Source organism: Alcanivorax sp. (assembly GCF_019431375.1).
Lineage (GTDB): Bacteria > Pseudomonadota > Gammaproteobacteria > Pseudomonadales > Alcanivoracaceae > Alcanivorax > Alcanivorax jadensis_A.
This window is the reverse complement of the sequence record NZ_CP080267.1, coordinates 3,258,580-3,316,250: the sequence shown is the minus strand read 5'-3', so window position 1 is coordinate 3,316,250 and position 57,671 is coordinate 3,258,580. Positions and strand designations below refer to the sequence as shown.

The following is a 57,671-nucleotide window of genomic DNA, read 5'->3' as shown; positions in this document are numbered from 1 at the left end:
GCCTGTATGGCACGGCCATCGGTGAACTCCCAACATATGCAGATGCTCGCCTGGAAAACCGTATCGGCACTGGGAGGACTGGTTTAGCCCTTCACTCACCCCGCCTTCACACCCAGATCACAAAACGGCTCAGCCCCAGTGATCACAAGCCCTCCAGCCCGTTGAACTCCTTTCAACGCAACAAAAAGACACAGCCTCACCATAGAGAGATACGAGCGTACTAATTAGCGTCGGGGCACGACTTCGTGGAGGGATTTTCATGCAGAGAAAAACAGGTCTTGGCGCCCTGCTGGCGGTGCTGCTGGGCGGTAGTGTACTCAACCCGGTGTGGGCAGACGATACGCCGTCTTTTGCGTCACAAACGCAAAATGAAATCATCGACAATCAATACATCGTGACCCTGGCCCCGGACATTATTGAGCGCCTTGGAGTCACGGACCTGACCACGGCCATTCGCACCCTGCTGGCCACGGTTGGCGGCGGTGAAGTGCTTTATACCTACCAACATGCGCTTACCGGGATGACAGTGCGGTTAACAGATCTGCAGGCTACCTTGCTGGGCCAGCTGCCCGGCGTGATCGGCCTGGAACCGGACCGTCAGGTGCAGGCCATCGCCACCCAGGCGAACGCTACCTGGGGGCTGGATCGCATTGACCAGCCCGCCCTGCCGCTGGATGGCAGCTACCAGTACCCCAACAGTGCCGGCGATGATGTCACCGTTTATGTGATTGATACCGGCCTGCGGGCCAGCCACAACGAATTCAGCGGACGCGTCAGCCCGGGCCGCAACTTTGTCAGCAGCGGCGGCTTCCTGTTTGGTGGCGGCAGCGTGGATCCAGCCAACACCAATGACTGTAACGGCCACGGCACCCATGTGGCGGGCACTGCCGTGGGCACCGTGTACGGGGTGGCCAAGCAGGCGCAGATTGCGCCGGTGCGGGTACTGGACTGTAACGGCAGCGGCAGCAATTCCGGTGTGATCGCCGGGGTGGACTGGGTGGCCGGCAATCACCGCAAACCGGCGGTGGCCAATATGTCTCTGGGCGGAGGCAACTCAAGCGCTCTGGATACGGCGGTACGCAACGCCGTGGCCGCCGGGGTGAGCATGGTGGTAGCCGCCGGTAACGATAACCGCGACGCCTGCAGCGGCTCTCCCAACCGGGTAGCCGAAGCCCTGACTGTGGGGGCTACCACCCGCACCGACCAACGCTCCTCGTTCTCCAATTTCGGTGCCTGTGTGGACCTGTTTGCCCCGGGCAGCGACATTACCTCGGCCTGGTATCAATCTGACACCCAGACCGCACGCCTGAACGGCACTTCCATGGCAGCGCCCCACGCAGCGGGTGCAGCCGCCCTGTATCTGGCAGCCAACCCCAGTGCCAGCCCGCAGCAGGTATTCACTGCGCTGGAGGATGGCAGTGCTACCGGCATGATCAGCAATGCGGGCAGCCAGTCCCCCAATCGCCTGTTGCAGGTGGATGAAGACGATGGCGGCACCGTGACGGACCGCCTGCCCACGGCCGCGTTCACCGCCCAGTGCAGCGGCACTGCCTGCCAGTTCGATGCCAGCGGCAGCAGCGATGACAATGGTGTGGCTGCCTGGGACTGGACCCTGGGTGATGGCAACGTCGCTAGCGGCGAGCAGATCAGTCATGACTACGGCACTGCCGGCAGCTTTACCGTGACCTTGACCGTTACCGACACCGCCAACCAGACCGCCAGCATCGACAAGAGCGTGACCAGCGAAGACACCAGCAATCCCTGCCCCGAGTGCACCCGCTATGAGGGCAGCCTGGGTAACGGTGGCTCCACGACTCTGCCGTCCGGAGGCTTCAGCTACGGTGGCGGCAATGTACAAGCCTTCTTGTACAGCCCTGCCGGTGGTGCCTTCTCGCTGGCACTGGAGCAACGTAGCTGTTTCCTGTTTGCCTGCAGCTGGTCCCAGGTGAGCAGCGCGCAACCGCAGAACGGCGTGGCCGAACTGAGCGGCTCGGTGGGCAGTGGCACTTACCGTTGGCGCGTGACAGCGGAAAGCGGCTCCGGCGCTTATACGCTGTTGGCAAGCCCGCGTTAAACACGCCTTGCCCGGAAACGAAAAACCACCGCTTGCGGTGGTTTTTTCGTTTCGATATGCGCCAGTAGAACCCGGCGGCGGGCCTTCACCCGGTGAGGAGGTGATAAGGAAAGGCTGGATCTCGGGGTAATACGGCCATGGCGTTAAAGATTTCCGGTTGGATCGTTACCGCGTTTCTTCAATCGCCAATACCTCCCCGCCTTGTCAAAACAGGGACAACTGCGACTTGTCCGGCTTGCCGCCACGGCGCGACCGGCGACGTCGACTACCGTGACGCTGGTTGACCATCCGGCTCTCGTCCCGGAAGCCTGCCTGTTGGCGAGCTTCCGCCAGATGCTTGCGGGCCTGCCTCGCTGCTGTCTCGAAACACACCAGCGGTGCCGGGTAATCCTGCCCGATCACCACGCCGGCGTCCCGTTGCTGGCGCGGGCCCATCTGCCAGGGCTGATGAATCCAGGTGGACGAGACCTTGCCCAGCTCGGGGACCCAGCGGCGAATAAAGGTGCCATCCGGGTCCAGTTTGCGGGCCTGCAAGGTGGGGTTGTACATGCGCAGCGCATTGATGCCGGTGACGCCGGCCTGCATCTGTACCTGGGGGAAATGGATGCCCGGCTCGTAATCCACAAACAGGCGCGCCAGATGCAGCGCCGGTTCCCGCCAGTGCAACCAGAGCGGGTAACAGGCCATGGACACCAGCATGGCGCGCATGCGGAAGTTGATCCAGCCATGGTGGTGCAGATAACGCATGGCCGCATCCACCAGCGGCCAGCCGGTGTGGCCGCTCTGCCAGGCCGACAACCACTGCCGGTTAACCGGCCCATCGCGCAGGTTGCGCAATAGCGGATGCACGCTGCAGGTCTCCATGGACACCTGGTCTTCCAGTTTCTGGATAAAGTGGCAGTGCCACCACAGGCGCGATTCAAAGGCGGACAGCCCCGCCCGCAGGGCCGGGTCATCCTCCTGCTCCAGCGCCTCCCAGGTCTCCTGCACCACCCGGCGCAGGCTCAGACAGCCCCAGGCCAGATAGGGGCTGATGCGCGCGCCGCAGTGTTCCGCTTTTTGCGGCGCACTAATGCCGCCACGATAACCCCGTGCCCGTCGCTCAAGAAAACTCTGCCAAACCGGTTCCGCCGTATCGGTGCCACCATGCTGACGCCCCGGGCAGTCGGAACGGTCTGCACCTCGGGCGATGCGCAAATCCGGCCAGGGATCGGCGGGGGCTGCCGCCTGAATAGTGGACGGCAGCGTAGCCAGCGGTCGGGTCATGAAATCCTGCCAGTGTGCGCCCCAGTGATCCCGGTCCAGACAGGGGCGTTGAACACCAAAAGGCGCCTCCTCATGCCACGGCACCTGCTGCTCCCGGCACCACTGCTTCACGGCCCGGTCGCGGGCGTAGGTCCAGGCGCCGCCGTATTCCTCGTGACTGTGCAGCACCATGTCACCAAACCGTTGCTGCAGGCCCGCCAGCACGGTGACGGCCTCCCCTTCCAGCACCCACAGGGGCAACCCCAGCCGGGCCAGTTGCCCGCGCAGATCGCGCAGGCTTTCCGCCACAAAACGCCATTGCCGAAGGCTGGTGTCCGGCTGCTGCCAGTACGCCGGCTCCAGGATATACAGCGGCAACACCGGGCCCTGCCGACAGGCACGGGTCAGCGGGCCGTGATCATGTGCGCGCAGGTCGCGCTTGAACCAGACCACTTGCACCGTCATGCCAGTGTCCGATCCACAGCAAGAAGCGGCAGCATGGCCGCCGGGTAATCGGGCAACGGATCCGCCTGACCAAAGGTGAAGTGCAGTGACAAACACTGACGCGCAGAGAGTCCCCGCAGGGCGTGCAACCAGTAATGCAGATGCTCGCCCCGGGGATCGTACTGCTGGCACTGGCGGGTGGGACTGAAGCGTCGACCGCCGCGAGCATCGTGGCCCACCCCGGCGATGTAGGCCCAGTTGCCCCAGTTGGAAGCCACATCATCGTCCACCAGGTAATGCTGAAACCAGCGGGCGCCCCGACGCCAGTCCAGCCCCATATCGTTGACCCAGAAGCTGGCCAGGTTCTGCCGCCCCCGGTTGGAGGCATAGCCTGTGGTCATCAGTTCGCGCAGGTTGGCATCGATAAAGGGCAGCCCGGTCTCGGCTTGACACCAACGGTGCCAGTACTCCCCCGCCAGCGAGGGTGCCGGTTCCGGTCGCCGCGGAGCCTGATCATTGAGCCCGGCATAATGAAACACCCGCGCACCGTGTTCCCGCAGCGACCAGTGATAGAACTCCCGCCACAGCAATTCCACCCGCAGCCATTCACTGCCCGGGTTGGCACCCTGAACGGCCTCATAGTCGAGAATGCGCTGCCAGGCCCGCCTCACAGACACATTGCCCCAGGCCAGGAAGGCGCTCAGACGGCTGGAGTAGTGCTCGCCAATCAGCTGATTTCGAGTCTGCTTGTAGTGGTCTACGCTGCGGCTTTCAAACAGATAATGCTCCAGCCACTGCAGACCGGCCTGCTCGCCACCGCTCAGGGAAAAATAGTCGCGGGGATTGCGCTGCCAGTGCTGGCAGCGTTTCTCCAATCGTTCGCGGGCCGGTTCGGCGAAGGCTGGAGGCGGCAGACGTTGGGCGGCAATAAGGGACGGCGCAGGACCGTCCGGCACCGTGACCGGTACACCGTCCCGGGTCTCCACCTTGCGCCGGAAACGGCTGAAGGTGGCCGGGAACGATCCCTCCCAGGGCAAGGCCTCGGCGGCAAGCAAGGTCTGGGTCTCTTCCTCGACAACCCGGATGCCGGCCTGTCGCAGTGCGGCAATCATGGCGACTTCTTCCGGGGCCTGGGCCACCGCGGTAACCACCTGCAAAGGCTGGCTGGCATGCCAGTGGCCAAACAGGGTTACCGGGTCCGCCCGCAGACACTGCAGGACCAGACCGCGTTGCGCCAACTGCGCCTGCAAGTCGTCGAGGCTTTCCAGCAGAAAGGCGGACTTGGCCGGGCCCAACCGATCCATGCCGTCCGCGTCCGCTTGCAACCAGTGATCGGGCAACAGATACAGGCCCAGCATCGGCTGCGACAGGCTGGCCGCCCGCTGCAGCAGCGGCTGGTCTGCCACGCGTAAATCCTGACGGAACCAGACCACGGTAATCATTGTGGCCTCCCCTGACGACGACAGCGTTCACTGCAGTACACCACCTGCTCCCAGTGCCGCGCCCATTTGCGACGCCAACTGAAAGGCCGCTGGCAGACCGGGCAGGTCTTCTCCGGCAGCGCCGCCTTGTTGCCCTTCCAGCCGCGTCTCACAGAGCCTCCGGGTCCGCCAGCAACTGCTCCGCCCGATCGAGCATGGCGCTGACCTTGGCCGGGTCCATGCGATCCAGGTTGCGATAGATCATGCGCATACGGTGGTTATTCTGAAACTGGCTGCGGTGGCGGTGAATGAAATGCCAGTAGAGGCTGTTGAACGGGCAGCTGTCATCATCACTGGCGGTTTTGACGTTGTACTGGCAGTGCTTGCAATAGTCGGACATGCGATTGATGTAACTGCCGGACGCGGCGTAGGGTTTGCTACCCAGATAGCCGCCATCCGCATGCATCACCATGCCCAGGGTGTTGGGCAACTCCACCCAGTCGTAGGCATCTGCATACACCTCCAGGTACCACTGGCAGATGGCCTCCGGCAGCACCCCCAGCAGCAAGGCAAAGTTGCCGGTGACCATCAACCGCTGGATATGATGGGCATACGCGTGGTCCAGGGTGTTGCGCAGTGATTCCGACATGCAGTGCATGCGCGTGTCGCCACTCCAGTAATAACCGGGCAGCGAACGCTGATTGTTGAGCCGGTTTTCTGCGGCGTAATCCGGCATCAACAGCCAGTAGATACCCCGCACATATTCCCGCCAGCCCAATATCTGGCGAATGAAGCCCTCCACCGCATTGAGTGGCGCCTGACCCTCCCAGTAAGCCTGCTCAGCGGCCTGACAAACCGCCAGCGGGTCCAGCAGGCCAATGTTCAGATACGGCGACAGCAGACTGTGGAACAGGGTGTCTTCGCCGGTGACCATGGCATCCTGAAAATCGCCAAAGTGCGGGAGTCGTTGTTCGATAAAGTGTGCCAGCGCCTGCTGTGCCTGGGCGGCGGTGGTGCCCCAGCGAAAATCGGTCAGGTTGCCGATGTGGTCGGGGAAGTGCTGCTCCACCAGCGCCAGCACGTCCGCGTCGATGGCATCGCGAGGGAAAGAAAGGTCCACGGGCAAGGGGACCTCCCCCTTGTAGGCCTTGCGGTTGCTGGCATCGAAATTCCACTGCCCGCCCACCGGCTCGTCCCCTTCCATAAGCAGACCGGTAAGACGGCGCATTTCCCGATAGAAGAACTCCATGCGCAGCTGTTTTTTGCCGCTGGCCCAACGCCGGAAGAAGGCTGGGGCGCAGAGGAATCGACTGTCTTCCAGGCAGGTGACGGGGCAAGACAATTGCTCGAGCCACTGCTTGTCGATCTGCTGCTGCAGACGGTATTCGCCGCAATGGGTCACCACGAGCTCTTCAGCGGATTCACAGACCGGCACCAGCACATCGAGCAGACTGGTGTGGTCATGATCGCCATAGGCAAGGTAATCCAGTTGCCAGCCCGCCTCGCGCAGGTCCGCGGCGAAGTGGCGCATGGCGCTGAAGACAAAGGCAATCTTCTGCTTGTGATGGCCCACGTAGGTGGCCTCGGCAGGCACCTCCGCCATCACCAGCCGGTCATGGTTCTTGTCCAGTGCCTGCAGCGTGGGCAGGGACAGGCTGAGCTGATCACCCAGAATGATTCCGACTTTCACGACCTCTCCCGCAACATCACAAAGCTTTAGGATGCCGTCAGGGGAGTGGCCACCGGGTGAAGGAACCCGGCCCGGGTGAGCCGGTCCCACCCGGTAAGGAACAGACAGGGAGAAACCCCATGGTGCGAATCGTATTGATAGCTGCCGGTCTGTTGGTCGGCGTCGTGCATGCCGAGGGTTATGACTATATCCGTGGTGATGATGTCTATGAGGAGAACGATAACTACGGGGTGGATTATGACGGCCTTAGCAGTGTGCCGCAGACCCGGCTTCACGGCAGCACTAGTGGCGATGATGCCGCTGGGCGACTCAAGCAACAGATCCGGGAGCTGCAGAAAGAAACCACGCAACCCTCCATGACCCGGGAACTGGAAACGTGGAAGGCGAACGACAGCCTGACGCCGCCCGCCATGGGTAAGGAGTAAGCCCTCATTGTTGGCGCCTGACGAACATGGCGCCAACACGTCGTGCCGGATTCAAGCGTCCCGATTCACCAGTCGCAGTTGCTGTCCCGGGAGTAACGAGGATGCCACCAGTTGCTCGAACAGCATGGTCAACGGTTGGGGCCGACCAATGGCATAGCCTTGGACAAAGTCTACACCGGCCTGCTCCAGCACCGGGATCATGGCGATATCTTCCACGTATTCGGCCACGGTTTTCACACCCAGCCGGTGGGCTACTTCGCTGATGGATTCGACAATGGTGCGATCCAGACTGGAATAGAGCAGGTTGCGCACGAAACTGCCATCGATCTTGATGAAGTCTACCTGGAAGTGCTTGAGATAATTGAACGAGCTGAAGCCACTGCCAAAGTCATCCAGCGCCACCTTGCTGCCCTTCTGTCGAATCCGCGCCAGCAATTCGCTGGCACTGGACAGCTGATTGACCACAGTGGTTTCAGTGATCTCGAAGGTAAGCCGCTCGGGCGCCACCGTGGTGCGATCAAGCAGGTTTTCCAGAAACGGAATAAAGGTGGGATCATCCAGGGAGGTGGCTGACAAATTGATCGCCAGATGCAGGTTCGGCAGGGCAGCCAGTTCTTCGCTGAGCGTGACCAGCACCTGGGTGAGCACCCAGCGATCAATGTGCGGCATCATCTGGTAGCGTTCCGCCGCGGGGATAAAGGCACCGGGGTTGAGAATGTCGCCATTGCGGTCGCGCAAGCGCAACAGGATTTCGTAATGGGAGGCATCCGTTTCCCCGCCGATCGGGCGGATTTCCTGGGCATAAAGCAGAAAGCGATTCGACTCCAGGGACTCGCGCAGACCCGCCGCCATCTGTAATTCCAGGTGCCGGCGAGAGGCTTCGCTGTCATCCGGGGTGTAAACCGAAACCCGATTGCGTCCCCGGTGTTTCGCGGCGTAGCAGGCCACGTCTGCCCGACTCATGGCCTCTTCCACGCTGATCAGATTAGCATCCAGTTGCACCAGACCGACGCTGGCGCCGATATCGTAGAGAGAATCTTTCCAGGCGAAACGGATGTCTCCCAGGGCGGCGATCAGCCGTTCGGCAATCTGCACAGCCTTGTCAGACGGGCAACCGCGCAGCAGCAGACCAAATTCGTCGCCGCCCAGCCGGGCCACCACATCCCCGTCGCGAATCTGACGACCAATAACCCGGGCACATTCACGCAACAGGGCATCACCGGCCACATGCCCCGCGGTATCGTTAACCACCTTGAAGCGGTCCAGATCGATAAAGCACAACACGCTATGCTCAGCGATGCCGTCATCCAGTGTCTGCTGCAGGGTATTTTCAAATTCTCGCCGGTTGGTCAGGCCGGTCAGGGCATCATGGGTAGCGTGGTAGCGCAGCTTCTTCTGCATGGCCCGACGGGGGCTCACATCACGAAACACCATCACCGCCCCTTTCACTTCACCCTCCGCGGTTTTCACCGGCGCGGCAGAATCCTGGATTTCATAGCGGCTGCCATCGCGGCTCAGCAGAAAACAGTCCTCGCGCAGAAAGCACATGTCACCGCCGCGCAGGGCCACGGCAATGGGATTGGTCAGTGTTGGCCGCCCCTCCTCATCACTGAGCTGTAGCACCCTATCCACGGGCTCACCCTCGGCATCCTCTTCCCGCCAGCCAGTTAACGATTCTGCCACTGGATTCATGAAAGTAATCCGCCCGCCTTGATCCGTGGCGATAACCCCGTCGGCAATGGAGTTGAGGGTCACCCGCAGGCTTTCCTTCTCGTGGGCCAGAGAGTGTTGCATGGCCCGTTCGGCGGTCACATCCCAGTTGGTGCCCACCATCACTGGCACCTTGTCCGGACCGATCAGGGTGGTTTCCGCCCGGGCACGGATATAGCGCTCCTCGCCTGCGAGAGTGAGGATGCGGAACTCACCGTCCAGCTCGCCAGGGGCCTCCATCACCTGCTGCAGCCTGGGTCTCAGCAGGGCCAGGTCATCCGGGTGAATGCGGTCGTACCAGATTTTCAGAGTGCCATCGCCCTCCTGCCCGGGTTTGACACCGTACATCTCGTAGATGCGCTCATCCCAATCCAGCTGACCGGTTATGGTGTTGTACTGCCAGATACCCACCCCTCCTGCGGAGAGAGCCAGTTGCAGCTGACGGCGACTTTCCGCCAGCGCATGCTCTGCCTCCTTCTCGGCCTGGATATCCTCGCACTGAACAATCAGATAGCGAACGCTATCGTCTTCACACACACCGGCAATGGACAGGCGCACCCAGACCAGCTCACCAACCCGGGTGACATAGCGCTTTTCCAGGCGCAGGCTGTCTACCCGGCCCGCCAGCAAAAAACCCAATTGCTGCAGATCATCCTGCAGGTCATCCGGATAGATCAACTGCTGAAAGGTGCTCTCTAGCAGCGCCTCTTCCCGGTACCCGGTAAGCTGACAAAGAGCCCGATTGACCGCCAACCATCTGCCATCCGGCCCCATCAACGCCATGGCAATGGGCGAATACTCCATGGTCAGACGGAAGCGTTTCTCCCGTGCCGCCAGAGCGATTCGAGCCCCCCTCTCACGGCGAAAAAGAATGATCGCCAGGGCCAGTGCCCCCAAGGCTGCCCCAATCAGCAAATCCTGCATGGCTCACGTCCGTTGTCGGTTATTGTTATCCCCTGTTCACTTTTTGAACTGGCTGACCCTGACTTGCCAGCCTCACCTGACAAAACCGGAACTTTCACCGACAATTGGGGGACTATCAGTGGGCCGATGATCCGAACATTCGCCCGCGGCTAGTCCGTCGCTGCCCGCAAAGGAGTATCGCCTAACCGGCTTGCAGACCATGACGCTCCGATACCGCATCCTACAATGCCTGGCCCTGCTGTTTGTGGCCTTTACCCTGTCCCAGCTCTGGTACCTGGGTCAGGTGCTGCGCCTGCAGCACCACAACCCGGAGGGCAGCGCCTATATGCAGCGAGCCAAGGCCCAGGGACAGGTACAACAGCACTGGCGCGACTACGATCAGATCAGCGATTACCTGAAACGCTCGGTACTGATCTCCGAGGATGCCCAGTTCACTAACCACAGCGGCTTCGACTGGCAAGGTATCCGTTACGCCCTTCGGCGCAACCTGGAGGCCGGCAAGCCAGTGGCAGGCGGCTCCACCATCACCCAGCAACTGGCCAAGAACCTGTACCTTTCCGGCGCCCGCAGCTATACCCGCAAGATTCAGGAAGCCATGATCGCGCTGATGCTGGAAGTCGGCCTGAGTAAACGTCGCATCCTTGAGCTGTATCTGAATGTGGCCCAGTGGGGTCACCAGATTTACGGCGCAGAAGCGGCGGCCAGACACTACTTCAAGGTCAGTGCTGCCGAGCTCAGCATCGACCAGGCAGCACAACTGGCAGCCATGCTGCCGCGCCCCAATTACTATGATTTCAAGGGCCCGACCGATTATGTACAACAACGGGCCAAGTGGATTCAGGAACAGATGGCACTGGTGCGCATCCCCGATCCGGGGAACCTGCCACTGCCATCCACGTCTGATCCGGAACCCCTTCAAGGAACCCCGCAATGAAGCAACTTGCAGTATTTTGCCTGACCGGCCTGGCCCTTCTGGGTTGTACCGATAATGACACCAGCCCCCCGGCCTCGCCACCGGCCACTGAGGACACCAGCAACCCGCTGGTGGGTGCCTGGCAAAACGGCGAACAGATACTGGTGCTGGAGGAGAATGGCGATTTTTATCTCCCCGCCGACAGCCAGCGACAGGGCCTGACCTGGGAAAATGACGATAGCGGCTTCGCCTTCCGCTATCTGGATAACAGCCGCCTGGCGGTGGAAACCCAGCATGCAAGCGGCGAACAACAGCAGGACACACTCAGTCTGAGCCCAGCCCCCCCCTCTGACGGGGAGGAACAGCAAGTCGACAGCCCCTTGTTCAGCGGCGACTATCAACGGGCCAACGACGCCGTGGGCCATCTGAGCGGCAAGGTGAAACTTCCAGAGAATAGTGAACTGCCCGACAAGGCGGTGCTGACAGTGTCCCTGCTCACCAGCAACGACGACACCGTGATCCGCCGCCTGATCCCCCTGACCAGCGATGCACTCAATCAACCCTTCCGGCTTTACTACCCGGCCACCGCAGTGAACACGGATAACACCTATCAGGTGAGCAGCCAGATCCTCGCTGACGGTGGCTTGTTCTTCCAATCCGAGGCCACCCCACTGAAATTTAACCGGGGGCAGTTTGCGGACATCACCCTGCCGCTCAGTGCAGTGATGACTGCCAGCGAAACCCTGCGCGGCGCTCTGGTGTATCAGTACGGCACCACCAGCCTGATCCTCTGCAACACGGATCGCCGCCTGCAACTGGCCGGCCCCCAGCGCGACGACCTGATTGACGCCTTTGAGGCCGCCCGTGAGTACCCCTTGCAGCCGCGCGTGGCCACGGTCAGCGGCCTGCCACGCAAGGTCCCCGGTGCGCAGGAAGGCAGCACCCAGAATGGCATCATCGTGGAAAGCTATTCCCTGGAAAGCGGCAATGACAACTGCCGCCTGCCCGGCGCGAATCTGACCAATACCCGTTGGCAGCTCAGCGCCCTCGGCGACGAGATCGTCGATGCCAATAGCGAACAACAGCCTTACCTGACCCTGGATAGCGACGGCAAGGTGCACGGCAACGCCGGCTGCAACGGACTCAACGGCAGCTACCAGCATGACGACAACAGCCTCTCTTTCGGGCCCATCGCGACCACCCGCAAGGCCTGCCCGGACATGGAAGGGGAACAAGCCTTTTTGCAGGCCCTGAAAGCCGCCTCCGGTTATCGTATCGACGGCGAGTTGCTTACCCTGTTTGATGACAACAACCAGCCGCTGGCCGGCTTTCAGGCCATCGCGCTGTAACCGCCCGTTTTAGCGTTAAAGGGAAAGACCATGCGCATCCATTACCTGTCCCACGTCCCATTCGAACAACTGGGCGCCATGGACGCCTGGTTCCGGGAGCGCGACATCAGCATCAGCCAATCGCTGTTGTTTCAGGGCGAGCCACTCCCTGACACCGGCGAGTTTGATGTGCTGGTCGTCATGGGCGGCCCCATGGGAGCGGATGATGACGGCAGCCATCCCTGGATGGCCGCGGAAAAGGCCCTGATTCGCGACAGCATCGCCGCCGGCAAGAAAGTCCTCGGCATCTGCCTTGGTGCACAACTGATCGCCCGGGTGCTGTGCGCCCCGGTAACCGCCAACCCGGACAAGGAAATCGGCTGGTTTCCGGTCTACCCCACCAGCGCCGGCAAGTCCGACAGCATCGGCAAACTGTTTGCCGGCGCCCCGCCGGTGCTGCACTGGCACGGCGACACCTTTGCCATTCCTGACGGTGCCGTGCACCTGCTGGAAAGCAAAGGCTGCCCCAATCAGGCATTTCGTTACGGGGATAATGTGCTGGGCTTACAGTTTCATCTGGAACTACAAGCCGACAATGCCGCAGCACTATGTGATGCCTGCCCGGAAGACCTGGCTGACGGCCCCTGGGTGGAGCCCCGCGCCAGCATGCTGGCGGATGGGCAACGGTTTGAGGATGCAAAACAACTGCTGGGGCGGGTGCTAAACGCCTTTCTGGTCTAACGCTGGAGCCATACCTCATGGCCCAGAAGAAAAAGCATATTTACCACAGAGAGCACAGAGCTCACTGAGCAAAAGCCCCTTCCATGTGTTCCTTACACCCTACAAAAGCAGAAAACCGCACCCCCAACCAGGGGGCGCGGCCTCTTCGTTTTCAGCTCAGTCGACGCGACCCCGCGCCGCTGTTAACTATTCACTATTAACTGTTCACTACCTTCCTGCACCCTGCCCACTGCCGACAGAATCGCCTGCAAGGCCGCAGCAGTAGTATCAGCCGCAGTGGCTACGGCACTCTGCACCGTTTCCCCTACCTGCACCCGCACACAGGCCATGGCGTTGGCTTCAGTGCTGTCGCCCAATGAATACTCATCGAAGGACACCACTTTCACTTCACCTCCGATACGTCGGTTAAGCGCATCCACCAGGGCCGACATGGCGCCGTCGCCCCGGCCGGACAACAGCGTCACCGGCTGGCTGTCATCACCGATGCTGATCTGGGCCTGCACCGCATCGTTCGAACGGTTCAGGTCATAGGAGCGCAACATCCAGCCCAGTGGCACGTTCAGGTAATCGCTGTTGAAGCGACGATGGACCCGTTCGCTGGTGATCTCGCCGCCGTCTTCTTCCGCGTCTTTCTGCACCACCCCGGCCAGTTCCTGCTGCAGCCAGCGCGGCAGGTCGATGCCGAAATCCCGCTCCAGCACATGGGCCACGCCGCCCTTGCCGGACTGGGAGTTAATGCGCACCACTTCCTCATAGCGCCGCCCCACATCTGCCGGGTCGATGGGCAGATAGGCCGCCGTCCAGATATCTCCTTCTTTATAGCGGGCGAGACACTTGCGGATGGCATCCTGGTGGCTGCCGGAGAACGCGCTGAACACCAGGTCACCGGCATAGGGATGACGCGGGTGAGTCTGGATATCGGTAATCTCTTCCACCAGGGCGACGATCTCCTTCATCCGCGAGAAGTCGATTTGCGGGTCGATGCCCTGGCTGTAGAGGTTCATGCCGGCGGTGACCAGGTCCATGTTGCCGGTGCGCTCGCCATTGCCGAGCAGGGTGCCTTCCACCCGGTCGGCGCCGGCCATCACGGCCATCTCGGCAGCGGCCACGCCACAGCCACGGTCATCGTGGGTGTGCACACTGATAATCACATGTTCGCGGTGTTGAATGTTGTCATGCACCAGCTCCACCTGGTCGGCGAACACATTGGGGGTGCTCACTTCCACGGTGGCCGGCAGGTTGATGATCACCCGCTGCCCCTGATCCGGACGCCATACTGCGTTCACCGCATCAATCACTTCGATGGCGAAATCGGTTTCCGTGGCGCTGAAGGTTTCCGGGGAATACTGGAAGCTCCAGTGGGTGTCCGGCTGCTGCGCAGCACAGTCACGCACCCATTCGGCAGCGCGCACCGCGATGGCCTTACAACCGGCCTTGTCCACGCCGAACACCTGCTCACGGAAGGTGGGCGAAGTGGCGTTGTAGATATGCACGATGGCGTTCCTGGCGCCCTTGAGCGATTCAAAGGTGCGGGCGATCAAGTCTTCCCGGGCCTGGGTGAGCACCTGGATGTGCACGTCATCCGGCACCAGGTCTTCCTCGATCAGGGCCCGGCAGAAGTCATAGTCAATCTGGCTGGCAGACGGGAAACCCACCTCGATTTCCTTGAAGCCCAACTCCACCAGCATTTGAAAGAAGCGACGTTTCTGGGCCACGGACATGGGCTTGATCAGCGCCTGATTGCCATCGCGCAGGTCCACCGCCGCCCACAGCGGGGCTTTCTCGATACGCTGGCTGGGCCAGCGACGGTCGGGTTTGTCGATGACAGGAAAAGGCTGGTATTTGCGATGATCAAAGCTCATGTCGAATCCTCAAAGTAAAAAGGGGCATTACCTGCCCCCCGCGGTGAATTCCCAACCCAATCCGAGGGATGACTGCGGGATTGGGCTAACAACTCGTTATCTGTGATCTCGGGTATCGATCAGAGCGCCGGTAGGCACCGGTGGCCGCGAAGAGTGGCGGGCCGCTTTTGACGGCTCACATCATCGCCCCACGAGAGATACTTTACGGCAGCAAACCGGCAATGTGCTTGCTTTTTCCATCCATTCCCGGCCATATAAGCAATATTATTGCTCACAAATAGCAAAAATCAGGATTTACCCACATGAAAGCAAAGGAACTGGCAAAACTGGACCGCACCGACCTGCGCATCCTGGAAGCGCTGCAGCACAATGGCGGGCTGACTAACCAGCAGCTGGCGGAAACCGTGGGGCTATCACCCTCCCCCTGCTCCCGGCGGGTACAGAAGCTGGAAGCCGCCGGCATTATTCTCAAACGGGAAACCGTGCTGGACGCCCGTAAACTGGGCCTGGACCTGACCGTGATCATCCAGATCAGCATGGACCGCCACACCCCGGAACGCTTCGCCAACTTCGAGGAAAAGGTAGCCAGCTACCCGGAAGTGCAACAGTGCTACCTGGTCACCGGCCAGGAAGCCGATTATCTGCTCAAGGTGGTGGTGCCGGACATCGATGGCTACCAGCATTTCCTGCTCAACAAGATCACCCGCATCGAAGGGGTCAGCGGTGTACATTCCAGTTTTGTCATGCGACGGGTGGTGGATACGGCGGCACTGCCGTTGAATTATGTAGAGAGTTAAAAGCTACGAGCCTCTAGCTACGAGCTACGAGAGAAAGACTAAATTCGAAACCTCCACTTCTAGTAGCTTGTAGCTTGTAGCTCGTAGCTCGTAGCTCGTAGCTGCTATGCTGGCATCATCGACTGCATTGAATTGCGAGACCATGAAACACCTGCTGATCGTCGCCCACGCCCCGTCGCCAAATACCTTGAAACTGCGTGACGCTGCGGCCCGGGGCGCCGGCCATGAAGATATCGAGAACGTGACCGTAACGGTTAAGCCGCCTCTGGAAGCGGGCCCCGAGGACGTGATGGCCTGTGATGCCATTCTGCTCGGCACCACGGAAAATCTGGGCTATATGAGTGGCGCCCTGAAAGATTTTTTCGACCGCACCTACTACCCGGTACTTGAAGAAAAACAGGGCCTGCCCTGTGCCCTCTACATCCGCGCCGGCCACGACGGCACCGGCACCCGCCGGGCGGTGGAAAGCATCGTCACCGGCCTGCGTTGGAACTGGGTGCAGGACCCGATGGTTCTGCGCGGAGACTGGCAGGATGATTTCGAGCAACAGGTGGAAGAGTTGGGGATGTATCTGGCGGCAGGGCTGGATGCGGGGATTTTTTAGCTATGAGCTGCTAGCTACTAGGCGCGGGTTGGCTTGTCAGTAATCAAGGGTCTGTGCCCGCGCCCATGGTTGGGCGCGGGCACAGACATTCAGACCCCAAAGAGCGCTATCGCACCTCGAAGCTAGCAGCTAGAAGCTAGAAGCTCGCAGCTGCCTTTACCCCTTGCCCTTGTTCACCATGGCCGCCAGCACCGCCTTGGCCTCATCCCCCTGCAGCATCTCGCCAAACAGGGCCAGATCTTCCTCCAGCACATCCTGCAGCGGCTTGCTGATTGCCTGGCGCATCAGCCGCTTGCTCTCGCGCAGGGCTCTGGGCGGTTTCTTTGCCAGGGTGGCGGCCCAGCCGCGGGCGGTGGCCTGCAGCTCATCACGGCTCACTACCTTGGCGATCAGGCCGGCCTCGAAGGCCTCCTGTGCCAGCATGGGCTCACCCAGCAGCAGCATGCGGGCGGCGCGCTGGTAGCCCAGCCAGTCCGGCAACAGCTTGGCGGAACCGGCTTCCGGCACTGCGCCGAGATCGGCGAAGGGAGTGATGAACTTGGCATCGTCAGACGCCACCACCATATCCATGTGCAGCAGCATGGTGGTTCCCACGCCCACCGCATTGCCCTGAACAGCGGCTACCACCACTTTCGGGAAGGCATAGATGGCCTTGATGAAATTTGCCGCCTCGCCCACTTCACCGGGTTTGGCATTGAGAAAATCCACCAGGTCGTTGCCAGCGCTGAAGGATTTGCCTTCGGCTGCAAACAGCACCACACGGATGTCATCGCTCTGTTCCGCGGCGTTGAGCAGGGCAATCAGATCCCGGTACATGGCGCCGGTAAGGGCATTCAGTTTGTCCGGGCGGTTCAGGGTAATTTCCATCACTGATTCGGTATGTGTCACCAGAACCAGATCGCTTTCCAATGTCGGCAAGGTCACGACAGCTCTCCCAATCATTATTTGTCGGGCAAGGCTAGCCGCCCGCTCCGCCCATGCCAAGGACGAATCCCGACAAAGGGGCTTGACCGGTTGGTCAAAGCACCTTAAAAAAGCGCACCTCTCCTGAGATCGTCTCCGTGAAACTGATCACTTTCGATCCTTTCCGCACCCTGGGCCTGCCCGGCGTGCGTTATATCAAGCCCGAACACATGAACCAGCACCGCGATGCGTTGGCGGAAGCGGACTGGTTGCTGTTCCCCGGTTACTGGCAGATCAACAGCCTGCATTACGTGCTCAAGCGGCCGATCTTCCCCAGCCTGAGCAGTTACCACCTGGGGCATGACAAGGTGGAGATGACCCGTGCCCTGCAGACCGCCTGCCCGGAACATGTGCCGGAAACCCTGATCGTCGCCTCCGACAAGTACGGTATTGGCCAGGTGCTGGATCAATGGCGATTTCCGTTTGTGGCCAAATCAGTGCGCTCCAGCCAGGGCATGGGCGTCTACCTGATCGAGAATCGCCAGCAGTTTCTGGACTATGCGGAGCGCGAAGCCGTGCTCTATATCCAGAAGCTGCTACCCATTGTGCGCGACCTGCGCGTAGTGGTGGTGGGCGAGGAAGTGGTAGCCAGTTACTGGCGAGAAGGGGCGGGCTTTCTGAACAACGTAAGCCAGGGCGGGCGCGTGCGCACCGATCTGTCGGTACCGGACAATGCCATTTCCCTGGTGGAAGGGATGGCCCGCTATCTGGGCATCAACCATGCCGGGTTCGATGTGGCCATGGTGGACGGCCACCCCTACATCCTGGAATTCAATCGCCTGTTCGGCAACACCGGCATCCCCGACCTCAATCAGCGGGTACAGCAGGCCATGAGCCGCTACCTGCTGGGTGAGCCATCGTCGCCGCCCTCTTCGGACAGCAAGGTATCCGCCTGAGTGCGCAGCAGGTTCTGGTAACGGTGAGCCAATTGCTCAACCGGCTGTAGCCGTACCTTGTGATCGCCAGCGGTAACCACCTGGGCCTTTTCCGGCTGGTACAAGGCTTTCACATCCAGCTCGGTGGCGGCCAATTGTGCTTCCGGCACATTAAGCCGCCCTGGCACCCCGGCCACACACAGGGACCAGGCTTCCTGCTGGTCCCCATCGGTGGTGACCAGCGCCTTGAATTCCAGTGGTGGCTTGCCCTGCTGCTTGCGTAACGGCGCCAGCAGACGCACTACACGAAGGAAAAGCAGGCCCGCGCACAGCGCGGAAAACGCACAGCGAGATGCCGGCTCCTGGTAGAAAAACAGCCCGGCCTGATCCCCCACCTTCTGGCCTACCCGGCCACCGTAAATGCCCGCTACCTTGTCGAGAATACGCTGATAATCCGCCAGCACCTCGACCATGGCCGCCTGTGTATAACGCTGACGGATGTGTTCGAAATTGACGATACTCAGGCGCAACTGGGCCAGTGGCTTAGCGCCTTCCGGCAAGGGCTCGGCCAGCGCCTGCGTCGATGCAGGAGTGGCCAGCGGTGAAGCCGCTGGGGCCTCTGCCGGTGTCGGTTCTGCGGGTTCCGGCGACGGGGGCAGCAGGCGCTGCTGGATCAGGGCAGCCGCCACCCGCAGCAGCAACAGGCACAGCACCGCCAACACAAAACCGGCTTCCAGCCGCTGGCGCGGCAGGGCACTGGTGTCGCCCAGCAGGGTCAAGGTACCCGCCAGCTCACCGTCCGGTAGCGCCACCGGCACCGAGATCACCAGATCGGAGCGGGACACCCCGGTCAGGCCCACCTGAATATCCGCCGCATCCTGAAAGCGCACCCCGGCCACCGGGGCCAGCTGCACGGTTTCCCGGCCGATCAGGTTGATGCTGATGGAATCATCGCTGGCCAGGGCCTCGGCAGCCCGGCGGGCAGTCTGTTCAGCCAGCGCCTGCAGCTGCACCCTGCGCTCCTGCTCCAGCCGCGCGGAGAAGTGCTCAAGAAAATAGACACCGACCACCAGCATGGCCAGCAGCATCAGGATCAACTCACGCAGCAGGCTGCGTTGTTGCCGAATCCATGGCCGCCATTGTTCCCACAGGGACATAGAGTTGCATTCCGTAGTATTGAGCTCGCGCGCAGTATACCGCGACACGCCAAAGTGGCGTTGACCGAATCGGCGCACCTTAGCAGCGATGGTGCATCAGCGGACGGTTGGCGATGTAAAACATCGGTTAATCGCTCTGTTCTCACAAACAACCAACAAGAACGGACAAAGCCTGACGTTGAAGTCGTGTTTCTGCACTGGCCTGTCTTCAAGCCAAGACACTGCCGCTTGCGGTACCATTTCTGCTACCCTTACGCGGTTTTCGCGGGAGCCACTGCTTCCGCCTTCCGCTTGTCTGACTTGCCCCCGGGAGCCCATGCGTGCGCGAGATCATTCTGATTCAGGTATCCGGCAGTGACCGTCCCGGTCTGACCGCCGCTTTCACCCGGATTCTGGCCCGTTACCGGCTCAATATCCTGGATATTGGCCAGGCCGTGATCCACGACACCCTGTCGCTGGGCATTCTGGTGGAAACCCCACCGGACGCAGAGTCCTCGGCGGTGCTCAAGGATCTGCTGTTCGAGGCCCACAAGCTGAACATCAATGTGCGTTTCCGGCCCATTGATGAGGACCGCTACGAGGAATGGGTCGCCGGCCAGGGCAAGGATCGCCACATCATCACCCTGCTGGCGCGCAAGATTACCGCCGAGCAGTTGTCCGACGTGACCGCCACAGTGGCTGACAACGGCCTGAATATCGACAGCATTGCCCGCCTGTCCGGCCGGGTGCATCTGGAAGGGGAATCTCTCAACGAGGACAGCCGCGCCTGCATCGAGATTTCCGTGCGTGGCGAACCGAAGGATGGCGAAGCCATGCGCGCCGCCTTCCTCAGCATCGCCAACGAACGCAACCTGGACATCGCCTTCCAGCGCGACAGCGCCTTCCGCCGTAACCGGCGCCTGGTGGTGTTCGATATGGATTCCACCCTGATCCGCTCCGAAGTGATCGACGAGCTGGCCATGGAAGCCGGGGTGGGCGAAGAGGTGGCAGAAATCACCGAGCGGGCCATGCGCGGCGAACTGGATTTCAACGAAAGTTTCCGGGCCCGGGTGGCCCTGCTCAAGGGGCTGGATGAAGGTGCCCTGGAGCGGGTGCGCGAACGCATCCAGCTCACCGAAGGGGCTCAACGGCTGATCAGCACCCTGCGTGCCCTGGGCTATCGCACGGCCATTCTCTCCGGCGGCTTCACCTGGTTCGGCCAGTGGCTGCAGCAGTTGCTGGGCATCGACTATGTGTACGCCAATGAGCTGGAAATCGAGAATGGCCAGGTCACCGGCCGGGTAGTCGGCCAGATCGTCAACGGCCAGCGCAAGGCCGACCTGCTCAAACAGATCGCCGCCCAGGAAGGCATCAGCCTGGAACAGGTGATCGCCGTGGGCGACGGCGCCAACGACCTGCCCATGCTCGGCGAAGCCGGCCTGGGCATCGCCTTCCGCGCCAAGCCCCTGGTCAAACAAAACGCCGAACAGGCCATCTCCACCCTGGGTCTGGACGGAATTCTGTATCTGATCGGGGTGCGGGACAAGGATCAGGCGGAGCTGTTAAAAGGCAGTTAATAGTGAAAAGTGAATAGTTAACAGCGACGCGGTTGTGTCCTGTCTCGCTTTAAACGCAAGAGGCCGCGCCCAGACGATGGGCGCGGCCTCTTGCGTTGCAGATCAAAAACAGCCCTGATCGCGAGCTGTTAACTATTCACTGTTAACTGTTAACTGATTTACGCCGACTCAGGAATCTGCAACGTCTCCATCGGCGCCTGCAGGTAGAAGCCCTGCAGGTAGTCCACACCGCCAAGAGTCCACAGGGCCTGCATCTGGGCGGCGGATTCAACAAAGCCGACCACCGTCTTGCGATTGCCTTCCTTCACCTGCTTAACGATCTCTGCGAGGCGCTGGCGGCCTTCACTTTTGGCCACATCCTGGGTGAAGGAGCCTTCAAATTTCACCATGGTAGCTGGGATGTGCTGGAACAACTTGAACGGGTCCAGGCCGCCGCCGAAACGGCTGATGGAGATACCACAGCCCGCGCTTTTCATTTTCTCGGCAAACACGCCGGCCTGTTTCAGGTAAGTGGTGGCATCGCCTTCGGTAAGCTGGAAAGTCAGGCGCGAACCATCCATCTTGGCGGCACGCATGGCCTTGAGCAGCCAGTCCGCCAGGGAGGCATCGGCCAGAGAACCGCCATTGATATTGAACACCAACTTTACCGGTTCACTCATGGTCGCCGCCGCACGCATGGCATTAAGTACCACCCAGCGATCGATCTTGCCCACCAGGCCCTGCTCTGCGGCCACGGGAATGAATTCGCCGGCCTCCATGACTTCACCCTGTTTCTGGGGCAGGTTCACGAACACTTCAAAGACATGCTCGCTGTCGTCTTCCAAGTTCATCAGCGGTTGATAACGCAGATTGAAACTGCCCTGCTCCAGCGCCTGACGCAGCAGCATAACGATGGCTTCGGAAGAACCGGCAGCCACTTCGTCCATGGGATCATGCACCTTGATGCTGTTGCCTTTGCCGCTGTTTTCCCGCTGGGCCTGGTTACAGCATTTCAGCGCCGTGGTGAGAGTGCCCTGACCACTGCGGGCATCCTCGCGAACAAACGCCACGCCCACACTGGCGGTAACCTGGATGGTCTTGGCCGACACTTCCGGCATCAACCCTTCAATGCCGGCCCGCAGGCGTTCAGCCAGCTCTTCCGCCTCGTCAGTGTCATCCACCGGCAGCAAGACGGCAAAATCCTCACCATCCACCCGGGCCAGCTTGGCGTCACCAACCTGGCCAACGAGCCAATCCGCCACCGCCCGGAGAATGTCATCGGCACCATCGATCCCCACAGAGGACTGGTGTTGCTCGAAGTCGTCCAGGCGCAGATACAATACCGTGGCCAGTTGCCCCTCGCGGGCGGCTTCGGCTACCGCATCATCAAGCTGATCCATAAACCATTTGCGGGCAAACAGGCCGGTGACCTGATCTTTCTGGCTCATCTCATGGAGCCGTTCCTGCATTTCGTTCTCATCCACCCCACCAGCCCGAATAACAATCTGGGTGCAGGCTTCACCGTCGTAGGTGCTGGGCGAAAAGGTAAAAGAGGCATCAAACTCGTTGCCCTCGGTGTTGACCCCCTTGCATTCCAGTTCCTGGGTCTGGCTTTCGTCCTGGGCACGACTTCGCAACAATTTCTTCAGCTTGTCATGATCCGCGGCTGACACCATGTCCATGATGGGGACACCGGCCAGGTCGTCGGCACTTTCGTAACCGAACAGCTCCACGTAATTGTCGTTGGCGTGAATATGCATGCCATCGAGCACATAGGCGATGGCGTCACGGCTCTGGTCCATCAGCAGGGAAAGCCGCTTTTCCGCATCATGGCGGGCAATCTCGGAATGCTGCAGCTCCTTGCGCAGACGCAGGTTTTCCACCACCCGGTCCACCATCAAAGTGAGCATGTCCCGATCGTCATTGGGGACCACACCGCTGGCTCCCTGCAACAGGGCAGCCTTGACGGTTTCAGCGGAAAAGGTGTTTTCCAGCAGGATCACCGGCACCGCCTTGCCCAGGCGCTTGAGATGGGCCATGGCAGATTCGAAACTACCATCACCAAAGGTCGGCCGACAAAGCATCAGCTCCCAGGCGCCGCCCTTGAGAGCCCGCAGCAAGTCATCCTCGCCCAGGGCCAGTTGCGCCCGGGTCGCCCGACCGGCATTGCGCAGCATATTCATCAGCTGCTCGGCCTCATCCTGTGAATCGTGGGCGATCAGTAGACGGAGATTATCCAGGGCATAGCTCATGGGGTGACGACTCATACTGTTTTCGTACGGCCTACCATTGTGCCTGACAACCCTGTCTTGGCAACTTTCCCGCAGAAAAAGAGAGAACTGGCCGACCTTTACCGGAAAAGGAAGCGGCAGATTCCCTGTTTTCTGTTTATGAAAAGCGGCCCGGCCAATGGCAGTAAACCATCACACAGCATCCTCGCTGTGACCTTGATAACGGGTCGGAAGCGCAAATCGCTCCCTTTTCGTTATTATAAACTGGACCAGATAGAATCCAGATCACCTTCATCATCGCCGCTCACCGGCTTGGCAGGAGCGGAGGGGGTCGCCATATCCCGGAACGGGTACTGGCTAAACCCGGATGCGCCCTGGACGCGACGAAGCAACTGTACGCGACGGGGCTCGCCCGCCTCAACCAACTCCACTTTTACCCCTTCATTGAAACCCACGGTGGGCAGTAACAAGGTAGCCGGCTGACCAACGCCGGCCAGCTCTGGCAGCAGGATGGCACGCATGAAATCACTGTCATCCCCCTGTTTTCGCAGGGCCCGGGCTGCCACAGGCCGGCCGCCAGGTGCCAATAGCTCCACCCCGAAGCGGGCACCATGATTGGGTAGCTGGGTCACCCAGCGCACTACCGCCAGCATCCACTGGCTGTCCGGGTGATCCCGCAGCGCCAGCAATTCACCCGTGCGCATCAGGCTCGGCGTATTCCCCTGCCAGGACAAGCAATAACCGCCAGGACTCGCATTCACCTTCTGGCAGTGGTAACTCTCGGGTAGCGGCGCCTCACTGCGAAGGGAGGAATCCGGCTTACCGATATCTATGGTTTCATTGGGGAACTCGGACTGATAAGCGGTGGCCCAGGGGTCGTCCTGTTGCTGTTTTTGCCGGCTACTCATGCTGATATTTCGCAGGAAGGGGTTATTCTCTTCCCCTTCGCCCATCACCGATAAACTGCCCCGCTCAATCAGCGTTTCAAACGGCACCTTGCCGGACAGGAAATAGTGCACCCCCACCAGTCCAAAGCACAGCTCAATCTCCCCGCTTTCCGCCATACGCTTGAAGGCCCGCTCGGTAAGCGCCCCCCACACCTGCTGCAAGTGGGCCATCATGCTTTCGTCAAGGCCTTTGGGAACCAGCAGATCGCTGTTCTGGGGCTCATCTTTCCAGGCACTGATCGCCTGTACCAACCGGGTGGAATCGATATAACGCCAGCTATCCGTAGCCTGCGAAGCATGGGTGCGATAAATCGGTGGACGATCTGCCTGCAGGTCGAACACGAACAAATCGTCATCATCACTGGCGGTCTTGATCTCGATGAGATCGCCCCAGGTGAACGTGGCCTTATACAACGCGGCCAGCTCCTGTTGGCGCAACTGATTGGGCTTGGCAGTGGCCAGCAACAGGCAGCGGGCATAGGCGGACTGGATACTGGAATTGCCTTTTTCATCGTCTACCGGCGTGGTGGCGATGCCGTGCAACTCCGCCAGCAGGTAAAGCTGGTGCAGCTCCAGCCAGAGATGCCGGGGGCTGGGAAAATACAGCTGATAGCAACGCAACAGGGTATCGCCAAGGGCATTGATGGCACGATGGATCGCTGTGGTCACCGCCCGCCGGACGGCCTTGTCCTTGAGCTTGCGCATGCCGCGAACCGCCACCAGCTTGTAACCGTTGGCAAGATGCCCCTGCAGGGCCTGGGCCAGACTGGCCACGCGGCGAGCCTTATCCGGCAATACCAGAGACTGGTTCAGGTAATGTTTCTGCAGGGAATCACTGACATGCAAAATGGAAGGACGCACCACTTCCAGCAACTGGAAGCGCTGTTTGGAATCGATTTGCAGCCGGTTCAGTTCCTGAATGAACTGATAAAGCTGACGCGCAGTTTCTCCCATATTCATGACCGGGAGAGCGTCAACCCACTGTTGCAGCTTTTTCGGCTGATCAGCGCCAAGTGTCAGGTGCGGCAAATCCTGCTCGGGAAGTTTCAAACGCACCGTCTGGGCTGGTTGCTCCATTGAAGATAATCCTTATCTCGGTGGCACCCAGATGGGGAGCCCTTAACAATTTCTTTAACGTCTTATGTGCAAGGAATTGTTAAGGTGACCCTCTAGTTATTAAGTAGTAGTTCTTGTTTTCTGTGTGTCCTTCGTCACACGACTTTACGATACCGTTACAGACCTGTAAACGTTGTGCTCTCGCCGACCGGCGGACGCTCTAGCCCGCCAATACGGTCTTTGCCGGCTCCCCCGGTTCTTCCCGGGACAGTCTTGGCACCAGAAAGCCCGGCAATCGGCCGCGCAGCTCCCCATGTAATTGCATAGCGCGTGTATCCGGCACGGCAAAATGGGCAGCGCCCTGCACCGCATCCAGTTGGTGCAGGTAGTAAGGCGTCACCCCGGCCTCATGGAGACGATCCGATAACGCCTCCAGAATCGCCACGGAATCATTCACCCCGGCCAGCAGTACACTCTGGTTCAGCAGGGTAATGCCTTCCCGCCGCCACTGCTGGCAACGGGCCACCAGCGCATCACTGATTTCCCGGGGGTGATTGGCGTGCAGCACCAGGGCGGTCTGCCAGCGTGAATCCGACAGCAGGGCCAGCAGCGGCTCATCCAGCCGCTCGGGAATGACCACCGGCGTGCGGCTATGAATACGCAGCCGGCGCAGATGCGGGATCTGAGCCAGCGCCGCCAGCAATTCCTGCAAACGGCGATTGTTCAGGGTCAGCGGGTCGCCGCCACTGAGGATCACCTCGCGGATATCCGGGCGCGACGCCAGCCACTCCAGCGCCTGATCCCAGCGCTTGCCGCTCAGGTGACTCTGGTAGGGAAAATGCCGGCGAAAACAGTAGCGACAGTGCACCGCGCAGGCGCCGGTGACCACCAGCAGCGCACGGCCATGGTACTTATGCAGCAGCCCGGGCACCGGGGTGTGAGCGGCTTCCTCCAGCGGATCACTGCTGTAGCCGTCCTCCTCACGCAGCTCCGCCGGCACGCTGAGCACCTGCCGCAACAACGGATCATCCGGGTTGCCTCGCTCCATCAGCCGCACATAGCCACGGGGCACGCGCAGGGGAAAACCCTCCGCGGCCGCCAGTATTTCGGGCAGCGACTCCGCCTCCAGTTGCAGCAGGCCGAGCAGCTCCGCCGGATCGGTAATCAGGTCCGCCTGCTGGCGCTGCCAGCCCGGCAACTCCCAACCAGCCTCGTCCTGCGTTATCATTGCCAGCCTTCGCGACGCCATACATCAACCTTTGGAACAACATTTATGGCCAACTATTCTACCAGTGAATTCAAGTCCGGCTTGAAAGTGATGCTCGATGGCGACCCCTGCGCCATCATCGAGAACGAATTCGTCAAGCCCGGCAAGGGCCAGGCGTTCAACCGCGTCAGACTGCGCAACCTGAAAACCGGCAAAGTCTGGGACCGCACCTTCAAGTCCGGCGACTCCCTGGAAGGCGCCGACGTGATGGACGTGTCCATGCAGTACATCTTCAGCGATGGCGAATTCTGGCACTTCATGGACCAGACCACCTTCGAGCAGAAGCAGGCCGACGAAGCCGCCGTGGGCGATGCCAAGAAGTGGCTGAAAGAAGAAGATATCTGTGAGGTCACCCTCTACAACGGTGAACCCCTGTCCGTCAGCCCGCCGAACTTCGTGGAACTGCAGATCGTGGAAACCGACCCGGGCCTGAAAGGCGACACCGCCGGCACCGGCGGCAAGCCCGCCACCCTGAGCACCGGCGCTGTAGTGCGTGTGCCTCTGTTCGTTCAGGAAGGCGAGATCGTCAAGGTGGACACCCGCACCGGCGATTACGTGGGTCGCATCAAGAGCTAGTCGTGACCGACTGGCAGCCCACCGCCTCGCTGGAGGCCATCAAAGCGCGCGCCGAGCTGCTGAGCACGGTGCGCGCTTTTTTTGCCGCCCGCAACGTACTGGAAGTGGACACCCCGCAACTGGCCCATTACGGCGTCAGCGACCCCCACATCCAGTGCATCCCGGTGCCCGGTTACGGCTACCTGCAAAGCTCACCGGAATACCACATGAAACGCCTGCTGGCGGCAGGCAGCGGCCCCATCTACCAGATCTGCAAGGCCTACCGGGATGGCGAAGCCGGCGGCCGCCACAATCCCGAATTCACCATGCTGGAATGGTACCGCCCGGGCTTTGCGCTGGATGATCTGGTGCAAGAGTGCCTGGCGTTATTCGACGTGCTCTTCCCCCGCGCCCAGTCAAGAACCTACCGCTTCCGCGACCTGTTCCGCCACGTCACCGGTCTCGATCCACTCACCACCGATGACGCAGATCTGATCGCCAACGCCGAATCACACGGCGCCCCGAAAGACCTCAATAAATCCGCTGCCGTGGATTACCTCATGGCCACCCGGGTAGAACCCGCCCTCCCCGCAGAACAGCTTTCCGTGGTCACCAACTTCCCCGGCTGGGCCGCGGCCCTGGCGCAGACCTGTGATGACAAGGACGGCACCACCGTGGCATGCCGCTTTGAGATCTATTATCGGGGCCTGGAGCTGGCTAATGGTTACCAGGAACTCACCGACGCTACCGAACAGCAACAGCGGTTTGAGAAAGACAATGCACTGCGGCGGGAACAGGGCATGAATATCATGGAAGAAGACGCCTATCTACTGGCAGCAATGGCATCATCTCTCCCCGAATGCAGTGGCGTCGCCATCGGGGTTGAGCGCCTTCTCATGGCCGGGCAGCGCCTCAACAATATCGACCAGGCAATTATGTTTCCCTTTAACAGGGCCTGATTTCCCGGGAAACATCAACGCTCTCACCTCTGCTCCTTACTGACAGGGAAAGAACTCTCCCTGAAATCCTGATTCTCCATCAGTTCGCATAGTTGGAAACATGATCTGTCACAACGCCCCAGGCTCAACGTTGTGTATGGTCTGCTACGACTTGTATGTGGCCCGGCGCGCGTTCACGCTGCTGATAATCAAGTCTATATTGCAGACCATGACGGGGTGGAGGCACACACCAATTCTTCCCTGGTGGTTCATGCCATAGCAAAGCCAGGAAAACAGACACTGATTGCACAAGGAACACTATGGACAGGTTAAGACGGTGGAGAAACCAGCTACTGGGCGATGTCGGCACCGTCTTCTATCTGTCGCTGCTGTTGATTGCCGGTTTTCTGACGGCAGCGATGGTCGACCCCGACGCGGTACAGAGGCAAGCCCAGAAGATCCTTGATGCAACAGCCAATAATTTTGGCTGGCTGTACTTGATGGCTACCAGCGGCTTTGTTCTTTTCGCTTTGGGGCTGGCCTTTTCTCGTTTCGGCAGTATTCGTCTCGGGCCGGATGACGAACCGCCGGAGTTCAGTTTCAAAAGCTGGCTGGCCATGATCTTTTCCGGAGGGATGGGCGTCGGCCTGGTGTTCTGGGGCGTAGCGGAGCCCATGATGCATTTCAACTCTCCCCCCCTCGGGATCGGCACGCCACGAACCGCAGAAGCCGCACAGACCGGTATGCGCTATGCGTTTTTCCACTGGGGGCTGCATCAATGGGCCAATTTTACGGTGGTAGGGCTGGCTATTGCCTATGTGCGCTTCCGTCACAACAGCCACGGACTGATCAGTGAAACCTTTAGACCCCTGCTTGGTGACAGAGTAGATCACGGCTGGGGCAAGGCAATCGACACTCTGGCGGTCGTCTCTACGCTTTTTGGTGTGGCCACTACACTCGGCCTGGGTGCGCTGCAGATCAACAGTGGGCTCGCCAGACTCTCCGACGTGCCCTACGGGGCAACGCCGCAACTACTGATTATGGCCGGGCTCGGCCTGTTGTTTATTCTCTCTGCCATGACGCCCCTGAAGTGGGGAATCCGCTATCTGAGCAGTGCCAATATGGCGCTGGCAGCGGGGCTGTTACTGTTTGTACTGATACTCGGACCCACCCCGTTCATCTTCAGCGAGTTCACTCAAACCGTAGGGGAATACCTGGGTAACATCGTACAAATGAGCCTGGTAACCACCCCTTATTCCAGTGAACACTGGGTGCAGCAGTGGACCATCTTCTACTGGGCCTGGGGCCTCAGCTGGGCACCTTTCGTCGGCAGCTTTATCGCCCGTATTTCCCGGGGCCGCTCAATTCGCGAATTTGTACTGGGCGTCATGATCGTGCCAGTGATTTTGAGCATGCTGTGGTTCTCCACCTTTGGCGGATCCGCTATTCACTACGAATTGTTCGGGAATGCCGGTATCGCTGACGCCGTTGCACAGGAAGTCCCGGCCGGACTTTACGTACTGCTGGAGCAACTGCCGGGCGGATTCTATGCAGCGATTGGCGCCATTATTCTGGTGGCCATGTTTGTGGTCACGTCAGCTGACTCCGCCACCTTCGTGCTGGGCATGTTTACCTCCAAAGGCATCCTTAACCCTACCCGCTTTGTACGCATCCTGTGGGGCCTGCTACAGCTGTTGATGGCGTCGGCGCTGCTACTTAGTGGCGGCCTGCTGGGTCTACGCACCGTCTCCATTGTCGCCGCGTTCCCGTTTATGCTGCTGATGGTCCTGATGGCGTATTCTCTTTACAAGGACCTGGCCCTGGAAGCGCGTCGCCGCGAAGAGAGAGACAAACTGCTGAATGAACGGATTGAACGGCTGCTACTACGAGAATCTGAACGGGAAGCGGAGCGATTGGCGGCAGAGGAAACCCATCCCACCGCGCCGGAGACGCCACAACCTGAGCCTGAAGAGGCCGATGCATTGCAGTCAAAGCAGGCTGCAGCGGGCGATAAACCCAGCTGAGTAGGCAAGGAGTTATTCAGAGCCTCCCTAGGCGAAGGGGACCATCTTTTGCAGACTTTCATCCCACAGCTTGAGCTGAAAGGCCGCCAGGCTCTGTCGCAACGTCAAAGGTGCTTTGTCACGCACGGCGGGCACCTCGTTGTAACACTCAGGCAAACGGTAATTGGGGATGCGTGAGCAGAGATGGTGGATATGATGGTAGCCGATATTCGCCGAAAACCAGCGCAAGATAGTTGGTAATTGATAGTAAGAGCTGCCTTCCATGGCGGCACGCAGCGGGTCCCACTCACCCTTGCGGGCCCAGTAACCGCCTTCGAACTGGTGTTGCACGTAAAAAAGCCAGATTCCGCCCATACCGGCCAGCCAGAGCACGGGCAACTGAATCCACAAATACGTCTGCCAACCCATCGTATTCGCGGCAACCAGGAATACGCCTAGGATGGCGAGGTTGGTGAACACAACACTCATCCGCTGTTTCTTCTGCACTTTCCGCCTCGGCAACCGGTTTCGCAGCAAGAAATTGAAAATGGCACCGAACCCCAGGAGCACCACAGGGTTGCGGTAAAGCCGGTAAAACCAGCGGTTGAGCCTGGGTAATTGTTTATATTCGCACAAGGTAAGTGTCCAGATATCGCCAAATCCACGGGCATCAAGATTGGCGTAACTGACGTGATGACGCAGGTGGCTGAGGCGCCAGTCATCGAATGCCGTAAAAACGAGAATCCCCAAAAGGCGGCCGGTCCAGGTATTGGCTCGCTTCGACGGCAGGAACGATCCATGGACACAATCGTGGAAAATCATGAACAGGCGAACCAGAAACGCCGCCGCCGCCACCGAGAGCGCCAGCGTCCATAGATAGGACCAATCCTGCTGGAAAGAAAGAATCATCAAGTACCACAGGCCGGCGTAAGGAACCAGCGTATTGATGAGCTGCCACACCGCCTTTCCACGGCTGGGAGAGCGGTACTGAGCGAGTGCCGGGCGCGTGTCCGGCCAGGAGTCGGCTTGCACATCGCCTCCATTGGGTGTCTTCGGTGCTCAGGTCGCTGGCATGAGGCACCGGCTGGAACGTCTTGAGACTTGAACGTCCCTGTCATCTCTCACGCTACGCTCTTTGCGCTCCCTGAACAATCGCAAGCAAACGGGACAGAATTCAGCACCCACCCTTGAAACAGTTACGACCCGTAAGCTGCCATTGGTTATCTGGCGGGTTTCTCCATGGACCGGTTCTGAATCATCCCGATACGGTGTTTTCCCGGCCTGACGAAGCCCACGCCGGAAAAGCACCGACCGCGCCTACGCCATCGCCGGCTGCACCACCGAATTCGCCCGCGCCACTGTTTCGGCAATCAGATCACCAATCCGCTCAATAGCTGACGGCGGGAAGTCGTGGCCCATGCCGGGGATGATCACCAGCTTGGCACCGCGAATATGACGGGCAGAGGCTTTGCCGCCGGCGGGGCGGATCAGGGGATCGGCGCCGCCGTGGACCACGGTGGTCGGGCAGCGGATCTGTTTAAGGTGTTTGGTCAGGGTACCGGTGGCCAGCACAGCCAGGAACTGATTGCGAATACCGCGGGGGTTGATGCCGCGGGCCCAGCACTCCCGATACATGGCTTCCAGTTCGTCGCGGCCCTGGGGCAGGGTACCCGCCAGCTTGCTCATCATTTCCAGGCCGAAGGCCACGAACTGGTCTTCGGTTTCCACTTTGACGCGGGGGGCCACCAGGGTCTTGAGGGCCGCCGGTTTCGGCAACGGCAGGTAGGGACTGTTGTTGCTGGACATGATGGAGGTAAGTGACAACACCCGTTCCGGGTGGCTGGCAGCCATCAACTGGCTGATCATGCCGCCCATGGAGGCCCCGGCAAAATGGGCCCGTTCGATGTTCAACGCATCCAGCAGACCCACGGTGTCTGCCACCATATCGTGCAAGGTATAGGCACTGTCCACAGACAACCCAAGGGTATAACGCAACAAGGCAACCAGCGGCCCCTGTTTGAAAGGCTTGCGAATGCGGGTGGATTTGCCCACATCCCGGTTGTCGAAACGGATCACCCGGTAGCCACGCTCCACCAGTGCATCCAGCAACGGTTCCGGCCAGAACACCATCTGCGCCGACAGCCCCATGACAAAGACAATGGGCTCCCCGTTTTCCGGGCCACGACTCTCATAAAAAAGCTCGATACCGTTACTGCTCACCGTGCCTGACTGCATATGTGACCTCTTCATTGTTCTACTGCGAGCTGATCAACATAGAAAAGCCCCGATCAAACCACAAGCAAAGGCGCAACGATTGGCCCGATGGGCCGACAAGCTCACACCGTTATTGCCCGCCACAGCATATCGAACAGCACCCCGTGCTGATCCGCCATGCGTCCAGGGCGTCCCCGCAGCAGGTGCATTTGGGAAATGCGCAGTAGCACCCCGTAGAAGAAGTCCAGCAGGATCGGCGTGGCCACCTGGCTGTTGAGGATGCCCTGCTCCTGCCCCTCACGCAGCACGCTCAGGAACAGCTCGGTAAGGCGCTGCTGGCCCGGCGTGGTATCGCTACCCCAACGGCCCGGATAGACCGAGTTGATCATCATCCGCCCCATCTGCGGGTTGCGGTCGAAGAAATCCAGCACCACCCAGAACACCTTGCTGAGCCGGTCGCGGAAGGTATCGATGCCGGCCAGGTGATCCAGCATGCGTTCGGCCAACTGCTCCAGGCCATGGTGCAGGCAGGCGCTGAGCAGCGCCTCTTTGCTGCCGTAGTACCGGTAGAGGGTCTGCAGGCTGCAGCGGGCGGCGCTGGCAATCTGCTGCAGCGTCACCTGATGGAATTCCGAATCCGCAAACACCTGCACCGCCGCCCATTCGATGCGCTGGCGCACCGCCGGGTCCTGGCGGGATTCGGGAAGCACTGCCGTACCGTTTCTCACACGCTCATTTCCTTGCACTGTAATTCTTATTACACCTCTGTCGGACAGAGCACATTGCGGCATTGACTCGCTGCCAGGAGGCTTCTAGTCTCGACACACTTTGTCACTATTCAATGTCACATTTAGTGTAATTAAAATTACACCGTGACCGGCAACCCCTGCAAGGAGTCTGGAATGCCTGTACGCAAAATGAAGCTGGCTGGCCGCAGCGGCCGCGTGGCCGTGGTGGATGGTCTGCGTACCCCGTTCGCCCGTATCGCCACCCACTATAAAGACCTGAACGCCATCGACCTGGGCGCCATGGCCGTGAAGGAACTGATGGCCCGCAACAACCTGGACCAGCGCGATATCGAGCAACTGGTGTTCGGCATGACGGTGATGATCCCGGAAGCGCCCTTTATTGCCCGGGAAATCGCCCTCGCCCTGGGCATGGACACGGTGGACGCCTACTCCATCACCCGTGCCTGCGCCACCAGCTTCCAGACCGCCGCCAGCGTGGCCGACAACATTGTCGCCGGTTACACCGATGTGGCCATTGCCGGTGGCACCGACTCCACCAGCTGCGCCCGGGTGCCACTGTCCTCCGAGCTGAGCGCGGTACTGCGTGACGTGAGCTTCGCCAAGACCATGAAGGACCGCATCAAGCTGCTCAGCCAGCTTAAGGCGAAAGACCTGCTGCCCCAGGCACCGTCCATTACCGAATACTCGGTGGGCGAGACCATGGGCGAAAGCACCGAGAAGATGGTCAAGAAGTGGGGCATCAGCCGCCAGGAGCAGGACGACCTTGCCCATGCCTCCCACAGCAACGCCGCCCGCGCCTGGGCCGAAGGCCGCCTGGACAAACAGGTGATGACCGCCTTCCTGCCGCCCAATGCGACCCCACTGAAGGACGACAACCTGGTGCGCAAGAACTCCGAGCGTGCCGGCTACAGCAAACTGAAGCCGGTTTTCGACAAGGTCTCCGGTAGCGTTACCGCCGCCAACAGCAGCCCACTCACCGATGGTGCTGGCGCCCTGCTGATGATGAGTGAGAAAAAAGCCAAGGCGCTGGGCTACGAGCCGCTGGGTTATATCCGCTCCTACGCTTTTGCTGCCCGCAGCCCTCAGGATGATTTGCTGATGGGCCCTGTGCTGGCCGCCCCCATGGCCATGGCTCGTGCCGGACTCGCCCTGAAAGACCTGACCCTGGTGGACATGCACGAGGCCTTCGCCGGCCAGGTGGCCTGTAACCTGAAAGGGCTGGCCGACGATGACTATGTGCGTAGCCAGACCGGCCTCGCTGCCCTGGGTGAGGTAGATCGCAGCATTCTCAACGTGAACGGCGGCTCGATCGCGTACGGCCACCCCTTCGGTGCCACCGGCGCCCGTGTCATCAGCCAGGCACTGTATGAACTGCAGCGTCGCGGTGGCGGTCTGGCCCTGACCACCGCCTGCGCCGCCGGCGGTATTGGTGCCGCCATGGTACTGGAAGCGGAATAAACAGCGGAACAAGGAGATCCCCATGAGCAAAACGCAACGTGCTTTTACTCTCAAACCGCTGGATAACGGTGTGGCCGTACTGGAAATCAATGTTCCCGGCGATGCCCAGAACACCCTGAAAGCGGAGTTTGTTGACGACTTCAACAGCGCCTTTGCTGCCATCGAGAAAGCCCAACCCAAAGCTCTGGTGCTTTACTCCACCAAAGCGGGCTCATTCATGGCCGGCGCCGATATCAAGCTGTTTGAAAGCGCAAAGACAGCGAAAGAAGTGAGCGATCTGTCCACCCAGTGTCAGCAGACTTTCCAGAAACTGGAAGACCTGGATATGCCGGTGGTAGCCGCCATCAAGGGCGCCTGCCTGGGCGGCGGCATGGAACTGGCTCTGGCCTGTTCCTATCGCATCGCCGCTAACAGCAGCGACACCGTACTGGGTCTGCCTGAGGTGATGCTGGGCCTGCTGCCTGCCGGCGGCGGCACTCAGCGCATGCCTCGCCAGGTGGGTATCGCCACCGCCCTGGACCTGATGCTCACCGGCCGTCAGCTGAAAGCCAAACCGGCGAAGAAAATCGGCCTGGTGGATGAAGTGGTGGAAGCCGTGGCCGTGTACGACCGGGCTGTAGCCCGTGCGCTGGAGCTGGTTGATGCCAAGGAAGAAGGCGGCGTCGATCTGGCCAGCTACTTCAGCAAAGAAGGCATCACTAAAGCCGCGCTAGAACAGAACAGCCTGGGCCGCAAGATGGTCTTCGACCAGGCCCGCAAGCAGACTGCGAAAAAGACCCACGGCCTGTACCCGGCACCACCGGCCATCATCGATGCGGTGGAAGCTGGCTTCGAGGAAGGTATCGAACAGGGTTACGCCACCGAAGCGCGCCTGTTCGGCGAACTGGCCATGTCACCGCAATCGAAACAGCTGCGCGGAATTTTCCACGCCACCAATACCCTGAAAAAAGACACCTTTGTGGCCGACGGCGTGAAAGCCCGCGATATCGAAAAAGTCGGCGTCCTCGGTGCCGGCCTGATGGGGGCAGGTATCGCGCTGACCACCATCAACAAGGCCAAGCTGCCGGTGCGTCTGAAAGACCGGGACGACAAGGGCCTGGCCCATGGCGTGAAATACGTCAGCGAGTTCTACAACAAGCGCGCCAAAAAAGGTGCCATGACCGCCGCCGATGCCAGCGCTGAACAGGGCCGCATTTCCTATACCGCCGATTACAGCGGTTTCAAGGGACTGGACCTGGTGGTGGAAGCGGTGTTCGAGGACCTGGGTCTGAAGCACAAGATGCTCAAGGACGTGGAAGCCAACGGCAACAAGCACACCATCTTTGCCTCCAACACCTCCTCCATTCCCATCACCGACATTGCCAGTGCCGCTGAGCGTCCGGAAAACGTGATCGGCCTGCATTACTTTTCCCCGGTGGAAAAGATGCCACTGCTGGAAATCATCACCACGGACAAGACCGCGCCTGAGGTGACCGCCGGCTGTGTGGCCTTCGGCAAGGCCCAGGGCAAGACCGTGATCGTGGTGAAGGATGGACCCGGCTTTTACACCACTCGCATCCTGGCGCCCTACCTGAACGAAGCTACCCGCCTGCTCACCGAAGGGGTCGATGTGAAAGCCGTGGACAAGGCGCTGGTGCGCTTTGGCTTCCCGGTAGGCCCCATCACCCTGCTCGACGAAGTGGGCGTGGATGTGGGCACCAAAGTCGGCCCGGTACTGGAAAAAGCCTTTGGGGAACGGATGGCATCACCGGATGCCGCCAGCCTGATGATCGAAAACGATTATCTGGGCCGCAAGAGTGGCCGCGGCTTCTATATCTATGAAGGTGTGGCCAAAGGTGAAAAACCGGTCAACACCGTGCTCTATGAGCTGATGAATGTGACCAGTGAAAAAGACGCGGACGACGAGGAAATCGTCAGCCGCTGTGCCTGGCTGATGATCAACGAAGCCGCCTACTGTTTGCAGGACGGCATCATCAGCGATCCCATGCACGGTGACATCGGCGCCATCTTCGGCCTGGGCTTCCCGCCCTTCCGCGGCGGCCCGTTCCGCTACATGGACAGCCTGGGTCTTACCAATGCGGTACGCACCCTGGAGCGCCTGGCCGAACAGTTTGGCGACCGCTTCACACCGGCTCCGCTATTGATAGAGATGGCCAAAAAGAAACAACGCTTTTACCCGTAAGCGTCCGGCGCTTGTTTGTTCGCGCCCGTAAACGTTCGTCCTGCCCTGCAGGGCCTAACAACCTCAAAGGAACCACAGCATGTTTCAACAAGTGATGAACTGGATGCGGGACAACAAGATCCTCCCGCAGATTTCCGACACCGAACGCCAGGCCCTGGAAGCCGGCGATGTGTGGATTGACGGTCAATTCTTCGGCGGCAAGGTGGACTTTGAAAAAATCCTTGCCGAAAACTATGACCAGCTCCCGGAACACGAACAGGCATTCCTGGACGGCCCGGTGGAAGAGCTGCTGAAGATGGCCGACAGCTATGAGCTGTCCCGTACCCGCAAGCTGCCGGACGATATCTTCAAGTTCATGGCCGACAATGGTTTCTTCGCCATGCAGATCGCCAAAGAGTATGGCGGCATGCCCATGTCCACCCAGGCAAAGTCCTGCATCATGGCCAAGGTCAGCTCCTATTCCGGCCTGCTCAGCGCCATGGTGGTGATTCCCAATTCCCTGGGCGCCGCTGAACTGCTGGGTCACTATGGCACCGACGAGCAAAAGAACTACTACCTGCCCAAGCTGGCCAAGGGGGAATTCATTCCCTGCTTCGGTCTCACTGAGCCCACCGCCGGTTCTGACGCTGCCTCCATCAAGGCGGAAGGCGTCGTGTTCAAGGACGACGATGGCGAAGTGAAGTTCAAGCTCAATTTCCGCAAGCGCTACATCACCCTGGCACCGGTCTCCAATCTGATCTCCCTGGCCGTGCGTCTGCACGACCCCGAGAACCTGCTGGGCAAAGGCGAAGAGCCAGGTATCACCGTGGTGCTGATCGAAAAAGGCGCAGCGGGCACCGAAGGCCTGCACATCGGCGATCACCACCAGCCGATTGGCGAACATTTCCCCAATGGCCCCATCGTCGGTCGTGATGTGATTGTACCCGCCGGCAACGTGCTGGGCGGTGTGGAATACACCGGCATGGGCTGGAAGATGCTCATGGAAGCCCTGGCGGGTGGGCGCATGGTGTCCCTGCCGGCTACTGGTGTCTGCGGCGTACGACACGGCGCCATGATTGCAGGGGCCTACTCCATGGTGCGCCAGCAGTTCGGCATTCCCATCGGTCGCATGGAAGGCGTGGAACACAAGATCGGCAAGGCCGCCGGCATGACCTACGCCTTCGACGCTGCCCGCGTATTCGGCTGCTCCGCCGTGGACCACGGCATTCAACCGCCGGTAATGTCCGCGGTGATGAAAGCCTACTCCACCGAAATGGGCCGCGAGATCGGCACCGATGCCATGGACGTGACCGCCGGCTACGGCGTCATGCAGGGCCCCAACAACACCATGGGCCGCCTGTACAACTCTGCCCCGGTGAGTGTCACCGTGGAAGGCGCCAACATCATGACCCGCACCCTGATGATCTTCGGTCAGGGCGCCACCCGCTGCCATCCCTACGCCTACAAGGTGGTACAGGCGGTGGAAAACGAGGACGTAGACAGCTTCCGCAAGAACCTCACCGGCTGGATGGTGCAGTTCCTGCTCGGCATGGTGATGACCCTGGTACGCGGCGTTACCCGTGGCTGGTTCACCGTGAAGGTGCCGGATGTGGAGCCGAAGACCAAGAGCATCTACCGGCGTCTGGGCTGGGCGGCCACCCGCTTCGGCCTGCTCACCAACCTGGCCATGTTCTTCGTGGGCGGCAAGCTGAAAGCCCGCGGCAACCTGACCGGTCGCTATGCGGACGCGGTGGCCTGGTTGTACATCACCACCTCTGCCCTGCGTCGCTTTGAAGCCGAAGGCCGCAAGGCGGAAGACCTGGCGCTGGTGCAGTACGCCGGTGAATACGGTCTCACCCAGATCCAGAAAGCCTTCGAAGGTATCTATGAAAACTTCGGCGGCCCGGTGGGCGTGATCCTGAAAACCGTGGGTCGACTCTGGCTGGGTCTGAACCCGCTGGCCAAACTGCCCGATGACCAGCTCAGCCACAAGGCTGCCCTGGCCCTGCAAAGCTACGGCGACCAGTACAAGCGTCTGGTGGGCGGCAACTACATGCCGGAAGAAAGTGATCAGGGTCTTGGCCGTCTGCTCAAGGCCTTCCGCTTGACCACCGAAGCCGAGCCGGTGCGCGCCAAGATCCGCGCTGCCCAGAAAGCCCGCAAGCTGGGCCGTGGCAAGGTGGAAGAGCTGGCCGCCGATGCCGCCCAGCAAGGCGTGATCAGCGAGGCGGAACTGGCGCTGCTCAATGACGCCACCGCGGCCTGCCTGCTGGCCATCGAGGTGGACGTGTTCACCAAGGACGAGTACTACGGCGCTGGCGGCATCCCCGCCATGAGCGCCACCGGCGACGGTGGTGTGGAGCAACCGCCGGAGTATGGCCTGGCCAAGGCTGTCGGCGAGTAACCCCTCCGAAACCGAACGCCCGACCGGGCGTTCGGTTTTCTTTTTTCAGGTTCAATTCCTTTGCCCTGTCGTATCACAGAGCAAAGGAATTTTTCCTCTGTATCGGCAACAGGATTTTCCATGAACCCATTACTCGACGGCTTGACGGTCCTCGACCTGTCCCGCCTGTTACCCGGCCCCTTCTGCTCCCTCACCCTGGCCCAGCTTGGCGCCGAGGTGATCAAGATCGAGGAACCGGATGGCGGCGACTATGCCCGTGAACTATCTCCAGAGCTGTTCGACATCGTCAACCGGGGCAAGCAATCCCTGACTCTGGATCTGCGCCAGGCCGACGACGTGGAACGCTTCAAGTCACTGGTGAAAGACGCCGACGTGGTACTGGAATCCTTTCGCCCCGGCGTCATGGACAAGCTGGGTTGTGGCTATGACACCCTGAAAGCCCTCAACCCGAAACTGGTCTATGCCTCCCTCACCGGCTACGGCCAGACCGGCCCCTATGCGGACCGCCCGGGCCATGACCTGAACTACCTGGGATATGCCGGCGTGCTCGACCAGACCGGTCTGCCCGGCAAGCGCCCGGCCATGTCCAACGTGCAAATCGCCGACCTGGCCGGCGGCGCGCAGAACTGTGCCATCGGCATTCTTGCCGCGGTAATGGGCGCCCGTCAGAGTGGCGAAGGCTGCTGGGTGGACGTGGCCATGCTCGATGGCGCCCTGGCCTTGCAAAGCATGGCCCTGGCCACCCACCACCAGCACGGCAACAGCCAGCCCCGTGGCAAGGACATGCTCACCGGCGCCCTGGCCAACTACAACGTGTACCGCTGCCGGGACGGCAAATACCTGGCGGTGGGCTCCCTGGAACCCAAGTTCTTTATGGCGTTCCTGAAGGAAATCACGCCCGCCTTTCTCTGGAAGAAAAAACAGAAAAAAGCCGGCGCCTCTTCCGGATCTGCCGCCGACAAGCCGAAATCCGCCAGTGGCGGTAACGATGCCCTGACCAAGCTGGCCGCCGACCCGAAGAAACTGCGCAGACTGATGATCCCGGTGCGCTGGGCGATTCAGTTGATCCTGCTAACTCGCACCCGGGATCAGTGGGACGCGCGGCTCGCCCACAAGGACACCTGCGTGTCAGGCATTCTCACTCTGGAAGAAGCCCTCGCCAATGAACAGGTACAGGCCCGGGGACTGGTAACCAATAATCACAAGGGCCCGGTACTGCGCTCACCAATCCGTTTTGTGGGCGCCCAGACCCGCGATGGCGACAGCCCGGCATTGGGCGAACATAACGGGCTTTTTGAAGATAAGGAAAAACGCCGGGCTTGACTGGAGGCTTTTCTGACCCGATCAACCCTGCTACTGCCAGGCGCCAGACCATACAGTAGTAACCAGAAGAACAATCAATATGGAAGACACATGAGCATTCAAGCAAAAATCATCAAGGCAGTGACCCGTCGCACCATCAAGCGCCACGGACTCAACGAAGAACAATTGGTGCGCCACCTGCGCAAGGTATTCAACAACACGCCGGTTCTCACCCTGCTGCCCCGAAAGGTGGCATTGCGCCAGATCCGGGAGCCCCAGTTCGACGGTGACCACCTGAGTGTAAGCAACCCGTCCACCACGGTGCTGTATCTGCACGGTGGCGCCTACATTGGCGGAGTGACCAAGACCTATCACAACCTGGCCGGACGCCTGGCCAAACAGCTCCATGGCGAAGTCTATCTGCCCGTTTATCCGTTTGCGCCGGAGCAACCTTTTCCGGCAGCCGTGAACCGGGTGATGGAAGCCTACGAATACCTGTTAGCCCAGGGCAAGAACCCCAGCGATATCGTTATCGCCGGCGACTCCGCCGGCGGCGGCCTGACCCTGGCCACCCTGCTGCATATCCGCGACAAGGGCCTGCCACAACCACGCTGCGCGGTACTGTTTTCCCCGGCCGGCAATGCCTTCCCGGATGACAAGGTACTGGCCGCGCTGGACCCCAGCGATGCCATGCTGTCGGCGGACATTATCCGCACTGTGATTGATGTCTATCTCCCCAATCAGGAAGACCGCAAGCACCCCTACGCTTCGCCCTGTCTGGCTGACTACAGCGGTGTCTGCCCCCTGCTGATTACCGTCAGCACCGATGAGGTGCTTTACCCTGATGGCAAGCAGGTCCGCAAGGCGGCAGAAAGCGCCGGGGTGCGGGTGAAATGGATCGAACGGTCCGGGCTGTTTCATGTCTGGCCGATCATGGTGCCTTTCCTGCCGGAGGCCAATCGAGATCTGAAGAGTGTGGTCGAGTTTATCCGCACCGCCTGACTGTTTTGGTCATTGCCGCCACCGCACCGCTGGCGTTTACTGTTTTTTTTATGACAGGGAGGCCTCATGACCGAACTGCCCCGTATTCATCAGGACGATTATTGCGACGAGGACCTGCCGCGGCTTACCCAGCCCTGGTGGCAGACGCTGCCCGCTCATTTTCATTCTCTACCGGATCACTTTCTGGCAGACAACGACACCCGCTGGCGGATCGACTATACCGCCAGCATCGATACCCTGGCGCGGACCGGCCTGGCCAGCATGGCCGGGGCCGCTGCCCTGCCTGCCACACTGAATATCTCGCGGCAAAAGGAAGAACGTGAGCTGGTAGATTTTTATCGGCCCTTTCTCCTGGAGGAGGACCCCAATACGTTCTTTACACGGCCCACACAGACGGCAAACATCGAACGCATTCCGGTGGCTCCCTATCACTTTCAACCGGAGGATGGCGACGCCCATACCCTGCGTTTTCCTTCGCCCTTCGAGCCCAGGAACCCGGCGTTGCGTGACCGTTACCTGAGCCATCGCCGCAACCGCACCGCCTGGGCCCAGCACTGGCGTCACCATGACGAACCACGCCCCACGCTGATCATGATCCACGGCTTTGTCGCCGACCCTTACTGGCTCAATACCCGTTGGCTGGCCTTGCCCTGGTTTTACAAGCAGGGCTTTGATGTCTTGCTCTATACCCTGCCCTTCCATGGACGCCGCAAGGGCCGCTTTGCGCCGTTCAGTGGCGCCCAGTTCTTCAGCCAGGGCATGGCCCTGCTCAATGAAACCTTTGCCCATGCCATCCATGACCTGCGTCTGTTCATGGACTATTTACGTGAACAGGGTACGCCGGCCATGGGCGCTACCGGCATTTCCCTGGGCGGTTATACCACCGGGTTACTGGCTGCTCTGGAAGATGACCTGGCCTTCGCCATTCCCAACGTGCCGTTGGTCAGCATCATCGACCTGATGCAGAGCTGGTTCCCGATCAACCTGCAAGTGGGCTTGCTGAAGAAAGTTTACGGCACCAACCTGCAGGGACTGCGGGAAGTCACCGCCCTGCATTCACCCCTCACCTGGCCCTGCAAGGTCCCCCAGGCCGGGCGCATGATCATCGGCGGTGCCGGCGACCGCTTTGCGCCACCCAAGCACAGCCATCTGCTGCACCAGCACTGGAATCATTGCGATCTGCACTGGTTCCCGGGCAACCATCTGCTGCATCTGGATCAGGGGCTATATCTGAAAGCCATGCGCGATTTCATGAAGGCGGCGCTGGAAGAGAATACAGCGGCGGCGAGAGCCTGAATTTTAGCTTCTAGCTTCTAGCTTCTAGCTTCTAGCTTCTAGCTTCTAGCTTCTAGCTTCTAGCTTCTTGAATCGCCACCAGTTTGCTAGACACCTTTCAGCCATCCAAAATGGCAATCAGAGAGGTATCTATGAGTAGCAAACGCTATCCCGAAGAATTCAAGATTGAGGCGGTTCGCCAGGTGACGGATCGTGGTCACAGTGTGGCCCAAGTGGCTGACCGACTCGGCGTCACCACCCATAGCCTGTACGCCTGGATCAGGAAGTTTGGCCCGGATTCCGAGCAGCATCAGGCCAATGCAGATGACCAAGCCGAGATTCGCCGGCTCCAGAAAGAGCTCAAGCGCGTTACCGAAGAGCGAGACATCCTAAAAAAAGCCGCGGCGTACTTCGCCAGTCAGTCCGATTGAGGTACGCCTTCATTCAGGAGCACAGCGAGCGGTGGCCAATCCGCTCACTGTGTTCTCTGTTGGACGTTCACCCCAGTGGCTTTTACGCCTGGCAGAGACAGCCTCGTTCAGCTCGTGCAATCGAGGACGAGCGCCTGTCCGGGCTGATCAAGCAGTTCTGGCTGGAATCCGGGGCCGTGTATGGCTACCGGAAGGTTCATACCGATCTGCGCGAGTATGGCGAGCGATGCGGGCCCAATCGAGTCCACCGCCTGATGCGCCACGCAGGAATACGAGCGCAGGTGGGGTATCGTAAACCACGCCATAGGGCTGGGGAGCTGCACAAGGTGACACCGAATATCCTTCAGCGCCAGTTCAATCCGCAAGCCCCGAACGAGAGCTGGGTAACGGATATTACCTATATCCGCACACATGAAGGCTGGCTGTATCTGGCGGTTGTTCTAGATCTGTTCTCAAGACGGGTGATCGGTTGGTCAATGCAATCCAGGATAACCAAGGAACTGGCGCTGGATGCGCTGCTGATGGCGGTCTGGCGTCGCAAGCCTGAGGGCAAGGTGGTTGTTCACTCCGACCAAGGAAGCCAATACACCAGCCACGACTGGGACTCGTTTCTGAAGGCGCATGAGCTGGAGGGGAGTATGAGTCGGCGCGGTAACTGCCACGACAATGCTGTTGCTGAGAGCTTCTTCCAGCTGTTGAAGCGGGAGAGAATAAAGCGAAAGATTTACAGCAGTCGGGACGCGGCCCGGGCAGATATTTTTGATTATATCGAGATGTTCTATAACAACCGTCGACGCCATGGTTCTAATGAAAAGCTGTCACCGGTAGAGTATGAAAAGCGTCACCAAGAACGGCAGGGAAGTGTCTAGAGAACTGGTGGCGATTCATCTAGCTTCTAGCTTCTAGCTTCTAGCTTCTAGCTTCTAGCTTCTAGCTTCTAGCTTCTAGCTTCTAGCTTCTAGCTTCTAGCTTCTAGCTTCTAGCTTCTAGCTTCTAGCTTCTAGCTTCTAGCTTTGATCGTCCTGCGGACGATGCCGTGCTTCGCACGGTTCGCGGCTCATACTCGCAGAGCACAGAGAGCGCCGCTCCTACAGCGGCTTCGTAGAAATAACGAAACCTCGGGAACTTTCCTACCCTTCCCTTTCCAATCGAGCGTAGCTCGTAGCTCGTAGCTCGTAGCTCGTAGCTCGTAGCTCGTAGCTCGTAGCTCGTAGCTCGTAGCTCGTAGCTCGTAGCTCGTAGCTCGTAGCTCGTAGCTCGTAGCTCGTAGCTCGTAGCTACGCCCTGTCGGTCTTGAACAGCGCCGCCGTTCCCGCACCGCAGGACACCACGGTTTTCATCATGCTCTCCACGCCGATTTCCGGGTGCAGTTCCACCAGGCTTTCATCCACGTGATAGATAAACCCGCTGGTGGGATTGGGGCCGGTGGGCACGAAGATGGTGACATGACCATCCCCATGGCGGGACGTGACCAGCGCGGTAACCGATACATCCGTATCTCTGCCATACAGCCACACCCGTGCCACCTCACCACGGCTGAACGGGCTGTCGCTGTTGCTGCCCATCAACTGGCCAATCACTTCCTTGACCGTCTTGTACCCCGGCAGGCGGGTCATCACGTTCTCTTCCCACTGGTGCCACAACCAGCTTCCCACCCGGGTCGCCACCAGGGTACCCACCAGAAAGCACAGCACCAGCACCGCCAGCACCGACAACCAGTCGGCCACGAATTTGGGCAGATCGAAGGCGCGGATAAATACCGTGGTAAACGGCGCGATCATTTCCGTCACCGTCTGATAAATCCAGCGGAAGAAAAACACGATGATGGAAATCGGCAGCAGGATAGTCAGGCCACCCAGCAGGGACTTGCGAATAAAAAACCAGATGCGGCGATTGGCGCTCAATTCAGGATTCCTCGTGGTTCCGGATATGATGAACAGAGAGGTAATACGGCTGGTAAGCTTTCGCCCCGGCGTGGCTCAACCGGCGCAGCAATAATCGGTTCACTGCGCGTCCCCCTCAATCTCGCTGCGCAGCCTGTCACCGTCAGCCAGAGGCTGGCCCCAGCCATTGCGGTGAACCAGATCGATCAACGGTAACCGTGATCGCCACCCCTTGGACTGCAATTCCGGCTGCTCCAGAAATTCACTCACATAACCCAGGCACAGGTACGCCAGGGGATACACATGGTCTGGCAGCTGCAGCACCCGGGTCAGCTTCTGTTGATCCAGAATACTCACCCAGCCCACCCCGATGCCTTCGGCTCGCGCGGCCAACCACAAGTTCTGCACCGCCAGGCAGGTACTGAAAAGATCGGTTTCCATGATGCTATTACGTCCCAGCACCTTGGGCCCACCACGAGAGCGATCACAGGTGATACACAGATTCATTGGACTATCGAGAATGCCCTGAAGTTTCAGGTTACGGTAAGTCTCCCCACGCTCACCCTGATAGTTCTGGCCGGCCCGGGCATTCTCAGTTTCGAAGATATCCAGCACCTTCTTCCGTACCCCGACATCATCAATAATCAGAAAATCCCAGGGCTGCATAAAGCCCACCGACGGAGCATGATGGGCCGCACCCAGCAGTCGCCGAAGCACGGGTGCCGGGATCGGATCGGGGAGGAATTGAGAACGCACATCGCGGCGCTCATAAATGGCCCGGTACAGGCCTTCTCGCTGGCCCTCACTGAAATCCTGAGCATCGGCCCGGGTCGGGCGTTTGCTGCTGTCGTAGTCTTTGGGGTTAGCGCTCATTGTCACTGTCTTCGCTTTGATACCAGATCCGGTTGAGGTAGAGACAGCGCTCCCCGGTAGGGGTCTGCACTTCCACCTCGTCATCCACCTGTTTTTTTAGCAAGGCCCGTGCCAGTGGCGCGTCGATACTGATGTAGTGCCGTTTTGCATCGGTTTCGTCCGGCCCCACCAGACGGTAGGTTTCGGTGTCGCCGTCCTCGTTTTCCAGTTCCACCCAGGCACCGAAGAACACCCGGCTCTGGTCTTCCGGCAAGCGATCCACCACGGTCATGTCATCCAGGCGCTTGCTGAGAAAGCGTACTCGCCGATCGATCTCGCGCAGTTGTTTCTTGCCGTAGATGTACTCGGCATTCTCGGAGCGGTCCCCCTGGGCAGCCGCTTCCTGCACCGACTGGGTGATCTCCGGGCGCTTTTCCTTCCACAGGTACTGCAGTTCGTCGTTGAGCTTTTTATAGCCTTCGGCGGTGATGTACTTGGAAGCAGGGGTTCCTTTCGGTCGCCAACGGCCCATGGAGTTACACCTCAAAAATACGATCGATCTCGCGCAACCCCTTGAACTCCAGCGTATTGCCGGTGGGATCCTGCACGAAAAACGTGCCCTGCTCGGCGGGCTGACCCACAAAACGTTCGCGGGGCTTGAGCAGGAAAGGCCAGTCATTGTCGTAAATGCGTTCCACCAGGGTTTCCCAGCGGGCGAAATCCAGCACCACGCCAAAGTGCGGCATGGGCACCGGATGGCCATCTACCTCACTGTAGCCCTGGATCGGTGTCAGATCCTCACCTTTGTGCAGGGAAAGTTGATGGCCGTGCAGGTCGATATCCACCCAATTAGGGGCATCCCGCCCCCGGCGGCCACCCAACACCCGGCAGTAAAAATCTGCCGCATCTTCCAGGTCATTCACCATAAAGGCCAGATGAAAGGCCGGTTGTTTTTCCATCGTCTACGGCTCTTGCTAAACTCACGTCATTCCGCCCGATGCGGGACCTTTCACGAGCGTCGGGCGCCCCATGTTACTAGAGGACTCCACTTCATGTCTGTCACCCGTGCCCCCTGGCCTGCCACCCGTCTTCGCCGCATGCGTCGCGACGATTTCTCCCGCCGGCTGATGCGCGAAAACACCCTGACGGTGGACGACCTGATTTACCCGGTGTTTGTACTGGAAGGCAAAAACCAGACTGAAACGGTGGCCTCCATGCCCGGCGTGGAACGCATGAGCGTGGATCTTCTGGTTAAGGAAGCCGAGGAACTGGCTGCCCTGGGTGTGCCCGCCATGGCTCTGTTTCCGGTGACACCTTCTGATGTAAAAACCCTGGACGGCAAGGAAGCCTGGAACCCGGACGGTCTGGCACAGCGCGCGGTGCGTGCCATCAAGGCCGCGGTACCGGAAATGGGCGTGATCACCGATGGCGCCCTGGACCCGTTCACCACCCACGGTCAGGACGGCATCATTGATGACAGCGGCTATGTGCTCAACGATGAGACCGTGGAAGCGCTGGTCAAACAGGCCCTGTCCCAGGCCGAAGCCGGCGCCGACGTGATCGCCCCGTCGGACATGATGGATGGCCGCATCGGCGCCATCCGCGAGGCACTGGAAGCCAATGGCCATATCCACACCCGCATCATGGCCTACTCCGCCAAGTACGCCAGCGCCTACTACGGGCCGTTTCGCGATGCCGTCGGCTCCGCCGGCAACCTGGGCAAGGCGGACAAGACCACCTACCAGATGGACCCGGCCAACAGCGACGAAGCCCTGCACGAAATCGCCCTGGACCTGGCCGAAGGCGCCGACATGGTGATGGTAAAACCGGGCATGCCCTACCTGGATGTGGTGCGCCGGGTGAAAGACGAGTTCAAGGTACCGGTGTACGCCTACCAGGTGAGCGGCGAATACGCCATGCACATGGCCGCCTTCCAGAACGGCTGGCTGGACCGGGACAAGGTGATGATGGAATCCCTGCTCGCCTTCAAGCGTGCCGGCGCCGATGGCATCCTCACCTACTTCGCCAAGGCGGCGGCACAGAAACTGGCCGCACAGTAGACTGGTAGTGACACGGGTAAGGTGCCAACCCGGTCAAAGCGGCCGCTTGCTCGCCGTTGAACGTTTCCAGACAAACATGACCACAAGGAGAGCACCATGCATGGACGCATTCGTCTGCTCGTTCTCGGCATCCTTCCCGCCCTGCTTCTGCTTGTGGGCTGTGACAACCGGCAATGGCTGAACGATGAGGAAGAGTACCTGGACAAAGCCGCCAGCGAGCAACTGAACACCCAGAACCGCCATCTGCTCGAAGATCACGACATCGACTACCGACTGGTGATCCAGAGCGCTACCGGGGATATCAACCAGCGTGCCCGTCGACTCTTTCAGGACAGCGGCGCAGGGCAGCGTAGTGACGCGGGGCGCGGCCTGCTGTTATTGCTCGACCCGCAGCAGAATGAAGTCCGTCTGGAGGTAGCCACGGCACTGGAAGGGGTTTATACCGACGCCTTCGTCTCCTATCTGGAACGCCAACAGATGGTGCCCTTCTTCCGACATAACCGGGTTGCCGACGGTATTGCGGCCACCACGGAACTGATCATCGAGCGGGCCCGCCAGGCGAAAGCCAACCAGGCGTTTCAGGCGCCGACACAGCCAGCCTTCAGCGCTGGCGGCGGCGCCAGGGTCCCGGCACAAATCGGCGAGGTGGCGCAGAAAGCGTCAGACGAGCACGATAACGTTTCCACTGCGACCACACCGGAACAGGCGCTACAGCATTACCTGGCTGCCATGGCCGCACACAACGACCGGACAGATCTGTCCATTTACACCCACAATACCCGCGACATGCTGGCCGACTGGGTAGTGACACCGGCACAGATGGATAATCTGGCCAACAGCTACCGACAATGCGGCCCGGCACAGACCCTGCTGGGACCCAGCCGCAGCGGCCCGCTGGCGGTCATTCGTTACCCCATTGAGCAACGGCAATGCGCGCCCTGGCTGTTGCGTATCGAGGAACAGCAATGGCGCCTTGACCTGGCGTCCCAGCAGAGCCTGATCCGGTTTGGCCGCAACAACCAATGGCATCTGGAACGCAAGCAGCGTAACCCCTGGTTCTTCGGGTTCATGGACTGGCAATTTGACCGCAACGGTTTCCCGATCAAGACGATCCAGCATCGCTGGGCGCTGTCCGTCACCAGCCGGGGCGACGACACTTTTGTACGCTGGGTGGGTGAAGGCGCTGCCGCCGACAAGCTGGGCCTGCGTTACGGAGACCAGCTACTGAGCTGGAACGACAATACAGTGACCGATCACCGCCAGGTGGCTCAACTGATGGCTTCCAGCGCCCCCGGCGCCAGCGTCAGAATTACCATTCTTCGGGATGGCCAGACTGTGGAGCTCAACGGCCAGGCGCCACCGCAATCCCCCTAGTCCGCACTGGACAACAGGGAACACCGTCGCCCTATAATGCATATACACCAATAAGTTATCGGAGCGCACCGATGGGCCAAGACAACACCGACACCCTGGCTCCCCTGGAAGTGGGCCGCCATTGCGCCGCCCTTCATTCCCGGGTGCTGTCACGTCTGGTCACCCGGCTCTACAACAACAAGCTGGCAGACACCGGCCTGCGCATTACCCAGTTTTCTATCCTCAATGCCATTAAGGCACAACCGCCGGAATCCATTTTCCAGTTATCCGAATGGCTGGGCATGGAGCGCACCTCCCTGCAGCGCACCGTGGACAAACTCATCGAGAAAGGCCTGGTGGAGTCCGCACCCACCGGCAACAAGCGCTCACTGGGACTGTCGCTCACTGCCGATGGCGAGGCCCTCTACCAGCGGGCACTGATACGCTGGCAGGAAGCCCAGGATGCTTTTGAGTCAATGGTGGGAAAAGAGGAGTGGGACAACATCGCCAGCCAGCTTCATCGCTTCAGCTCGCGGGTCAAGCAAGAGCTTTAACCGGGGCCTGCTGAACCTGTGGCGGATTCGCAAACGTCGTAACGGTATCAATCACCGCAGCATCCCTGAGCACTCTACGATGACCCAGCCCTTGCGTCTGATACAGGGTCGCCGTGGGCATGGCCTGCTGCAGACGCAGCGCCTCCGCAAAAGGGATTTCCTTGTCACCGGTGTCATGGATCAGTAATACCGGACCACCTATCTGCCCGCCCAACCGCGCTATATTCAGCGCATCAAAACCGATCCCCACCCGTGCGGCCATCTTCTGCAAAAGCTGAAGCCGGGCCCGCTCCCCCAGATGCAGAAACGCTGCGAAATTATTGACCAGGCCACGAAACTCCGCCGGCCCGGCAATCAGCGCCAGTCGTTCGATACGGCGTTCCTGCGCGGCCACATGGGCCAACGCCCCGGCGCCCATGGAATGCCCCACCGCCACGGACACCGGACCGCCGATATAATCCAGCGCCAGACCGATCGCCGCAATAAAGTCCCCCACGTGAGCTGGCCCGTCCGCCTGCGGACCATGCCCCGGCAGAATCAGGGCGTAGCGGGTGTAACGGCGGGCGTTCAGCGCGTCGATGAAAGGCGACATCTGTGTGGCCCGGCCAGACCAACCATGCACAAACAGAGCCGCCTCATCGCCACCTTGCCAGATTGCCAGTTGAGCCCGCTCACCCAGCGAGACGGTCAGATCTGGCTCTGATCCCCGAAACGACAATGGCCCTCTGGACACCCGAGGCGTGGTTAACAGGTGCAGCGCCGTATCGCTGGCCCTGCCAGGTAACAGCCGACTGTAGCCCGCCATCAGGATTTGAAACACGGATAGCAACATAATCCTTCTCCTTGATGTATATGCACTATAAAGGAAAAAATAAATGGCGGTGCCGCCACTTATTTCATTTGATGTAATTACACTTTATATTGCTTTATCCACCCAGGCAAGCCGGCGCAATATCCACGGAGGCCCCGGGAGCCGGTACGCCAGGCAGCAACAGCCAATGGCTTTTATGAGGGAATGGCTAGAATTTCACCGTTTTCTGCTGACGTTGATAACTGCCTGACCCGAGGAGAACCGTAATGCGTACCCTGATCCTGATCGCCACATTGAGCCTGTCGAGCCTGGTTACGGCTGAAGGCCGCGCCCCTACCGACCAGGAGATGCAGGAACTGGACATCATCCAGCAATCCTGGATATTCCAGGGCTGAGAATTCATAAAGCCGCCTGCGGGCGGCTTTATTATTTCATCTCTACTTCCCGCCTCCCCGACCCTCGCGCTATCCTGCTTAACAGGCTGCTGAAAAGCCCGTTAACACAAAACCATTTTGCACCTGTCATTACCGTGTCACATTAATGTCATGCAATAGGGCCTTTGCAAACGCCCCGGTCAGGACGACGCCAATGAATGACATTGCCAGCGAACACAGCGCCATCGACCTCAATAACCCGGACTACTATTTCAACCGGGAGCTGAGCCTGTTGCAGTTCAACCTGCGCGTGTTGGAACAGGCTATGGATGACAGCCACCCCTTGATGGAAAGGCTGAATTTTCTGCTGATTTTTTCCAGCAACATGGATGAGTTTTTCGAAATCCGTGTGGCCGGCCTGAAGAACAAGCTGGAAACCCACACCGGCCAACCCGGTCCTGACGGCATGTTGGCAGAGGAAGTCCTGAAGGAAATCAGCCGCATTACCCACGAGGCGGTGGACCGCCAGTACCACATTCTCAACAACATTCTGCTTCCAGCCCTGCGCGAGGAAGGCGTGGACTTCCTGCGTCGCGAAGACTGGACCGAAGCACAAATTGAATGGGTAAAAAAATATTTTCGCGAACAGATCTATCCGGTGCTCACCCCCATCGCCCTGGACCCGTCTCACCCCTTCCCACGGCTGGTCAACAAGAGCCTGAACTTTATCGTGTCACTGGACGGCAAGGATGCCTTTGGCCGGTCCACCGGCCTGGCTATTGTGCCCGCTCCCCGTTCCCTGCCCCGACTGATCCGTATTCCTGACGAGATCAGCGAAAGCGGCGACGACAACTTTGTCTTCCTGTCATCCATGATCCATGCCCATGTATCGGATCTTTTCCCGGGCATGAAAGCCACTGGCTGCTACCAGTTCCGAGTCACTCGTAATGCAGACATGGAAGTGGATGAGGATGTGGAAGACCTGGCCAGCGCCCTGAAAGGGCAGCTGCTGTCCCGGCGCTATGGTGACGAGGTGCGCCTGGAAGTGGCGGACAACTGCCCGCGTCACCTGACCGACTATTTGCTGGAGCAGTTCGAGCTTACCGAGATTGATCTGTACGAGGTGAACGGCCCGGTGAACCTGGCGCGCATGTTCACCAGCGTGAACCGCCCACGCCTGCACTATCCGCCTTTCACACCGAAACTGGCGCCGGCGGTCAAAAAAGCAGACACCATTTTTGACGCCATGGATCAGGGCGACATTCTGCTGCACCACCCCTATGAATCCTTCCAGCCTGTGGTCAACTTGCTGGCGGAAGCGGCCCGCGATCCCAAGGTGCTGGCCATCAAGCAGACCCTGTACCGCACCGGCACCAAGTCCGAGATTCTGGATCATCTGGAAACCGCCGCCCGGAACGGCAAGGAAGTCACCGCCATTGTGGAACTGCGTGCCCGCTTCGATGAGGAGTCCAATATCGAAGGGGCCCGGCGCCTGCAGGAAGCTGGCGCCATCGTGGTATACGGTGTGGTGGGCTACAAGACCCACGCCAAGATGCTGCTGGTAGTGCGGCGCGAAGGTGATGGCATCAAGCGCTATGTGCATCTTGGCACCGGCAACTACCACACCAAGACCACCAAGCTGTACACCGACTACGGCCTGATGACCTGCGAGAAAGGCATCTGTCAGGACGTGCACAAGATCTTCCAGGAGCTCACCGGCATGGGCAAGGCAGCGCGACTCAAGCAGCTGAAACATTCGCCCTTTACGCTACACCCATCGCTGATCGAATGGATCGACTTTGAAACGCAGCAGGCCACCGCAGGCAAACCGGCGCGCATTATTGCCAAATTCAATTCACTCACCGAAGAGAAGATCATTCAGGCCTTGTACCGAGCCAGTCAGGCGGGGGTGGAGATTGATCTGATCGTGCGCGGTATCTGCTGCCTGAAGCCGGGTGTGGCCGGGCTGTCCGAGAATATCCGGGTGCGCTCGGTGATTGGCCGCTTCCTGGAACATACCCGCATTTACCACTTCCATCATGGCGGCGAGGACCTGGTTTACTGCTCCAGTGCCGACTGGATGGACCGCAACCTGTTCAACCGGGTGGAAACCTGCTTCCCGGTCAACGACCCGGTGCTCAAGGCGCAGGTGATTGAACAGGGCCTGCATTACTACCTGCGCGATAACAGCCGCGCCTGGCTACTGCAACCCGATGGCAGCTACCTGCGCGCCCAACCCGAGAATGGCGAGCCGGTATTTATCGCTCAACAGACCTTGCTGGAAACCCTGGGCGGATAAGATCCACCAGCGTCATGTGTAGGGTGGGTTAGGCCAAAGGCCGTAACCCACCATGGTGAGGTCGAAGCGTGGCGTGAAAGAGCGGTGGGCTTCGCCTGCGGCTCACCCACCCTACGACACTCCCAAGTTTTGAGGAGTGAACAGAAAAACGGTTTTGCCTTTCGCAACTCGCCTCCCCCGCCTCACCCCAATTTCAGTTCGTACCCGGCGCTGCGGAAATAATCTTGTTCCTGCTCCAGATCGGCCAGCGTCAACGGATGCTCTTCAAGCCAGTGCTCGGGAAAACGCAGGGAGAGGACCTTGTCGTCGGTTTCCAGGACCATCTCGGGAATGACTTCGTCGCAGCGGGCATGGTGCAAGCGGGCAGACAGCCGCAGCACCAGGCACAGTCGCAACAGACCTTGCTGCTCATCATCGGGCAACTCCGACAAGGCAGACAGGGGCAGCTTGCGACGGTGGCCGCGTACCAGCACCGCCACGGCCTGCTGCTCCTGCCGGGAAAACCCGGGCAGGTCGGAGTTGGTTACCAGATAGGCACCATGCTTGTGGAACTGGCTATGGGAAACAGCCAGCCCCACTTCATGCAGCAACGCGCCCCAACGCAGGGTGTCCGCCAGTTCGTCGTCCTCCAGCTGCCAGCTTTTTGCCACCTGATGATACAAACCCATCGCGGTGTCGCAGACGCGCTCCGCCTGGGTCCGCTCCACATGGTGGCGGCTCATCAGCGACTGAATGCTGCGCTCACGGACATCCTCGTGGGCGAAACGTCCCAACAGGTCATACAAGAGCCCTTCGCGCAGGGCGCCACCGGACACTTCCATCTGATCAATGCTTAACTGCTCAAAGATGCCATAGAGAATCGCCAGGCCGGAGGGAAAGATCGCCCTGCGGTCTTCGCGCAGCCCCTTCAGATCCAGCTGCTCCACCTTGCCGGCCTTGATCACCTTCTTGCGGGCCTTTTTCAGGCCCTCCATGGTGATACCGGTCTCTGACCAACCGTTGTCCACACACACCTGGCTGATGGCCTTGATGGTGCCAGACGCGCCCACGGCATGCTTCCAGCCCAGACGGCGATAGTTGGCATGGATGGACAGCACCTCCTGGCGGGAGGCAGTGACGGCGCGGTCGAAGGCCTTTTCGGTGATACTGCCGTCGGCAAAGAAACGCTGGGCAAAACTGACACAACCCATATGCAGGGATTCTGTCTCGGTGGATTCGAAACGCTCGCCGATGATCAGCTCCGTGGAACCGCCACCAATATCCACCACCAGCCGCTGACCGGCATCATCCGCCAGGCTGTGCGCCACTCCCAGATAAATCAGACGGGCCTCTTCGCGGCCGGCCACGATCTCGATGTCGTGACCCAGCACCGCTTCCGCCCGATCAATGAATTCCCGGGCATTGCGGGCCTGGCGCAGGGTATTGGTGCCTACCACCCGTACACTGCCGCGGGGGATACCGGCAATGCGCTGGGCAAACCGGCCCAGGCAGTCCAGCGCCCGTTCCTGGGTAGCCGCATCCAGCCGGTTATCCCGGTCCAGCCCGGCACCCAGCTGCACCTTCTCGGACAAACCGTCCAGAATCTGAACCTCACCGTGGACCTGCCGGGCCACAACCATGTGGAAGCTGTTGGACCCCAGGTCAATGGCCGCCAGATGCTCGCCATGTTCCATATGCACTCCTTTCCTGAAAGGTCATTGCCCTTTTCATGCCCACCCCGGGCAGCCAGAGAATAGATAAACGCCCCCGAATTCTAACGGAATATCATGGCGTTACGGTGTCATAGGCAAACTCTACCGCGATAATTCACTCACTCGCTTGAAATTCGGCACCCACGACCTGATATTATCCATCATCGCAACAGCCCGTTCGTCGGGCCAGCTAACCCCCTATCTCAGGAGAATTCAATGAGCGGCGAGATTATCAATGTGACCGACGCGGACTTCGAAGCCCAGGTCATTAATGCAGACGGCCCGGTGCTGGTAGACTACTGGGCACCCTGGTGCGGCCCCTGCAAAATGGTCGCGCCGATCCTGGAGCAACTGGCCGGCGAGTACGGTGACAAGCTGACCATTGCCAAGATCAACATCGACGACAACCCGGAAACGCCCAAGAAATACGGCGTTCGTGGCATCCCCACCCTGACCGTGTTCAAGAACGGTAACGTGGAAGCCACCAAGGTTGGCGCCCTGTCCAAGAGCCAGCTGACCGCATTTCTGGACAGCACTCTCTAAGACAGACAGCAACATCCTCTAATACCCTCGCCGACCGGCGGGGGTATTACGTTTTATTACCACCAGCAAAGACTAGACAGCCTGTTGTTCGGGTGGTAGATTCCAGAACCAGCTTACAGCAAGCACCCCCTTAGCAAGTCTTTCGGAACCTCTGGTTACCTTTTCCTGATGGCCCCCTTTATAGGCTTGCCGGGCCAGATTCCGAATCAACCAGATTATCAAAACAACCGCCGCACCACCTGTGGTGCACCCTCTCAATTCATTCAAAGACATCAAACTAGACGCCAATGAATCTTTCTGAACTGAAGCAGAAGCCGATTGGAGAACTTCTGGACATTGCCAAGGAACTCGGCCTCGAGAACCTGGCAAGAACCCGCAAACAGGACGTAATCTTTTCCATCCTCAAACGCGCCGCCAAGAACGGCTCCGATATCTACGGAGACGGGGTGCTGGAGATCCTGCAGGATGGTTTCGGCTTCCTTCGTTCCGCAGAGGGCTCCTACCTGGCCGGACCGGACGACATTTACGTTTCTCCCAGCCAGATCCGACGTTTCAACCTGCGCACCGGCGACACCATTTCCGGCAAGATCCGACCGCCCAAGGATGGCGAACGCTATTTCGCCATGCTCAAGGTCAACGAGATCAACTTTGACCGGCCGGAAAACGCCAAGAACAAGATTCTGTTCGAAAACCTGACGCCGCTGTTCCCCACGGAACGCTTCGTCATGGAAGCAGGCAATGGCTCCACCGAAGACATCACCAGTCGGGTAATCGACCTGGTGGCGCCGATCGGCAAGGGACAGCGCGGCCTGATCGTGGCACCGCCGAAAGCCGGCAAGACCATGCTGCTGCAAACCGTGGCCCAGTCCATTGCCCGCAACAATCCCGAATCGCACATGATTGTGCTGCTGATTGACGAGCGCCCGGAAGAAGTGACCGAGATGTCCCGCACCGTGCGCGGTGAAGTAGTGGCATCCACCTTCGACGAGCCCCCCGCACGTCACGTGCAGGTGGCCGAAATGGTGATCGAGAAAGCCAAGCGTCTGGTAGAGCACAAACAGGACGTGGTAATCCTGCTCGACTCCATCACCCGTCTGGCACGGGCCTATAACACCGTACAGCCCAGCTCCGGCAAGGTGCTCACCGGTGGTGTGGACGCCCATGCCCTGGAAAAACCCAAGCGCTTCTTCGGTGCCGCACGAAATATCGAGGAAGGCGGCAGCCTGACCATCCTCGCCACCGCGCTGGTAGACACTGGGTCCAAAATGGACGAGGTGATCTACGAAGAATTCAAGGGCACCGGCAACATGGAACTGCACCTGGATCGCAAGGTGGCAGAGAAGCGCGTGTTCCCGGCCATGAACATTCGCAAGTCCGGCACCCGCCGCGAAGAGCGTCTGGTCAGCGAAGATGAGCTGCAGAAGATGTGGATCCTGCGCAAGGTCCTCCATCCCATGGACGAAATCGGCGCCATGGAATTCCTCATCGACCGCATGAAGCATACCAAGACCAACCTGGAATTCTTCGAATCCATGAAGCGCAAATAAGAGACGCTTCCCGCAACACACAAAACCCCGCGTAAGCGGGGTTTTGTTTTTTGTAGGAACAAGCCCGCAGTCACAGCAGGAGCTCAGCGTAGCGAACAACACCTCTTTAGGTGCTCCTACTGGGACTTCGTAGAACTCGCCTACCTCTGACTCGCCGCTCACCCCCAGCCTGCTATACTCGCGACACAACCTTTCTGGTTATCCAAACAACAAGGAACGCCATGAAATACCGCGACCTGCGTGACTTCCTGCAACAGCTCGAACAACTTGGCGAGCTCAAGCGCATCACCGCACCGGTGAACCCGAATCTGGAAATGACCGAGATCTGCGACCGCACCCTGCGTGCCGGCGGCCCGGCCCTGCTGTTTGAAAACCCGGTGGGCTTCGGCACCCCGGTGCTGGGCAACCTGTTCGGCACGGAACGGCGGGTGGCGCTGGGTATGGGCCGCGAGTCCGTGGAGGAGCTGCGTGAACTGGGTGAGCTGCTGGCATTCCTGAAGGAACCGGAACCGCCCAAGGGCATGCGCGATGCCTGGGAAAAACTGCCGGTGTTCCGCAAGGTGTTGAGCATGAGCCCCAAGCTACGCGGCTCCGGCCCCTGCCAGGAAAAGGTATTGGAAGGCGACGCTGTAGACCTCTACCAGCTACCGATCCAGACCTGCTGGCCCGGCGATGCTGGCCCGCTGGTCACCTGGCCGCTAGTGATCACCCGCGGCCCTAACAAGGAACGCCAGAACCTGGGCATCTATCGCCAACAGTTGATCGGTCGCAACAAGCTGATCATGCGCTGGCTCAGCCATCGCGGTGGCGCCCTGGATTTTCAGGAATGGCAGCAGCAACATCCCGGCGAGCCCTTCCCGGTGGCGGTGGCTCTCGGCGCCGATCCGGCCACGATCCTCGGCGCGGTCACCCCGGTACCGGACACCCTCAGCGAATATGCCTTTGCCGGCCTGCTGCGCGGCTCGAAAACCGAGCTAGTGGAATGCATCGGTAACGACCTGCA

At 59.9% G+C, this 57,671-nt stretch carries 48 protein-coding genes (2 of these 48 only partly in view); 28 read left to right on the top strand and 20 right to left on the bottom strand.

Annotation, left to right across the window (positions count from 1 at the left end; translation table 11 throughout):
* Positions 1-87, top strand: the end of a protein-coding gene (locus KZ772_RS15515) for a roadblock/LC7 domain-containing protein (RefSeq protein ID WP_290537412.1). It extends 270 nt beyond the left edge of the window; only the last 87 of its 357 coding nucleotides appear in the window; its start codon lies off the left edge, out of view; the stop codon is at positions 85-87.
* A gap of 172 nt (positions 88-259) precedes the next feature.
* Complete coding sequence (locus tag KZ772_RS15510; RefSeq protein ID WP_290537411.1) at positions 260-2,074, top strand: S8 family serine peptidase; 1,815 nt, start codon at positions 260-262, stop codon at positions 2,072-2,074.
* 204 nt (positions 2,075-2,278) lie between these two features.
* Here KZ772_RS15510 and KZ772_RS15505 read toward each other — a convergent pair whose 3' ends face one another.
* The 4 genes from KZ772_RS15505 to KZ772_RS15490 are packed head-to-tail and all read right to left on the bottom strand — an operon-like array spanning position 2,279 to position 6,874.
* Complete coding sequence (locus tag KZ772_RS15505) at positions 2,279-3,784, bottom strand: FAD-binding domain-containing protein (RefSeq protein ID WP_290537410.1); 1,506 nt, start codon at positions 3,782-3,784, stop codon at positions 2,279-2,281.
* A complete protein-coding gene (locus tag KZ772_RS15500; protein ID WP_290537409.1) occupies positions 3,781-5,205 on the bottom strand; it encodes a DASH family cryptochrome in 1,425 nt (474 codons plus the stop codon). Before KZ772_RS15500 ends, KZ772_RS15505 begins: the two co-directional genes overlap by 4 nt.
* Positions 5,202-5,357: a DUF2256 domain-containing protein gene (locus tag KZ772_RS15495; protein ID WP_290537408.1), complete on the bottom strand. Its 156-nt coding sequence runs from the start codon at positions 5,355-5,357 to the stop codon at positions 5,202-5,204. The genes KZ772_RS15500 and KZ772_RS15495 overlap by 4 nt, the downstream gene beginning before the upstream one ends.
* Complete coding sequence (locus KZ772_RS15490) at positions 5,354-6,874, bottom strand: cryptochrome/photolyase family protein (protein WP_290537407.1); 1,521 nt, start codon at positions 6,872-6,874, stop codon at positions 5,354-5,356. The genes KZ772_RS15495 and KZ772_RS15490 overlap by 4 nt, the downstream gene beginning before the upstream one ends.
* A gap of 119 nt (positions 6,875-6,993) precedes the next feature.
* Here KZ772_RS15490 and KZ772_RS15485 point away from each other — a divergent pair, with 119 nt between their 5' ends.
* Positions 6,994-7,299: a hypothetical protein gene (locus KZ772_RS15485; protein ID WP_290537406.1), complete on the top strand. Its 306-nt coding sequence runs from the start codon at positions 6,994-6,996 to the stop codon at positions 7,297-7,299.
* 51 nt (positions 7,300-7,350) lie between these two features.
* Here the strand turns inward: KZ772_RS15485 and KZ772_RS15480 are convergent, their stop codons facing one another.
* Positions 7,351-9,933, bottom strand: coding sequence for an EAL domain-containing protein (locus KZ772_RS15480; RefSeq protein WP_290537405.1), 2,583 nt, complete (start codon positions 9,931-9,933; stop codon positions 7,351-7,353).
* Positions 9,934-10,132: 199 nt separating this feature from the next.
* On the opposite strand from KZ772_RS15480, the gene mtgA reads away from it, so the two are divergent.
* The 3 genes from mtgA to KZ772_RS15465 are packed head-to-tail and all read left to right on the top strand — an operon-like array spanning position 10,133 to position 12,915.
* Complete coding sequence (gene mtgA / locus KZ772_RS15475) at positions 10,133-10,867, top strand: monofunctional biosynthetic peptidoglycan transglycosylase (protein WP_290537404.1); 735 nt, start codon at positions 10,133-10,135, stop codon at positions 10,865-10,867.
* Positions 10,864-12,195, top strand: coding sequence for an META domain-containing protein (locus KZ772_RS15470; protein WP_290537403.1), 1,332 nt, complete (start codon positions 10,864-10,866; stop codon positions 12,193-12,195). The genes mtgA and KZ772_RS15470 overlap by 4 nt, the downstream gene beginning before the upstream one ends.
* Positions 12,196-12,225: 30 nt before the next feature.
* A complete protein-coding gene (locus KZ772_RS15465; protein WP_290537402.1) occupies positions 12,226-12,915 on the top strand; it encodes a type 1 glutamine amidotransferase in 690 nt (229 codons plus the stop codon).
* A 182-nt stretch (positions 12,916-13,097) separates the two neighbouring features.
* Here the strand turns inward: KZ772_RS15465 and KZ772_RS15460 are convergent, their stop codons facing one another.
* Entirely contained in the window at positions 13,098-14,777 is a 1,680-nt protein-coding gene (locus tag KZ772_RS15460) for a 2-isopropylmalate synthase (RefSeq protein WP_290537401.1), read from the bottom strand.
* A 302-nt stretch (positions 14,778-15,079) separates the two neighbouring features.
* Between KZ772_RS15460 and KZ772_RS15455 the strand changes: the two genes are divergently transcribed.
* Positions 15,080-15,574 carry an Lrp/AsnC family transcriptional regulator gene (locus KZ772_RS15455; RefSeq protein ID WP_290537400.1) on the top strand — a complete coding sequence of 165 codons (495 nt, stop codon included), beginning with the start codon at positions 15,080-15,082 and terminating at the stop codon, positions 15,572-15,574.
* Positions 15,575-15,716: 142 nt separating this feature from the next.
* Positions 15,717-16,178 (top strand): NAD(P)H-dependent oxidoreductase, encoded by a 462-nt coding sequence (locus KZ772_RS15450; protein WP_290537399.1) that lies wholly within the window; start codon positions 15,717-15,719, stop codon positions 16,176-16,178.
* Between the two features lie 156 nt (positions 16,179-16,334).
* Here the strand turns inward: KZ772_RS15450 and KZ772_RS15445 are convergent, their stop codons facing one another.
* A complete protein-coding gene (locus KZ772_RS15445) occupies positions 16,335-17,102 on the bottom strand; it encodes an enoyl-CoA hydratase-related protein (protein WP_290537398.1) in 768 nt (255 codons plus the stop codon).
* Between the two features lie 137 nt (positions 17,103-17,239).
* On the opposite strand from KZ772_RS15445, the gene KZ772_RS15440 reads away from it, so the two are divergent.
* Entirely contained in the window at positions 17,240-18,037 is a 798-nt protein-coding gene (locus KZ772_RS15440) for a hypothetical protein (RefSeq protein ID WP_290537397.1), read from the top strand.
* On the opposite strand, the gene KZ772_RS15435 is transcribed toward KZ772_RS15440, so the two are convergent.
* Positions 17,980-19,173: a hypothetical protein gene (locus tag KZ772_RS15435; protein WP_290537396.1), complete on the bottom strand. Its 1,194-nt coding sequence runs from the start codon at positions 19,171-19,173 to the stop codon at positions 17,980-17,982. The genes KZ772_RS15440 and KZ772_RS15435 overlap by 58 nt on opposite strands.
* Before the next feature lie 320 nt (positions 19,174-19,493).
* Here KZ772_RS15435 and serB point away from each other — a divergent pair, with 320 nt between their 5' ends.
* A complete protein-coding gene (gene serB, locus KZ772_RS15430; RefSeq protein WP_290537395.1) occupies positions 19,494-20,729 on the top strand; it encodes a phosphoserine phosphatase SerB in 1,236 nt (411 codons plus the stop codon).
* 158 nt (positions 20,730-20,887) lie between these two features.
* Here serB and KZ772_RS15425 read toward each other — a convergent pair whose 3' ends face one another.
* From KZ772_RS15425 to epmB, 3 genes are all read right to left on the bottom strand, one after another.
* Entirely contained in the window at positions 20,888-22,975 is a 2,088-nt protein-coding gene (locus tag KZ772_RS15425; RefSeq protein ID WP_290537394.1) for an EAL domain-containing protein, read from the bottom strand.
* Positions 22,976-23,196: 221 nt separating this feature from the next.
* On the bottom strand, positions 23,197-24,963 hold the full coding sequence (locus tag KZ772_RS15420; protein WP_290537393.1) for a hypothetical protein: 1,767 nt from the start codon (positions 24,961-24,963) through the stop codon (positions 23,197-23,199).
* A gap of 199 nt (positions 24,964-25,162) precedes the next feature.
* Entirely contained in the window at positions 25,163-26,170 is a 1,008-nt protein-coding gene (epmB, locus tag KZ772_RS15415; RefSeq protein ID WP_290537392.1) for an EF-P beta-lysylation protein EpmB, read from the bottom strand.
* Between the two features lie 45 nt (positions 26,171-26,215).
* On the opposite strand from epmB, the gene efp reads away from it, so the two are divergent.
* The 3 genes from efp (at position 26,216) to KZ772_RS15400 (ending at position 29,726) form a co-directional block, all read left to right on the top strand.
* Positions 26,216-26,785, top strand: coding sequence for an elongation factor P (efp, locus tag KZ772_RS15410; RefSeq protein ID WP_290537391.1), 570 nt, complete (start codon positions 26,216-26,218; stop codon positions 26,783-26,785).
* Positions 26,786-26,787: 2 nt separating this feature from the next.
* On the top strand, positions 26,788-27,723 hold the full coding sequence (epmA, locus tag KZ772_RS15405; protein ID WP_290537390.1) for an EF-P lysine aminoacylase EpmA: 936 nt from the start codon (positions 26,788-26,790) through the stop codon (positions 27,721-27,723).
* A gap of 299 nt (positions 27,724-28,022) precedes the next feature.
* Entirely contained in the window at positions 28,023-29,726 is a 1,704-nt protein-coding gene (locus KZ772_RS15400; RefSeq protein WP_290537389.1) for a BCCT family transporter, read from the top strand.
* A 27-nt stretch (positions 29,727-29,753) separates the two neighbouring features.
* Here KZ772_RS15400 and KZ772_RS15395 read toward each other — a convergent pair whose 3' ends face one another.
* The 3 genes from KZ772_RS15395 to KZ772_RS15385 all read right to left on the bottom strand — a co-directional run bounded on the left by KZ772_RS15395 (position 29,754) and on the right by KZ772_RS15385 (position 32,647).
* Positions 29,754-30,737, bottom strand: coding sequence for a fatty acid desaturase (locus tag KZ772_RS15395; RefSeq protein WP_290537388.1), 984 nt, complete (start codon positions 30,735-30,737; stop codon positions 29,754-29,756).
* Positions 30,738-31,022: 285 nt separating this feature from the next.
* Positions 31,023-31,940: an alpha/beta hydrolase gene (locus tag KZ772_RS15390; protein WP_290537387.1), complete on the bottom strand. Its 918-nt coding sequence runs from the start codon at positions 31,938-31,940 to the stop codon at positions 31,023-31,025.
* A 101-nt stretch (positions 31,941-32,041) separates the two neighbouring features.
* The gene (locus KZ772_RS15385) at positions 32,042-32,647 is read right to left on the bottom strand and encodes a TetR/AcrR family transcriptional regulator (RefSeq protein WP_290499466.1); all 606 of its coding nucleotides are present in this window, start codon (positions 32,645-32,647) and stop codon (positions 32,042-32,044) included.
* Between the two features lie 174 nt (positions 32,648-32,821).
* Between KZ772_RS15385 and fadI the strand changes: the two genes are divergently transcribed.
* From fadI to KZ772_RS15350, 7 genes are all read left to right on the top strand, one after another.
* Positions 32,822-34,126, top strand: a complete 1,305-nt coding sequence (gene fadI / locus KZ772_RS15380) for an acetyl-CoA C-acyltransferase FadI (protein ID WP_290537386.1) — start codon at positions 32,822-32,824, stop codon at positions 34,124-34,126.
* 22 nt (positions 34,127-34,148) lie between these two features.
* On the top strand, positions 34,149-36,308 hold the full coding sequence (gene fadJ / locus KZ772_RS15375) for a fatty acid oxidation complex subunit alpha FadJ (protein WP_290537385.1): 2,160 nt from the start codon (positions 34,149-34,151) through the stop codon (positions 36,306-36,308).
* 79 nt (positions 36,309-36,387) lie between these two features.
* Positions 36,388-38,691, top strand: coding sequence for an acyl-CoA dehydrogenase (locus tag KZ772_RS15370; protein WP_290537384.1), 2,304 nt, complete (start codon positions 36,388-36,390; stop codon positions 38,689-38,691).
* A 120-nt stretch (positions 38,692-38,811) separates the two neighbouring features.
* Positions 38,812-40,014 (top strand): CaiB/BaiF CoA-transferase family protein, encoded by a 1,203-nt coding sequence (locus KZ772_RS15365; RefSeq protein ID WP_290537383.1) that lies wholly within the window; start codon positions 38,812-38,814, stop codon positions 40,012-40,014.
* 90 nt (positions 40,015-40,104) lie between these two features.
* A complete protein-coding gene (locus tag KZ772_RS15360) occupies positions 40,105-40,995 on the top strand; it encodes an alpha/beta hydrolase (protein ID WP_290537382.1) in 891 nt (296 codons plus the stop codon).
* Between the two features lie 66 nt (positions 40,996-41,061).
* On the top strand, positions 41,062-42,291 hold the full coding sequence (locus KZ772_RS15355; protein WP_290537381.1) for an alpha/beta hydrolase: 1,230 nt from the start codon (positions 41,062-41,064) through the stop codon (positions 42,289-42,291).
* A gap of 131 nt (positions 42,292-42,422) precedes the next feature.
* Positions 42,423-43,570, top strand: a protein-coding gene (locus KZ772_RS15350) for an IS3 family transposase (protein WP_290536301.1) whose coding sequence is annotated in 2 segments (ribosomal slippage) — positions 42,423-42,660 and positions 42,660-43,570 — 1,149 coding nt in all. Because the reading frame shifts where the segments join, the coding sequence is not laid out codon by codon here.
* Positions 43,571-43,978: 408 nt separating this feature from the next.
* Here the strand turns inward: KZ772_RS15350 and KZ772_RS15345 are convergent.
* From KZ772_RS15345 to KZ772_RS15330, 4 genes are all read right to left on the bottom strand, one after another.
* On the bottom strand, positions 43,979-44,605 hold the full coding sequence (locus tag KZ772_RS15345; protein WP_290537380.1) for a DUF502 domain-containing protein: 627 nt from the start codon (positions 44,603-44,605) through the stop codon (positions 43,979-43,981).
* A 99-nt stretch (positions 44,606-44,704) separates the two neighbouring features.
* Positions 44,705-45,457, bottom strand: a complete 753-nt coding sequence (bluB, locus tag KZ772_RS15340; protein ID WP_290537379.1) for a 5,6-dimethylbenzimidazole synthase — start codon at positions 45,455-45,457, stop codon at positions 44,705-44,707.
* Entirely contained in the window at positions 45,447-45,968 is a 522-nt protein-coding gene (gene greB, locus KZ772_RS15335) for a transcription elongation factor GreB (protein ID WP_290537378.1), read from the bottom strand. The genes bluB and greB overlap by 11 nt, the downstream gene beginning before the upstream one ends.
* A 4-nt stretch (positions 45,969-45,972) precedes the next feature.
* Positions 45,973-46,395 (bottom strand): VOC family protein, encoded by a 423-nt coding sequence (locus KZ772_RS15330; protein ID WP_290537377.1) that lies wholly within the window; start codon positions 46,393-46,395, stop codon positions 45,973-45,975.
* A gap of 93 nt (positions 46,396-46,488) precedes the next feature.
* Here KZ772_RS15330 and hemB point away from each other — a divergent pair, with 93 nt between their 5' ends.
* From hemB to KZ772_RS15315, 3 genes are all read left to right on the top strand, one after another.
* On the top strand, positions 46,489-47,496 hold the full coding sequence (hemB, locus tag KZ772_RS15325) for a porphobilinogen synthase (RefSeq protein ID WP_290537376.1): 1,008 nt from the start codon (positions 46,489-46,491) through the stop codon (positions 47,494-47,496).
* A gap of 96 nt (positions 47,497-47,592) precedes the next feature.
* Positions 47,593-48,870: a TPM domain-containing protein gene (locus tag KZ772_RS15320; protein WP_290537375.1), complete on the top strand. Its 1,278-nt coding sequence runs from the start codon at positions 47,593-47,595 to the stop codon at positions 48,868-48,870.
* 71 nt (positions 48,871-48,941) lie between these two features.
* Positions 48,942-49,403, top strand: a complete 462-nt coding sequence (locus tag KZ772_RS15315; protein ID WP_290537374.1) for a MarR family winged helix-turn-helix transcriptional regulator — start codon at positions 48,942-48,944, stop codon at positions 49,401-49,403.
* Here KZ772_RS15315 and KZ772_RS15310 read toward each other — a convergent pair.
* Positions 49,387-50,235, bottom strand: a complete 849-nt coding sequence (locus tag KZ772_RS15310; RefSeq protein ID WP_290537373.1) for an alpha/beta fold hydrolase — start codon at positions 50,233-50,235, stop codon at positions 49,387-49,389. The two genes, KZ772_RS15315 and KZ772_RS15310, sit on opposite strands and share 17 nt — an antisense overlap.
* Before the next feature lie 245 nt (positions 50,236-50,480).
* Between KZ772_RS15310 and KZ772_RS15305 the strand changes: the two genes are divergently transcribed.
* Both KZ772_RS15305 and ppk1 read left to right on the top strand, forming a co-directional pair.
* On the top strand, positions 50,481-50,609 hold the full coding sequence (locus tag KZ772_RS15305; protein WP_290537372.1) for a hypothetical protein: 129 nt from the start codon (positions 50,481-50,483) through the stop codon (positions 50,607-50,609).
* Between the two features lie 193 nt (positions 50,610-50,802).
* A complete protein-coding gene (gene ppk1 / locus KZ772_RS15300) occupies positions 50,803-52,887 on the top strand; it encodes a polyphosphate kinase 1 (RefSeq protein WP_290537371.1) in 2,085 nt (694 codons plus the stop codon).
* 182 nt (positions 52,888-53,069) lie between these two features.
* Here ppk1 and ppx read toward each other — a convergent pair whose 3' ends face one another.
* Positions 53,070-54,560, bottom strand: a complete 1,491-nt coding sequence (gene ppx / locus KZ772_RS15295) for an exopolyphosphatase (RefSeq protein WP_290537370.1) — start codon at positions 54,558-54,560, stop codon at positions 53,070-53,072.
* Positions 54,561-54,794: 234 nt separating this feature from the next.
* On the opposite strand from ppx, the gene trxA reads away from it, so the two are divergent.
* The 3 genes from trxA to ubiD all read left to right on the top strand — a co-directional run.
* Complete coding sequence (gene trxA, locus KZ772_RS15290) at positions 54,795-55,121, top strand: thioredoxin TrxA (protein ID WP_062817138.1); 327 nt, start codon at positions 54,795-54,797, stop codon at positions 55,119-55,121.
* A gap of 287 nt (positions 55,122-55,408) precedes the next feature.
* A complete protein-coding gene (rho, locus tag KZ772_RS15285) occupies positions 55,409-56,668 on the top strand; it encodes a transcription termination factor Rho (protein ID WP_035248298.1) in 1,260 nt (419 codons plus the stop codon).
* A 221-nt stretch (positions 56,669-56,889) separates the two neighbouring features.
* Positions 56,890-57,671: the 5' portion of a 4-hydroxy-3-polyprenylbenzoate decarboxylase gene (ubiD, locus tag KZ772_RS15280; RefSeq protein ID WP_290537369.1), read on the top strand. 691 nt of this gene lie beyond the right edge of the window; 782 of the gene's 1,473 nt are visible here — the first part of the coding sequence; it begins with the start codon at positions 56,890-56,892; its stop codon lies beyond the right edge, outside the window.

Excerpts from the sequence above, each read along its gene's own strand:
- mtgA (WP_290537404.1), top strand. The coding sequence starts at position 10,133 with ATGACGCTCCGATACCGCATCCTACAATGCCTGGCCCTGCTGTTTGTG.
- KZ772_RS15365 (WP_290537383.1), top strand. The coding sequence starts at position 38,812 with ATGAACCCATTACTCGACGGCTTGACGGTCCTCGACCTGTCCCGCCTG.
- greB (WP_290537378.1), bottom strand. The coding sequence starts at position 45,968 with ATGGGCCGTTGGCGACCGAAAGGAACCCCTGCTTCCAAGTACATCACC.
- trxA (WP_062817138.1), top strand. The coding sequence starts at position 54,795 with ATGAGCGGCGAGATTATCAATGTGACCGACGCGGACTTCGAAGCCCAG.
- KZ772_RS15500 (WP_290537409.1), bottom strand. The coding sequence starts at position 5,205 with ATGATTACCGTGGTCTGGTTCCGTCAGGATTTACGCGTGGCAGACCAG.
- KZ772_RS15320 (WP_290537375.1), top strand. The coding sequence starts at position 47,593 with ATGCATGGACGCATTCGTCTGCTCGTTCTCGGCATCCTTCCCGCCCTG.
- KZ772_RS15310 (WP_290537373.1), bottom strand. The coding sequence starts at position 50,235 with ATGTTGCTATCCGTGTTTCAAATCCTGATGGCGGGCTACAGTCGGCTG.
- KZ772_RS15460 (WP_290537401.1), bottom strand. The coding sequence starts at position 14,777 with ATGAGCTTTGATCATCGCAAATACCAGCCTTTTCCTGTCATCGACAAA.
- KZ772_RS15485 (WP_290537406.1), top strand. The coding sequence starts at position 6,994 with ATGGTGCGAATCGTATTGATAGCTGCCGGTCTGTTGGTCGGCGTCGTG.
- KZ772_RS15355 (WP_290537381.1), top strand. The coding sequence starts at position 41,062 with ATGACCGAACTGCCCCGTATTCATCAGGACGATTATTGCGACGAGGAC.
- KZ772_RS15330 (WP_290537377.1), bottom strand. The coding sequence starts at position 46,395 with ATGGAAAAACAACCGGCCTTTCATCTGGCCTTTATGGTGAATGACCTG.
- KZ772_RS15510 (WP_290537411.1), top strand. The coding sequence starts at position 260 with ATGCAGAGAAAAACAGGTCTTGGCGCCCTGCTGGCGGTGCTGCTGGGC.
- KZ772_RS15305 (WP_290537372.1), top strand. The coding sequence starts at position 50,481 with ATGCGTACCCTGATCCTGATCGCCACATTGAGCCTGTCGAGCCTGGTT.
- ppx (WP_290537370.1), bottom strand. The coding sequence starts at position 54,560 with ATGGAACATGGCGAGCATCTGGCGGCCATTGACCTGGGGTCCAACAGC.
- fadJ (WP_290537385.1), top strand. The coding sequence starts at position 34,149 with ATGAGCAAAACGCAACGTGCTTTTACTCTCAAACCGCTGGATAACGGT.
- KZ772_RS15465 (WP_290537402.1), top strand. The coding sequence starts at position 12,226 with ATGCGCATCCATTACCTGTCCCACGTCCCATTCGAACAACTGGGCGCC.
- KZ772_RS15455 (WP_290537400.1), top strand. The coding sequence starts at position 15,080 with ATGAAAGCAAAGGAACTGGCAAAACTGGACCGCACCGACCTGCGCATC.
- ppk1 (WP_290537371.1), top strand. The coding sequence starts at position 50,803 with ATGAATGACATTGCCAGCGAACACAGCGCCATCGACCTCAATAACCCG.
- KZ772_RS15315 (WP_290537374.1), top strand. The coding sequence starts at position 48,942 with ATGGGCCAAGACAACACCGACACCCTGGCTCCCCTGGAAGTGGGCCGC.
- efp (WP_290537391.1), top strand. The coding sequence starts at position 26,216 with ATGGCCAACTATTCTACCAGTGAATTCAAGTCCGGCTTGAAAGTGATG.
- rho (WP_035248298.1), top strand. The coding sequence starts at position 55,409 with ATGAATCTTTCTGAACTGAAGCAGAAGCCGATTGGAGAACTTCTGGAC.
- KZ772_RS15435 (WP_290537396.1), bottom strand. The coding sequence starts at position 19,173 with ATGTCCCTGTGGGAACAATGGCGGCCATGGATTCGGCAACAACGCAGC.
- KZ772_RS15420 (WP_290537393.1), bottom strand. The coding sequence starts at position 24,963 with ATGGAGCAACCAGCCCAGACGGTGCGTTTGAAACTTCCCGAGCAGGAT.
- bluB (WP_290537379.1), bottom strand. The coding sequence starts at position 45,457 with ATGAGCGCTAACCCCAAAGACTACGACAGCAGCAAACGCCCGACCCGG.
- KZ772_RS15425 (WP_290537394.1), bottom strand. The coding sequence starts at position 22,975 with ATGAGTCGTCACCCCATGAGCTATGCCCTGGATAATCTCCGTCTACTG.
- KZ772_RS15390 (WP_290537387.1), bottom strand. The coding sequence starts at position 31,940 with ATGCAGTCAGGCACGGTGAGCAGTAACGGTATCGAGCTTTTTTATGAG.
- KZ772_RS15360 (WP_290537382.1), top strand. The coding sequence starts at position 40,105 with ATGAGCATTCAAGCAAAAATCATCAAGGCAGTGACCCGTCGCACCATC.
- KZ772_RS15400 (WP_290537389.1), top strand. The coding sequence starts at position 28,023 with ATGGACAGGTTAAGACGGTGGAGAAACCAGCTACTGGGCGATGTCGGC.
- KZ772_RS15470 (WP_290537403.1), top strand. The coding sequence starts at position 10,864 with ATGAAGCAACTTGCAGTATTTTGCCTGACCGGCCTGGCCCTTCTGGGT.
- KZ772_RS15370 (WP_290537384.1), top strand. The coding sequence starts at position 36,388 with ATGTTTCAACAAGTGATGAACTGGATGCGGGACAACAAGATCCTCCCG.
- KZ772_RS15450 (WP_290537399.1), top strand. The coding sequence starts at position 15,717 with ATGAAACACCTGCTGATCGTCGCCCACGCCCCGTCGCCAAATACCTTG.
- hemB (WP_290537376.1), top strand. The coding sequence starts at position 46,489 with ATGTCTGTCACCCGTGCCCCCTGGCCTGCCACCCGTCTTCGCCGCATG.
- KZ772_RS15505 (WP_290537410.1), bottom strand. The coding sequence starts at position 3,784 with ATGACGGTGCAAGTGGTCTGGTTCAAGCGCGACCTGCGCGCACATGAT.
- KZ772_RS15480 (WP_290537405.1), bottom strand. The coding sequence starts at position 9,933 with ATGCAGGATTTGCTGATTGGGGCAGCCTTGGGGGCACTGGCCCTGGCG.
- epmB (WP_290537392.1), bottom strand. The coding sequence starts at position 26,170 with ATGATAACGCAGGACGAGGCTGGTTGGGAGTTGCCGGGCTGGCAGCGC.
- fadI (WP_290537386.1), top strand. The coding sequence starts at position 32,822 with ATGCCTGTACGCAAAATGAAGCTGGCTGGCCGCAGCGGCCGCGTGGCC.